Source organism: Flavobacterium zhoui (genome assembly GCF_042787235.1).
Lineage (GTDB): Bacteria > Bacteroidota > Bacteroidia > Flavobacteriales > Flavobacteriaceae > Flavobacterium > Flavobacterium zhoui.
This window is the reverse complement of record NZ_JBHZPY010000001.1, coordinates 403,701-461,371: the sequence shown is the minus strand read 5'-3', so window position 1 is coordinate 461,371 and position 57,671 is coordinate 403,701. Positions and strand designations below refer to the sequence as shown.

Sequence of the window (57,671 nt, the reverse complement as noted above, 5' to 3'; positions counted from 1 at the left end):
AAAATGGTATAATTTTCACCGTTTTCAACAATATTATTCCGTTTTTTTATATGGATTACTAACTTTCAATTGGGCCATAACGACTGATTTTAAACAAATGAGAAGTTATCTAAAAAGAAAATTATCATACGGAGAAGCCAAGAACCCAAAAATACTTTGGACTACTTTAATAATCACAAAAGTAATTTACGTTTCTATTTGGATTGTATTGCCTATTATTTTAGGAATCACTTGGTGGAAAGTACTTATAGGTTTTTTTGTAATGCATTATACGGCAGGATTAATTCTAAGTGTTGTTTTCCAATTGGCACACGTTGTGGATGAAACCACTAATCCGTCTCCAAATGAATTAGGCGAAATGGATAATACTTGGGCCATTCATCAATTGTTTACCACAACCAATTTTGCTCCAAAAAATAAAATTGTAAACTGGTATACCGGAGGATTAAACCACCAAATAGAGCACCATATCTTTCCAAATATCAGTCATGTTCATTACGGCAAAATTGCAAAAATCGTAAAAGAAACTGCTCAGGAATGCAACTTGCCTTATTACGAATATAAAACAATGCGAGGTGCTGTGATCGCTCATTTCAAACATTTGAAAGAATTGGGAATGAAACCAGAACTTACATAATCGCAACACGTATCAACACAATATTAAACTACAACCACCAATAAAAATGAATCCACTTTCAGACAGAATTAATAACCTAGCTACATCACAAACATTAGCAATGGCAGCTTTGGCCAGAGAACTAAAAGCGCAGGGAAAAGATATTATCAGCTTAAGTTTAGGCGAGCCTGATTTCAATACACCAGACTTCATTAAAGAAGCGGCTAAGAAAGCGATTGACGAAAATTACAGCACCTATTCTCCTGTGGAAGGATATGCTGATTTAAAAGAAGCAATCTGTAGAAAATTTAAAAGAGACAATAATTTAGAATATAAACCGTCTCAAATTGTAGTTTCAACAGGAGCAAAACAATCTTTATATAACATTGCACAAGTAATGTTGAATGACGGTGATGAAGTAATTTTACCTGCGCCTTACTGGGTTTCTTATTTCGAAATCGTAAAATTATCAGGTGGAGTTCCTGTAGAAGTTCCAACTTCTGTAGATACTGATTTTAAAATCACACCAGAACAATTAGAAGCGGCAATCACTCCAAAAACAAAAATGATGTGGTTCAGTTCTCCTTGTAATCCAAGCGGATCGGTTTATAACAGAGAAGAATTAACAGCTTTGGCTAAAGTATTGGAGAAATATCCTAACGTTTATGTTGTTGCTGATGAAATCTACGAGCACATCAATTTCTCAGGAACTTTTTGTAGCATCGCTTCAATCCCGGGAATGCTAGAAAGAACGATTACCGTAAATGGTGTCGCAAAAGCGTTCGCCATGACAGGATGGAGAATTGGATATATTGGAGCTCCTGAATTCATTGCTAAAGCGTGTACAAAAATTCAAGGACAAGTAACAAGTGGTGCTAACAGTATTGCGCAGCGTGCGACTATTACTGCTTTAGATGCTGATCCAAGTGTTTTAAAATATATGGTTGACGCTTTCCATAGCCGTAGAGATTTAGTGGTTGGATTATTGAAAGACATTCCAGGCGTAAAAATTAACGTTCCAGAAGGCGCTTTTTATGTATTCCCAGACGTTTCGTCTTTCTTCGGAAAAACATTAAAAGGAACTTTCATTAAAGATGCAAATGATTTTTCTATGTACCTTTTAGGCCAAGCGAATGTAGCAACCGTAACTGGTGACGCATTTGGAAACCCTGATTGCATCCGTTTTTCTTACGCAACCAGCGAAGAATTGCTAATTGAAGCCTTACGCCGAATCAAAGAAGCGGTTTCGCTTACCGAAGTTCCTGCATAATATAAAGTTCGTTTAAAATTTAAAATAGTTTAAGGTTTAAAGTTTCATCGCTTTATACTTTAAACTTTTTTTTGGGGCATGCCCCGCTGAAAAAGCGGGTCGGGCTATCCGTTGCAATCTTTTTTATTACCTTCGCTATCGCTACGGGAATACAAAGGATTTCCACTACTATCCCTCATGCAGTACGGACAGCTCGCGAGCTGTCCCTAGCTATACCTAACACAATAAATATGAAAATACTACTTCTCGGCTCAGGCGAATTAGGAAAAGAATTTACAATCTCCGCCCAACGCATCGGACAAACCGTAATTGCGGTTGACAGCTACGAAAATGCTCCCGCTATGCAAGTCGCCCATGATTTTGAAGTCATCAATATGCTGGATGGAGAAGCCTTAGATCGAATTGTCGCCAAACACAAACCTGACTTCATTGTTCCAGAAATTGAAGCCATCCGTACCGAGCGTTTCTACGATTACGAGAAACAAGGAATCACCGTGGTTCCATCGGCAAAAGCGGCAAACTTTACCATGAACAGAAAAGCAATCCGGGATTTAGCTTCCCAAGAATTAGGGTTAAAAACTGCCAATTATCGCTACGCCACAACTGCCGAGGAATTACAAAAAGGTGTTGACGCTGTTGGGATGCCGTGCGTAGTAAAGCCCCTAATGTCTTCTTCTGGAAAAGGACAATCGACCATAAAAACCGAAGCTGATATCGAAAAAGCATGGAAGTATGCCGTTGAAGGTTCGCGTGGCGATGTGGTGGAAGTTATCGTAGAAGCATTTGTAAAATTTAATTCGGAGATCACTTTATTAACAGTGGTACAAAATAATAATCCAACTTTATTTTGCGCGCCAATAGGTCACCGTCAAGAACGAGGTGATTATCAAGAAAGTTGGCAACCTGCCAGAATTTCCGACAAGGATTTATACGAAGCGCAAGATATGTCCGAAAAAGTAACCGAAGCTTTAGGCGGCGCAGGACTTTTTGGAGTGGAATTTTTCTTGGCTGATGACGGCGTTTATTTCTCGGAATTATCTCCAAGACCTCATGATACTGGCATGGTAACTTTGGCAGGAACACAAAATTTTAATGAATTCGAATTGCATTTAAGAGCTATTTTAAGTCTGCCTATTTTCGAAATTACTCTTGAAAAAGCAGGGGCTAGTGCCGTAATTTTAGCTTCGGAAAATTCAACAAACCCAACGTACTCCGGCATCGAAAAAATTGCAGCTTTACCAAAAACTGATTTCAGGATTTTTGGTAAACCAACCTCAAGACCGTATCGAAGAATGGGCGTAGCACTAATCAATGACACTTTAAAAACGCCGATTGAGGAAATTGTTGAACGTGCCAAAAAAGCAGCTATCTTAGTGAAAGTAAATTCTTAAAAAAAATGAAAAATATAATAGCAATACTATTTGTGTTTTTAGCCGTCTCAGCTAATGCTCAAGATAAAAAAGAAAAGTCAAAAACCCAAATTGTAGATGCCGCTTGCGGACAATGTCAATTTGGAATGGAAGGACACGGTTGCGAGTTAGCTGTTCGTATTGATGGGAAAAGTTATTTTGTAGACGGAACTTCTATCGATTCTCATGGTGATGCACATGCTAGCGATGGTTTTTGCGCTGCCATTAGAAAAGCAGCAGTTGTTGGTGAAATAAAAAACAACCGTTTTGTAGTTTCAGAATTTAAATTACTTCCTGAGGAAAAGAAAAAATAACTAAAGTTGTCTTTAATTCTTCAAAATATTACCAAGCATGTAACTCTTACTCCTGAAGAAGAGCAACTTTTTTTGTCTAAAATTGAAACACATTATTTTAAAGCCAAAAGTCTTTTACTGAATTCAGGACAAGTTTGCAAACATTCTTATTTTGTGAACTCTGGAATCTTGAGAAGTTTCAATATTAATGATAACATTGTAGAGCATGTTTTAAATTTTGCTTGCGAAGGCTGGTGGATTGGTGATATGTACAGCTTAATTTCGCAAAAACCAGGTGCTCTTTTTATCGAAGTTTTAGAAGATGCCGAAGTCGTTCTGCTTTCAAAAGAAAATCAAGAACAACTTTATATAGAAATTCCAAAACTAGAACGCTTTTTTCGAATTCTAACTGAAAATTCATTGGTGGCAAACCAAGAACGATTGATGGATAATTTGAGTTTATCCGCAGAAGAGCGCTTTGAGAAATTTTGCAAAAAATATCCGAGTCTCATTCAAAAAGTACCACAAAAACATATTGCCTCTTATATTGGCGTCACACCTGAATTCTTTAGTAAGATGAAGTCGAGACTGTTGAGAAAGTAGTAATCAGTGTTCAGTAGCAGTTTACAGTCTTACTAACTGAAAACTATTTCTTAATCTACATTAAGAGCCTTTTTCTCGCTATGATTGTAAATTTGTATTATAATAATTACTACATTTATTTCATCATGGAAAATACAATCATACACAAAGCAAATACACGTGGTCATGCTGATCATGGCTGGTTGAATGCTTACCACAGTTTTAGTTTCGCAAGTTGGTACAACCCAGAAAGAGTGCAGTTTGGAACACTTCGTGTTTTAAATGACGACACTGTTGCAGCTGGAATGGGTTTTGGAACGCATCCACACGATAATATGGAAATTATTACCATTCCTCTTGAAGGGGATTTAGCACACAAAGACAGTATGGGAAATACTGAAACCATTAAAAGTGGCGACATTCAAGTTATGAGCGCCGGAACTGGGGTGAAACATAGTGAATTCAATCCAAATGCCGATCAAAGAACTAAATTATTGCAAATTTGGGTCTATCCCAACCAACAAAACGTAGAACCACGTTACCAACAAATTACTTTAAATCCTGAGGATCGAAAAAATAAGTTGCAACAAATTCTTTCTCCCAATGCTGATGATTCAGGCGTTTGGATTCATCAGGATGCTTGGTTTCATTTGGGTAAATTTGACAAAGATGTTTCAGCAACTTACAATTTTAAAAAAGAAGGAAATGGCGTTTATGTCTTTATCCTCTCCGGAACTATAATGATTAACGGACACGAATTAGAAACTCGAGATGGTTTTGGAATTTGGAATACCAATTCTTTGGACATTAAAGCGGCCTCAGATTCCGAGTTTTTATTGATGGAAATTCCGATGCAGCATTAATTTTTTTTTATGAGTGAAATCCTAGAATTAGAATACAACGAAAAAAAAGGATTCTTCTAAATGGCTGTAAATGAGAAAATAAAAGCCAAAATAATATTTGTTTTTACTGGTAAAGATAAAATCATCATTGACCATACAGAAGTAAATCTAGGTAAAAACGGGAAAGGATTTGGAAAGAAAATCGTGGGAAAAGTAGTCTAATTTGCTCGAGAAAAAGGCATTTCAATTCTTCCTTTATGTCCTTTTTCGAAAAGTGTTTTTGATAAAAACCCCGAATTTAGCGACGTTTTATAATTATGAAAAAATTATTAGAAAAAGATATTAGCGGCCATATTGGGACACAAAAATACTTGTGTACCATTTCTTGGCGAAACGGTCAGCTTATTATGGATGAGCCGGAAAGTATAGATGGAAATGATCTGGGCCCAGATCCCTACTCCACTCTTCTTGCCTCTTTAGCAGGCTGTACTTTATCAACTTTACGCATGTATATTGACCGAAAAGGATGGTTAATCCCCGAAATTAATATTACATTGAATGCAACACAAGAAACAGGTAATGAAATGACTACTATAATTTCCAGAAACATTTCTTTTCCGACTGAAATTACTCCAGAACAAAAAGAACGACTGTTCATGATTGCTGAAAAATGTCCTGTTTCCAGAATTTTAAAAGGAACAATAACGATTAACACCACCTTGTAACTACGGATTGGGAAAACATTAAAAAAGAATAAAGTCACCGCGGTACGGCAAGCTGGTAAATGCGTTCACTCGGGCAACTGTGTCCGCAAGCATCCCGCTGTATTTGAACCCAAAGAAAAACCGTGGATTAAAATTGAAAGTTCTTCGACGGAGAAAATTATTGATACGGTAAAGAAATGTCCTTCGGGAGCGTTAACGTATTACAAGAACAAATAACAAATCTTAATTTGAAAGGAAAGCGTTGTGTAAATACAACTCTTTTCTTGTTTCTTGAAATCCTACAGTTTCTTTTTAGCCCTGATGGAAGCGAAAATCCTCGCTGAGATTGCAGCGTACAGCAGGAGCAATATTGATAAGAACAACAATTGTTGCTGCTCCTAAAAAAAATACTATTTTTGTCCAGACAAATTTAAACCAACAACAATGAAAGCATACGTATTTCCAGGTCAAGGCGCACAATTCACCGGAATGGGCAAAGACTTATATGAGAACTCCCCATTAGCAAAGGAATTATTCGAAAAAGCGAACGAAATATTAGGTTTCCGCATCACAGATATCATGTTTGAAGGTACAGCCGAGGAATTGAAAGAGACCAAAGTTACGCAACCAGCGGTTTTCTTACATTCAATTATTTTGGCTAAAACTTTGCAAGATTTCAAACCAGAAATGGTGGCGGGACATTCATTGGGCGAATTTTCAGCATTGGTAGCAAATGGCACTTTATCCTTTGAAGACGGACTGCAATTGGTTTCCCAACGCGCTTTGGCGATGCAAAAAGCCTGCGAAATAAAACCTTCGACTATGGCTGCCGTCTTAGGATTAGCGGACAACATCGTAGAAGAAGTTTGCGCTTCGATTGACGGAATCGTAGTCGCTGCAAATTATAACTGCCCAGGACAATTAGTAATTTCAGGAGAAACAATTGCAGTAGAAAAAGCCTGTGAAGCGATGAAAGCCGCTGGAGCAAAACGTGCTTTATTATTACCTGTTGGAGGTGCTTTTCATTCTCCAATGATGGAACCGGCAAGAGAAGAACTGGCCGCTGCGATTGAAGCAACGACTTTCTCTACTCCTATTTGCCCCGTTTATCAAAACGTAACGGCAAGCGCAGTTTCAGATCCTAATGAGATCAAGAAAAACCTAATCATACAATTGACAGCTCCAGTAAAATGGACACAATCCGTACAACAAATGATTGCTGATGGTGCTACTTTGTTTACCGAAGTGGGTCCTGGAAAAGTATTAGCCGGATTGATTGGAAAAATTGACAGAGAAGCGGTGACGGCGAACGCTTAATAACAAAATTGATAAATAATTAATCTTCATATCCAACCGTTTATGGGGATTTTTTTTATCTTTATAATAGGAGTTTATCTCAAATTATTAATTTATCAAAATAAAAAAAATGAAAAAAGCACTTTTAGGATTAGCACTTATCGCAACTTTAATGACTTCTTGTAAAAAAGAAACAAAAGACGAAGTAAAAGAGGCCACTGAAGCAGTTGGGAATGAAATGGGAGAAGCAATGGATACAGCTGCTGTAAAAGTTGATGCTGCAGTTGATTCTACTAAGGTTAAAGCTGGAGAAACTCTTGAAAAAGGAGCTAAAAAAATAGATGAAGCCGCTGAAAAATTGAAAGAAGCAGGAAAAAAATAATTCCAAAAAAAAAGCTGTCAATGACAGCTTTTTTTTATTTTCTAATTTTTTGTTCCCATTTCCAAGCACTTGTCAAAGCTTGTTCCAAGGTAGATTTTGCTTTCCAGCCTAGAACAGTGTTTGCTTTATCAGTATTGGCGTAAGCCGAGGTAATATCACCTTCTCTACGATCTACTATTTTATATGGTAACTTTTTACCACTTACTTTTTCGAAAGTATGAATGACTTCTAACACAGAACTTCCTGTGCCTGTCCCCAAATTAAAGGTTTCCACTTTAGCTATGTTCTTTTTGTTTAATAGCCGTTGCAAAGCAATTACATGTGCTTTTGCCAAATCAACTACGTGTATATAATCGCGTACAGCTGTGCCATCTGGAGTAGGATAATCATCCCCATATACAGATAATTCAGTACGCAATCCTAAACCGGTTTGTGTAATAAAAGGCACTAAATTTTGTGGTACGCCAATAGGCAATTCTCCAATTTCAGCAGATGGATGTGCTCCAATAGGATTAAAATAGCGCAATAGAATGGCATTAATATTAGATACCTTAGCAACATCAGTGATGATTTCTTCTCCTATTTGCTTTGTGTTACCATAAGGCGACATTGCTGTTTGAATTGATGCATCCTCAGTAATTGGCATTTTTTCGGCTTGACCATAAACGGTACAAGAGGAGCTGAAAATAAAACTAGCTTCATTTTTTTTCTCTAATTCCTGCAAAACATATACCAACGCATTGATGTTGTTTTCATAATACAACAAAGGATTTTCAACACTTTCCCCTACTGCTTTTGAAGCTGCAAAATGGATTACCCCAGAAATATCATTATGTCTTTTGAAAAAATCCTGCACTTTATCTTTATCACGTAAATCTAATTTTTCGAATGCTGGAATTTTTCCGGTAATCACCTCAATTCCGTCTAATACACTCAAAGAAGTATTAGAAAGATTATCTACAACTAGCACCTCAAAACCTTCATTTTGTAATTCAACTACGGTATGGGATCCTATAAAACCTAAACCTCCTGTTACTAGTACTTTCATATTTTATTAATTCAAAAATTCTAAAACACTATCCGTGATAAATTTAATTTGTTCGTTATCCAGTTCTGTATGCATTGGCAACGAAATTACTTCTTTGACCAACCGATTTGTCACAGGAAAATCTTCTTCTTTGTATCTTGTGTTTAAATATGCTTTTTGCGAATGTAAAGGAATTGGGTAATAAATGGCACAAGGAATGCCTTTATCCAGCAAATGTTGCATTAATCCATCTCTATCGGCATCAATGATTCTCAATGTATATTGATGAAAAACATGGCAGTCACAAATGTCACATATACTTGGCGCTACAATATTTTTATGGCCTTCAAAAGCTGCGGAATATTTTCTCGCTGAATCTTGTCTTGCTTTACTATATTGATCCAATAATGGTAATTTTGCGTTTAAAACTGCCGCTTGAATACTATCCAGCCGAGAGTTAACTCCTACCACATCATGATGATAGCGTTCGTACATTCCGTGATTCACAATTCCGCGAAGTTTGTGAGCCAAAGCATCGTCATTTGTAAAAATCGCTCCACCATCACCGTAACAACCTAAATTTTTAGACGGAAAAAAGGAGGTAGATCCTACATGTCCTATTGTTCCAGCTTTCTTTTTTGTTCCATCAGAAAACTTACAATTGGCTCCAATAGCTTGTGCGTTATCTTCTATAACATATAGATTGTGTGCGGTCGCCAAAGCCATTATCGCTTCCATATTAGCCGCGCGTCCAAATAAATGCACAGGAACAATCGCTTTTGTTTTTGGTGTAATAGCGCGTTTTATTCCTTCGATTGAAATATTCATATTATACATATCGACATCAACCAAAACCGGCGTAAGTTGCAACAAAGCAATCACCTCAACAGTTGCGGCAAAGGTAAAATCAGCAGTAATAACCTCATCTCCTGGCTTTAAATCCAATCCCATCATAGCGATTTGCAACGCATCAGTTCCGTTTGCACATGGAATGACATGTTTTACATCTAAATAGTTTTCTAAAGATTTTTGGAACTGATGAACTTGAGGTCCATTAATATAAGTATTGGTATCTAAAACTTCTTGAATAGCCGTATTTACAGTATCTTTTATTTTATCATATTGACTTTTTAAGTCAACCATTTGAATTTTTTTCATTGAGATTTTGTTTAAAATTTATCCTTCAGCTGACCTAAGGACGATGCTAATTTATGGTTTGAAGTTACTAAACGCCATAAAACCTTTTATAAAACGAGAACAAAAATAGTTATTTAATGACTTATTACAATGAAAATTATTTAAAGTGATGTAATTTAGCACACAAATTTTTAACGATGCTTTTCCTTTATAATTTATTTGTGGTTTTCGCTTCACAAGCCTTAAAACTAGTCGCTGTTTTCAGTCCAAAAATTAAACTTTTTGTGGAAGGTCGCAAAGTTGTTTTTCCAACTTTGGAACAAAAAATAAAACCTTCGGACAGAACGATTTGGTTTCATGCTGCTTCTTTAGGCGAATACGAACAAGGACTGCCTGTAATCGAAAAAATTAAAGCGAAATTTCCTTCCCATAAAATTGTAGTTACTTTTTTTTCGCCTTCAGGCTATGAAGTACGCAAAAACAATACGGTTGCAGACGTCACGGTTTATTTACCGCTGGACACCAAAGGGAATGCGAAAGAGTTTTTAACTTTAGTGCATCCTGAACTCGTTTTCTTTATTAAATACGAATATTGGTTAAATTATTTAAGCGAACTAAAGGATCTAAAAACGCCAACTTATCTGATTTCAGGTATTTTTCGGGAAAATCAAATGTTCTTTAAATGGTACGGCGGGTTTTATAGAAAAGCACTGGATACTTTTACTTATTTTTTTGTGCAAAACGAGAATTCAAAAAAACTATTAAGACAATTGGGCAAAGCTAATGTTGCTGTTTCAGGAGATACGCGTTTTGACCGAGTTACAGCAATTTTAGAAAAAGACAATTCTTTGGATTTTATTTCTGAGTTCAAAAACAATACACTTACCATCGTAGTAGGAAGCTCATGGCCAAAAGACGAAAGTTTATTAGTTGATTTTATCAATGCCAATAAATACAATGCCAAATTTATAATTGCACCACACAACATTAAAGCAGAACAAATTGAACATCTAAAAAACAGCATCACAAGAAAAACAGTTTTATTCAGCGAAAGGGTCGATAAAAATCTAGCTGATTATGATGTTTTTATAATTGATACTATTGGTATTTTGACGAAAATTTACAGTTATGCTGACATTGCTTATGTGGGTGGAGGTTTTGGAAATCCTGGTGTACATAATATCCTGGAACCCGCTACTTATGGCGTTCCAATAGTGATTGGTCCAAACTACTCTCATTTTACGGAGGCGATTGCTTTAGTAAACCTTGAAGGCTGTATTTCTATTTCCAATAAAAAGGAACTGGAAACCAATTTAATGAACTTAATCCTTATCAAGGTTGAAAGAGACGAAAAAGGTCATATATGTGAAACATTTGTGCAAATGAATAAAGGTGCTACCAATATTATAATGAAAACTATTTCGAATTTTGAATTGCTCTAATTTTCTAAAAAAAAAATCAGGACGCAAATCAGTCACTGCTATTTAGGCATGATAGCGCATTCCTTGTCATTGGATTATAAAAAAAGCCCCACAAAGTTTCTTTTATTAATTTAACGGTCCATATTTCATAAAATTAGCGCTCTGGCATAATAGTTGTTGTAAATGAGAATGTTGGCGAAAAATATTATTTTTTAAAAAAAAAATAAAAAAATATTTTACATATTAAAAAATTTATATCTTTGCCACGAATTAATAATTAACCTTTTATAATAAAGTAAGATGAAAAAAGTATTTTTAAGTTTAGCTGTTGTTGCTGTTTTAACTGTTGTATCATGTAAAAAAGCTGACGCTTCTGCTGAAGACGCTGCTGCTGTAGTTGATTCTGCTGCTGTTGTTGTTGACTCTGCTGCTGCTGTAGTTGATTCTGCTGCTGTTGTTGTTGACTCTGCTGCTGCAACTGCTACTGACGCTGCTGCAACTGCTACTAAAGCTGCTGCTACTGCAACTGAAGCTGCAAAAAAATAATTAGAATTCAATTCTAAAAATTTTAAAGCCATCCGCGTAAGCGAGATGGCTTTTTTAATTATTTGTACTGACGCTTTTAGAGCGTATATGGATATAAAAAGAGAGCAACGGGTAATTACCCATTGCTCTCTTTTTTATTAACGTACTGCTTCGTAATAATTCTTAATCTTCAAAAACAAAATCATTTGCCGAAAAATCTAAAATTTCAGCTATTGAACCATATTTAACAATTTCATCTATTCCTTTTTGAAGCCTCAAAGAAGTAGTGTATTTTCTGCTGGTAGCAAGATGAGATCCTTTGAGTATTAATTTAAAATAATACTTTCCGTTGGAAGACTTAAACTTTAAAAAATCTGCTGATTCGATATTCTCTTTTAACTTTTCAATATCTTCCTCACACTCAAATTTAAGTTCATAACTTAAACTAGTAAAAATGATCTTTCCCTTTCGGGAAGTAAAAACAAATTTATACTCGTCATTAAATCTTTTACTAATTACAAATGCCCCCATAGTTTAGTTTATCTTGAATAAATTGAAATTACTGCAGACGCTAAAAGAGCTATACTTTTAAGCACTTGCAATTAAAATTGTAAAATCTAAATGGATTTATTATAAAATAAAAAAAGCTCCAAACATAGTTTGAAGCTTTTTTAGTACTCAGAGCGGGACTTGAACCCGCACGAACATTGCTGTTCACTGGATTTTAAGTCCAGCGTGTCTACCAATTTCACCATCCGAGCATTATGTGGTGTGGAGCGAAAAACGGGGCTCGAACCCGCGACCTCGACCTTGGCAAGGTCGCGCTCTACCAACTGAGCTATTTTCGCATTTTCAATTCTTAAAAAGAACCGCGATACTTGTTCCGTATTGCGGATGCAAATTTAGGACATTTATTGAATTACACAAGTCTTTTTTATAAAAAATTCACAGATTAAAGTTAACATTCTGATAACGTAAACTTTAAAACCCAATAAATTATTTTCTGGTTAACATTCTTTTGATTTCATTGAGTTTCATCAAAGCTTCCATTGGAGTTATGGTATTTATATCCAAATTTAAGATCTCTTCTTTGATTTCTTCTAATAAAGGGTCATCAAGATTAAAGAAACTCATTTGCATTTCATCTTTCGCCTCTTTAATTCCGTTTAGAGCATCGCTTGAATGGTTCTTCTCCAGTTTTTTTAATAACTTTTGAGCCTTTAGAATCACTATCTGTGGCATTCCTGCCATTTTTGCCACATGTATTCCAAAACTATGTGCGCTACCTCCCTTTACCAACTTTCGAATAAAAAGCACAGTATCTTTTAATTCTTTCACCGAAACATTATAATTCTGGATCCTAGGTAATGACTCACTCATTTCATTCAACTCATGGTAATGCGTGGCGAACAATGTCTTAGGCTTTGACGGATGTTCGTGCAAAAACTCCGCAATCGCCCAAGCGATAGAAATCCCATCGTACGTGCTCGTTCCTCTCCCAATTTCGTCTAACAATACCAAACTTCTGTCGGAAATATTATTTAAGATGGAAGCCGTTTCGTTCATTTCAACCATAAAAGTAGATTCCCCCATTGAAATATTGTCACTTGCCCCTACTCTGGTGAATATTTTGTCGATAATCCCCATTCTTACGCTATCAGCAGGAACAAAACTTCCCATTTGAGCTAGTAAGACAATCAGAGCTGTTTGACGCAAAATAGCCGACTTACCAGACATATTCGGTCCCGTAATCATAATCAATTGTTGCGTCTCTTTGTCTAAGAAAACATCATTGGCAATATAAGGCATCCCAACTGGCAATTGCTTTTCGATAACAGGATGCCTTCCGTTTTTTATTTCGAGTTCGAATGTTTCGTCTAGTTCCGGACAAACATATTTATTTTCAATCGCTAATTGCGTAAAAGAACACAAACAATCCAGTTGCGCGACCAAATTAGCATTCATTTGAACCGGTTTTATGTAAGTTGCAATCCAACTTACTAATTGCTCAAACAAATCCACCTCAATTTTGTAAATTTTCTCTTCGGCACCCAGAATCTTGGTTTCATATTCTTTTAATTCCTCCGTAATGTAACGTTCTGCATTAACCAACGTTTGTTTACGAATCCATTCAGACGGAACTTTGTCTTTATGTAAATTTCTGACTTCAATATAATATCCAAAAACATTGTTAAAGGAAATCTTCAAAGAAGAAATTCCCGTTAATTGTGATTCTCGCTTTTCAATTCCTTCTAAAAATTCTTTTCCAGAAGTTGAAATCGCTCTCAAATCATCTAACTCGGCACTTATTCCTTTTGCAATGGCATTCCCTTTAGAAACAGCTACAGGAGCATCTTGATTTAAAGTGTTTTTTATTTTTTCACGAAGTAAATCACAGCTGTGCAAACTGTCCCCAATCACTTTTACTGCTTCCTGCGGACTTTGCAATGCCAAAGTCTTTATTGGAATAATAGCATCCAAGGATTCTTTCAAATAAACTACTTCGCGAGGTGAGACTTTCCCAGTAGCAATTTTGGAAATCAAACGCTCCAAATCAGAAATCTGCTTGATTTGATGTTGGATGTTTTTTAAAACGTCCTGATTTTCTTTTAAATAAGAAACCACTTCATGACGACTTCGAATTTTATTACTGTCTTTCAACGGCAGGGCCAGCCATCGTTTTAATAAACGACCACCCATTGGCGAAAGCGTTTTATCAATAACATCGAGAAGTGTAACCGCATTTGGATTATAACTGTGATACAACTCAAGATTGCGTATCGTAAATCGGTCCATCCAAACATAAGCATCTTCGGCAATACGTTGAATGGCAGTGATATGCTGCACTCTGTTGTGTTGTGTTTCGGACAAATAATATAAAATTGCACCCGAAGCAATAATTCCTTCTTTTAATTCTTCGATTCCAAAACCTTTTAGCGATACAGTTTGAAAATGTTTGGTTAGGACTTCAAAAGCATAATCCTCTTTGTAAATCCAATCTTCCAGATAAAAACTGTGATAATCCTCCCCAAAAATCTCCCTAAAATCATTTTTATTGTTTTTAGGAATTAGTACTTCGCTGGGATTAAAATTCTGCAGTAGCTTGTCAATATATTCTGCATTTCCCTGAGCTGTAAGAAACTCCCCGGTAGAAACGTCTAAAAACGAAATTCCAATTGATTTATTTGCAAAATATATGGATGCCAAAAAATTATTTGTTTTAGACTGTAAAACCTCGTCATTCATCGAAACACCTGGTGTCACCAGTTCAGTAACGCCGCGTTTTACAATGGTTTTAGTCATTTTTGGATCTTCAAGTTGATCACAAATAGCCACTCTAAGACCTGCTTTTACTAATTTTGGTAAATACGTATTGATAGAATGGTGCGGAAATCCTGCCAAGGCCGTTTCTGTTTCAGAACCTGCGCCACGTTTTGTCAAGGTTATACCAAGAATCTTAGATGCACGAACCGCATCTTCACCAAAAGTTTCATAAAAATCTCCTACTCGAAACAATAAACACGCATCAGGATATTTCCTTTTGATCTCGTTATATTGCTTCATTAATGGCGTTTCCTTAACCGTTTTATCTTTAGATGCCAAGTTATTTTATATTTAAAAAATGAAAAAAAAATGATCAGCGAATTTATATATTTTAAAACGAATTATAGTGGACTACAAAAAAAATTAATATTTTTAAGGAAAAATTAAGCCATTGGCATGATTTTTTCTTTAAATTTGTTTAACTAATTAAAAAAAACAAGACAATGAAAAAAATAGTTACACTAGCGTTATTATTAGTATTAGGAGTTACTGCTTCTAATGCGCAAGAAACATCTAAAGTTACTAAAAAAATCAAGGCTTCAACTACTAAAATTTCAACTCCAAAAGTTGATGGAGCAGGAATGGTTTTTGTAACTGAGACTATCGATTATGGTACTGTTGCCCATAATGCAGACGGAAAACGTGAATTCGTTTTTACTAATAATGGAAACAAACCATTGATTATAACTAATACTCAAGGTTCATGTGGATGTACAGTTCCTACAACTCCAAAAGAACCAATTGCTCCTGGTGCAAAAGGTATTATTGGTGTAAAATATGCTACTGATAGAGTAGGTCCTTTTACAAAAACGGTGACAGTAACATCAAATGCAGCTGGACAAGCAACAAAAACGCTTACAATAAAAGGAACGGTTTTAGCAGATGATGCACCAAAAAGCTAATTTCTAATATAATTTACATTAAAAAGCTTCCCTAATTTCGGAAGCTTTTTTTATGAAGACAAACCCTGAAAAATATGAGAAAGCTTGAAAACAGCGAATTGGAAAGAAAATCAATCGAAGCTTTTAAAGAATCTAAAAAGACACCCATTATCTTAGTCTTAGATGATATTCGAAGTTTACATAATATCGGTTCTGTGTTCCGGACTGCTGACGCCTTTTTGATTGAAAGAATATACTTATGCGGTATTACGGCAACTCCTCCAAATAAGGAAATCCATAAAACCGCGCTTGGAGCAACAGAAACGGTAACTTGGGAACACAATGACAATGTCCTGACAGTAATTGAAAATTTAAAAAAAGAGAATATAATCACTCTGGCAATCGAACAAGTGGAAAGTGCTATTTTTCTTCAAGATTTCAAAATTGAAAAAGACAAAAAATACGCATTAGTTTTTGGGAATGAGGTTTATGGAGTTTCACAGGAAGCAGTCGCTCTATGTGATGGTTCGATTGAAATACCACAATTAGGAACCAAACATTCTTTGAACATTTCAGTAAGCGCAGGCATTGTCGTTTGGGATTTGTTTCAAAAAATAAATTGGACTGCATAAATTAATGTTTTTTCAAACAAGAAAAACAATACTTTTATAAAATGAGAAAACATGTTTTTTTAAAAATAATTTTAGCTTTAGTATTTTTCTCTTCGGAAGTAAACTACGCATCCAACTTTGATTATACAATAAAAAAAAATGTTTCCAATAAAACACGCCATACCTTTAATCCATCATATAAAAAAAAGACTCAAGAATCAGTTGCTAGTACTGCTCCCATTCTAATTGCTCAAAACAACAATCAACCCTACTGCCCGGGAACTTCTTTAAATATTGTAAGTGATATATTAATAGCAGACCCTGACAATTTCATTACTTCGATTTATATACAGATTTCTTCGGGTTATATTAGCGGCGAAGACGTATTGTCATTGGCAGGAACCCATCCATCAATTACAAGTATTTGGGATGGTTTATCTGGGAAATTTACTTTAACCGGATCAACAGGACAACCAAGCACTGCAGCGTTCATAGCCGCCATAAAAGACATAAAATATTCCAGTAGCAACACATCTCCTTCCGGAATTCGTAGTTTCTCAATTACAATAGGCCAAGCAAATTACTTAGCCCGAAACGGTCATTACTATGAATACATCTCAAATCCTGGAATCAGTTGGACAGCAGCAAAAACAGCTGCCGAGAATAGCTCTTATTTTGGACTAAAAGGATATTTAGCCACAATTACCGCTCCCGATGAAGCACAACTTTGCGGAGCACAAGCAAACGGAAACGGATGGATTGGTGGCAGCGATGCAGAAACAGAGGGCGTCTGGAAATGGGTAACTGGACCCGAAAACGGAAGTGTATTCTGGAATGGAGGAGCAAATGGCACATCACCAACTTATGCCAATTGGAATGCCGGAGAACCTAATAACAGTAACGGAGTTGAACATTATGCACATGTTAAAGCACCCGGCGTTCCAGGAACACCTGGATCCTGGAATGATTTACAGTTAAACGGGGATGCAATAGGAAATTATCAAGCCAAAGGATACATTGTAGAATTTGGCGGAATGCCAAACGAATTACCACTCAAAATTTCAACAAGTACAACAATCAGGATACCTAAAATCACAAATACAACTCCCTCGCAAAGATGCGATTCAGGAAGCGTGACGCTTAAAGCAACAGCTTCTGACGGAACTGTAAATTGGTTTGATGCTGCAGCCGGAGGAAATCTATTAGCAGCAGGAAACTCCTATTCAACGCCAAATTTATTTACAACCACAACCTATTATGTAGATGCAGGTGCTAATTGCACCACCCCTCGAACACCAATTATTGCGACTATAAATGCTACTCCCATAGTAACTTCAACCAATACTCCTGCAACAAGATGCGGTACCGGGGCAGTTACACTTCAAGCAACCGTTAGTGCTGGGACTATCAATTGGTACTCAGTTGCAACCGGCGGGGCAGTTGAAGGAACCGGGACAAGCTTTATTATTTCTGCTATTTCTCAAAACACAACATATTACGCTGAAGCGCAAAATAACGGTTGTATTACTAATGCTCGAACCCCAGTTCAAATTAAAATTTACACCCCGCCCGCTGTTGTAGATCAGCAATTAACTTTGTGCAAATCAGCAATTATAACACTTGACGCCCAAATTCCAAACATGACCTATTTATGGTCAACTGGAGAAACCTCCCAAAAAATCAGTATTAAAGCTGCAGGAAATTATTACGTTGATATAACTAGTCCTACACCGGAAAACTGCACCAGCAGGAAAAAGATAAATGTTACTGAACATAATACTCCTGAAATTGATCGTGTTGATGTTAACGAAACAACACTGGTAATTTACTTAAAAACGGACCAAACTTATTTTGAATTTTCTATTGACGGCATCAACTTTCAAAATTCAAATGTATTTTTTAATGCGCCCGGTGGTCTGCAAACTGCTTATGTAAGAGAAGTTAATTTCTGTAGTTATGATACAAAACCCTTTATTGTACTAATTGCACCTAAGTATTTCACTCCAAACAATGATTCTTATAATGATGTATGGGAAGTAAAAGGATTGGTAAACTATCCAGAAGCCGAAGTCTCTATTTTTGACAGATATGGAAAGTTGATTACGAGACTAAATGCAAAAAAAATAATGTGGGACGGTACATTTAATAATAGTTTATTACCGGCATCCGATTATTGGTACATTTTAAAAATTGACAATACCAAACCTCAATTAAGCGGCCATTTTTCTCTTAAAAGATAAGCTCCTCTTAATTTTATCAGCTGATTTTCTGCTGAATTTCATTTAAAATATATAGATAATCTTCTTGGTTTTTTACAAAATCCCGATCCGAAACATCAATGATTAATACATTTAATTCCGTTTGTGATTTAATGTAATCCAAATAGCCATTATTGATTTTTTCTAAATATTCAGCTGGGATTTTTTGTTCATAGCTTCTACCCCTTTTTTTGATATTCTGCAGCAATCGTTCGGAATTTTGATACAAATAGATATACAAATCCGGTTTTGGCATTTCTCTATAAATGATATCAAAAAGATTACGATACAAACGATATTCATCCTCTGCAAGCGTGATTTTGGCAAAAATCAACGATTTAAAAATATGATAATCAGCCACTATGAAATCTTTAAACAGATCAAATTGCGCTAAATCATCTGATAATTGCTGGTACCTGTCGGCAAGGAATGACATTTCAAGCGGAAACGCATATCGGTTTTGGTCTTTATAAAACTTAGGCAAAAAAGGATTGTCCGCAAAACGTTCCAAAACTGTTTTTGCATTGAAATCTTCTGAAATCTTTGTAGCCAAAGTTGTTTTCCCTGCTCCAATATTACCTTCAAAGGCAACATAATTAAATTGTTCCAGTGAAATACTTTGCAAAGGGCTTTTTAGCTCCTGAATTACTTTGCAAACACTTTGATCTGCCGAGCATTCCAGCAACTCCGAAATTGTTTTTTTTAGAACAGGATGTTTCCAATCCAAATTTAAATCTTGGATAGGCAGCAAAACAAATTTCCTGTTTTGCATTAACGGATGTGGAATCTGGAGTTTTTCAGAATCAATAATCTCCTCATCAAAGGAGATCAAATCTACATCAATAGTACGAGATTGATATCCTACTTTGTTACTTCGAACCCGGCCTAATTTTTTTTCAACTTTTAGAACTTGATTTAAAACTTTCTGCGCAGAGTTCGTCGTATGAATAACTGCAACACAATTATAAAAAGCATCACTATCAAAACCCCATGCCGGAGACTCATACAATCTGGAAACTTTGATTACTGTTCCCACTTCCTGATGTATAAATTGCAAACAATTCTCGATATTTTCCAATCGATTTCCTTGATTACTTCCTAGAGATAAAACGACCTGATGTTGTGATTTCATATTAAGCGCAAATTAAGTAAAAGAATTTTAGAATAGGAGTATCTTTGCAAAGAGTGTTGATAACTAATTTTAGAATTTTAAAACCTAAAGTTGTAACAAATTGACCTTATTTGAGACTTATTAAAAAAAAATATAAATATGAAATTTTTAGGAAATGTACTGGCTACCATCATAGGTATTTTTGTTTTTTTCATGCTGTTCTTTTTCGGGATACTGATTATTGGAGCCATTTTTGGAGGAGAATCTGAGGGCGTTAAGGTCAAAAGCAATTCTGTGATCGAACTGAATTTAGAAGATATAAAAAATGATTATGCAGGAAAATATAAAGATCCATGGATGACTATTTTTTCAGAAAACAAAAAAGTAGGCTTGACGGATATTATAAATGCTGTTGAGAAAGCAAAAACTGACGACGACATCAAAGGGATATCAATTTTAAATAATAATTCTTCTTTAGGTATGGCCCAAAGCAAAGCCTTGAGAGACGCGCTGGAAGATTTTAAAAAATCTGGAAAATTTGTAATGGCTTATGCCAATTCTTATTCACAAAAAGAGTACTATTTAAACTCTGTTGCCAATACCGTTTATTTGAATCCTGTAGGTGATATGGATTTCAAAGGTCTTTCTGCTGAAATTATGTTTTTCAAGGAATTCCAAGAAAAATCAGGTCTAAAAATGGAAGTGATACGCCACGGAAAATACAAAAGCGCCGTAGAACCTTTCCTTGAAAATAAAATGAGTGATGCCAATAGAGAACAAGTTACCGCTTTATTAAATTCAGTTTGGACTTCGATTGTAACTGATATTTCAAAAAGCAGAAATATATCGGTAGCCGAATTAAATGAGATCGCAAACGGACTTTTAGCCAGAACTCCAGAAATGGCTAAAGCAGAAAAATTAGTTGATGTTATTGCTTACGAAGATGTCTATCATAATGCCATTAAAAACATTTTGAAAGTAGATAAAGACGAAGACTACAATAAAGTTACCATTTTGGATTATGCAAAAAATGTGGCAACGACTTCAAAAATCAGTGATGGTAAAGATCAAATTGCAATTATTTATGCTCAGGGAGAAATAATGAGTGGCGAAGGCGATGTAAATACAATCGGAGAAGGTTCTATGCGTCGTTCGTTGCAAGAAGCCCGAAAAAACAAAGATGTAAAAGCAATAGTACTTCGCATCAACAGCCCGGGAGGAAGTGCTTTGACTTCTGATTTGATTTGGAGAGAAATTGAATTGACTAAAAAAGTTAAACCTGTAGTAGTTTCTATGGGGAATTACGCAGCTTCAGGAGGGTATTATATTGCTTGTAATGCCAATACAATTTTTGCAGAAAACAACACAATCACCGGCTCGATAGGTGTCTTTGGAATACTGCCTAATTTTACTCAGCTGGCGACAAAAATAGGCATCAACACCGAACAGGTAAAAACCCATGAAAACGCCGCAAATTATAGTCCTTTTGTCCCTTTAGACGAGAAATTCAAAGCCGTTACTCTTGAAGGTGTAGAACATATTTACAAAACGTTTGTTACACATGTTGCTCAAGGACGAAAAATGACTTTTGCTCAAGTAGATGCCATTGCCCAAGGAAGAGTTTGGTCTGGTTCTGAAGCTTTGAAAAAAGGACTTGTAGATAAAATTGGAGGTTTGGATGATGCCATTGATGAAGCCGCAAGAATCGCAAAAACAAAAAACTACAGTACACAAAACTATCCGGAATATGAGAAAAATTTCAAAGATATTTTAGAAAGTCTACCTTTTGCAAACTCTAAAGCAGACTTTATTAAGGAAGAAATAGGAGAAGAAAACTATAAAATTATGGAACAAATAAAAAGATTACAATCGCAAAAAGGAGTTCAAGCCATGATGCCATTTGAAATCAATGTCCAATAGTTTTTTTTTAAAAATTAAATTAAAAATAATCCGTTTAAGTAATTGCTTAAACGGACTTGTTTTTTTGTAACAAACTATTATTTAGGATAATATTAGAAAGTTCTAAATCTTAAACTATTATTTTTGTAGGAAGTAAGGCAGGATTTTTCCTAAATTTATATAACCAAAAGAAAGAAAAGCATGTTAAAGAAAATATTCGAAATCACTTGGCTGATTCAAAACCATAATTTTAGCTAAAAAAAAACTACTTTAACAATCATTCAATTATCAATAAATTACAAAATAAAAATATTAACAAAAAAAATCCCAATCCGAATAATCGGTTGGGACTTTTTTAATTCATTAAAATGAGAATTATTTTTGTTCAAAAAGACTATTCAGATCTTGTTTGGCTATATTTATCTTTTCCTCAGCACTTTTTTTAATATCAGCTTTTGTCTTTTCTGCTGTATTTTTAGCATTAGATACTCTATTATTAGCATCTTCAACTAATTTGCCTTTTTCGGCATTTACCTTGGCTTTCACCTCATTTGCAGTGTTTTCTATTTTGGCATTAGTTTTACCAGTGATAATGCTGTCATATTTTTTGACAACATTACTTACACTATCCGGCCTTTGTATTCCCAAAGTTCGAGCTGAGGTTACTAAATAACTTTCGTACTGAGATTTTACTGTTCCGCCTTCAGCAACATATATTTTTTTGGATTCTAAATATTTTTCTTGGGCTGCCTGCAATTCCTTTTTAGCTGATTTAATTTTTAGAGGATCATTTGTCGCAACGGCTTCATCATAATTTTTCTGAGCTGTTAATAATGCTAAAGCGGCATCTTCATAAGACTGCGTAAAATCTATTTTCACATTGGATGCATCATTTTTTTTACAACTGTTGGCTGTAAGCATTATTCCTACTAAAGCCAATAACATAATTATTTTTTTCATTATTCTATTTAATTGTTCATAATCTGTTGGGTTAATTTTTGCAACTCTAAATTTTCATCAGACTGAGAGATGTCTCCGTTCAGTCTTTTGATTTCCAAAGTATTTACTTGTTTTGCTAAATTTAAATAAGTAAGATATTTTTCTAATATTTGAATTTTTTTGTCTGAGGATGTATTCGCAGCATTGGCACTCTTTACAAAAGTTTGCAGATTGTCATTACACAAAATATATGCCTGAAATGCATTTGACAAAAAATAATCATTGACAAGAGAATTAATTTCCAGATTAGTATATAATTTCGGGATTTCTACTGGTGAGTACTGAATGATTTCTGTAATGTCAATTCCTTTTTTGGCAGGATTCAGATACATTCCTTTCGTTTTCATTTCATTATTTTCCAAAGAAAGATTAGTCGCGTTCAACAGCTTTACCAAATTTTGTTTTTCATTGATGTCAGATAAAATTGTATTAAGACTTAATGCGATGAAGAAACCGATGAACGTGGAAATTAAAGAAATAAAAAATTCAAATGATCGCGCTTTTTTAGTTCGGAAGCCATCTAATAAAGACGAGTTAATCAGAAAAAGAGTTACAATCACTAAAATGGCGGCTAAAATAATATACATAGGTATGTGTTTTTGTCAAAGATATTAAAAATCAGGGGTTAATTAAAATAAAAATAGATAACAGGTGTTTTCTGAGGATGAAATAATAACAATATGTAACTCGTAGTGCATTAATAAATTAGATACAAAAAGGTTGTTCTTTTATCAAAAAATCAATTTGTTTAATTGATTTTCAAACAGTTAAATAGATGCACAATTTTTAAGATAGTTACGACAAAACATTAGAGTTTTTAAATAAAATTAAAAAAAAAAACAATTCATTTCTTCTACAGAAATAAAACCAAAGACGAATGATAAAGAATTAATTTCCTTGGTTTTACTGGCAGAATATTTAGGAAATGACAACGAATACGAATTATTTAGAAAAATTCCGGGTTCATATTAATATTAGCAAAGCATTCATTTCCTTAACGATGTTTGAGAAAATTTTGAAAACGTAACAATAATACGAGACAAAAGACTTCACCGGACATGTTGTAAAACAACTTGTTTTTATCATTAAACCATTAAGAAATTAAGAAAAACTAAGCATTAAATCTTAATGACACTTAATTCCTTAATGTTCTAAACCATATTTTTTTATACATTAATCGTTACCACATATCCTTCGGAACCACGGATATTGAAAACTGTTCCACCTTCAAAAATAAGATATTGTCCTTTTATCCCTGTGAGTTTTCCTTGAAACTGAGGCGTTTTATCTAAACTTAAACTGTTTACTTTATTTGGATATTCTAAAACGGGATAGTGCATTTCATATAAATCATTCTTTTGCGAATAAAAATACTCTTGCACCTCCGTAGGGATTAAATGTTCTGCTTTCAATCTTTCGGCAATCAAATCAACCTGTTCAAAAGTATTTGTCAGCATTTTTCGCCAATTTGTTTTATCGGCATAATGATTCTTCAAGGCAACTTCAGTAATTCCTGCTAAATATCTATTGGGAACTTCAACAATCGAAATAGCTTGATTTGCACCTTGATCAATCCAACGCGTAGGTATTTGCGTTTTTCGTGTAACTCCTACTTTCACTTCGCTTGACAAAGCTAAATATACAATATGAGGTTGTAATTGTACTTTCTCTTCATAAACCAAATCCCTGTCCTGAATACCCAGATGCGCAGTACTCAACTCGGGTTTCATAATCCAATCTCCTACTGCAGCACTAGAATAAAAGCAATCGTAACAAAATCCCTGACGGAATATCTTTTTCTTTTTTCCGCAGTTCAAACATTGGAATCCAACAAAATTGATTTCGATATTTTTATTCAGTAATTGATTCACGTTCAAAAAACTATTTTCAAAAACCAAGTAATATTGAATTGGGGTCCCGAATTCAGTCTGCATTTTTGTAAGTACACCTTCGTAAGTCATTGTGATTAAAGTTTCAGGTTTAACGCTACTAGTTAAACAAATTTTGTTATTTTTGGTAAAGTTATAACTCACAATTCATAATTCATAATTTAAAAATGCCTCTAACCATAATCAATTCGTTTGCTTCTTGGGTTCTTAAACAAAGAATCCATCAGATTGAACTTTTCCTGAAATATCCCAATGAAGTTCAGGAAGAATTGCTTATGAATTTAATTCAGTCTTCAAAAAATACTGTTTTAGGCAAAAAATATGAATATGCATCGATAAATTCCTATGCCACTTTTTCAGATCGAATTCCTATTTCTACTTATGAAGAATTACAGCCACTGATCGAGAGAACTCGTAAAGGAGAACAAAATGTTTTCTGGGAAACGCCAATAAAATGGTTCGCTAAATCAAGTGGAACAACCAATGCCAAAAGTAAATTTATCCCGGTAAGTAATGAAGCGCTGGAAGATTGCCATTATAAAGGAAGTAAAGATTTATTGTGTTTGTATCTGAACAATAATGAGGATTCAGAACTTTTTCTAGGAAAAAGTCTTCGCCTTGGCGGAAGCTCCCAAATCTATGAAGACAATAACACATTCTTTGGCGATTTATCCGCAATTTTAATCGAAAATATGCCTATTTGGGCTGAATTCAGCAGCACTCCTAGCAACAAGATTTCCCTAATGAGCGAATGGGAAACTAAAATTGCTGCGATTATAAACGAAACAAAAAACGAAAATGTAACCAGTTTCGCCGGAGTTCCTTCCTGGATGTTAGTTCTAATGAATAAAATGCTGGAAGAAACCGGAAAAGGTAATTTATTTGAACTTTGGCCTAATCTGGAAGTGTATTTTCACGGAGGTGTGAATTTTGAACCCTACCGAGAACAATACAAAAAAATACTCCCTAAAAAAGATTTTAAATATTACGAAATATACAATGCCTCCGAAGGTTTTTTTGCCATTCAGGATTTAAACAATTCCAGCGATTTACTTTTAATGTTAGATTACGGAATTTTCTATGAATTTATTCCGATGGATACTTTTGGGACACCCAATCAAGAAGTAATCCGCTTAGCTGATGTGGAGCTTTTCAAAAATTATGCTTTGGTAATCACTACCAATTCCGGTTTATGGCGCTATTTGATTGGTGATACCGTTCGTTTCACCTCATTGAATCCATATAGAATTCGGGTTACAGGCAGAACAAAACATCACATCAATGTTTTTGGAGAAGAATTAATGGTCGAAAATACGGATCAGGCTATAGCCAAGGCCTGTAAAATGACTAAAATGGAAGTTGTCGATTATACTGTTGCGCCCATATTTATGGAAGGTAAAGAAAAAGGGGCGCACGAATGGATGATTGAATTTAAAGACAACCCCGCAGATGTTTCCCAATTTCAGAAAGCATTAGATGAATCTATACAATCCTTAAACTCCGATTACGAAGCGAAACGCTACAACAACATGACGTTAAATCCGTTAGTAATTAATGTAGCGAGAAAAAATTTATTTTATGATTGGCTAAAGGGAAAAAATAAACTGGGCGGACAACATAAAATTCCAAGATTATCAAATCAAAGAGATTATCTGGAACAACTGAAAAGCATGCAGTTTCAAACCATATAAAAACGAAAAAAAGATGAAATACACCATCTACATCGTGATCACAATAGTTTTACTTAGTTCCTGCGGACCTCACAGAATGAGATGTGGAACAAGAGGAATCTGTAAATCTACCGAAAAACCAAGGTTAGAAAAACCTGAAAAAATATCGACCATTAAGGTCTAAATAAAAAAGAGGCTGTCCAAAAATTAATTTTTAGACAGCCTCTTTTTTATTATAAATATAGAATTTACTCTTCCTCATCCATCATATCAATATGTCTATCGTGGTAGCCTAACAGGTATAAAACACCATCTAGGCCAAGACTGGAGATTGAAGTAGAGGCACTTTCTTTTACTTTCGGTTTAGCGTGAAAAGCAATTCCCAAGCCTGCCAAATTCAACATGGGTAAATCATTTGCACCATCACCTACCGCAATGGTTTGGTTGATATGTATGCCTTCTTTATCGGCAATAGCTTGAAGATATTCTGCCTTCTTTTTACCATCGACAATTTCGCCTAAATATTTCCCTGTCAATTTACCGTCTATAATCTCCAATTCATTGGCATGAACGTAATCAATTCCCAATTCCTTTTGTAAATAATTACCAAAATAAGTGAATCCTCCAGACAAGATAGCGGTTTTATATCCGTAATATTTTAAGGCCTTCATCAAGCGATGGGCTCCCTGTGTTATTGGAAGATTTTCAGCAACTGTTTTTAGCACATCTTCACTCAAACCTTCTAACAAAGCCATTCGTTGTTTGAAGCTTTCGCTAAAATCAATCTCACCATTCATAGCCGATTCAGTAATGGCTCTTACCTGCTCACCCACACCCGCTAATTCAGCTAGTTCATCAATAACTTCGGTTTGAATCAAAGTAGAATCCATATCAAAACACACTAAACGTCTGTTTCTTCTGTACATATTGTCTTCCTGAAAAGAAATATCTACATTTAAAGTCCTGGAAATTTCCATAAAACTGGCAGTCATAAATGTTTTATCAACAATATCGCCAGTTACCGATAATTGTATGCAAGAACGTGGATATTTCTCCTTTTCGACCACAGAAGTTCTGCCTGTCAATCGAATGATCGAATCAATATTCAAGTTCTTGTCTGACATTATTTTAGTCACCGCCGACAATTGTACCGCCGTCAATGTTTCTCCTAAAATATTTATTATATAGCGCTGCTTGCGTTGTGCTTTTACCCAGATTTCGTAATCAGCAATAGAAATTGGGGTAAACTTAACCTTGATCCCCAATTCATAGGCTTTAAACAATAAATCTTTTAAAACAGGTCCAGAAGAAGAACCCGATTTTATTTCAAACAAAATCCCCAAAGACAATGTATCATGGATATCTGCCTGACCAATATCAAGAATAATGGCATCATAAGTCGCCAATATAGATGTTAAACCTGCAGTTACCCCTGGTTTGTCCTGACCAGAAACTTTTAATAAAATAATCTCTTTATCTTCTACTTCCATCTTGTAATTATTTGATTTAGAATGGACAAAAATCGGCATTCTAATGCTGATAAAAAAAGAATCATGTTTGTTTTTTAAAAAATAACAAATAGTTTAAATTACCTATAAAAAAACCTACTCAAATCAATGAACAGGTTTATATTTTTGAGAAAAATGCAATCTTCAAGATGCAATCTAATATCGTCACCTTGTTTTTTTGGAATAGCTTAAAATTTACTGTTTGGGCACTTTACTAAAATCCATATATAACATATTCCAACGGTGCCCATCTAAATCTGCAAAACCACAACCATACATCCAACCTTGATTTTCGGCAGGTTTGGCGAAAACCGTACCTCCTGCTGCCTCAACTTTCCTTGCGAACTCATTCACTTCTTCTCTACTTTCGGTATCGATAGAAATTAATATTTCTGAGCTTACAGCAGTATCTGTAATTTTATTTTGAATACAGCTTGCAAATTGAGTTTCTTCAAAAAGCATTACTACAAAATTAGCATCTCCAACTAAAAGGCATGTTGAATATGCCGTATCATGCTGTTCATTAAATGAAAAACCAATTTCAAGAAAGAATTTTTTTGAAGCTTCAATATTTTTGACGGGTAAATTAAGCCAGACTTTTTTTATCATCTTTTCTATATTTTTTTTAGATTTAAAATTTTATATATCTATTTTAAAAACTAACATTTTCCTTTTAAATTCAGACAATAAATTTACAAAATATTTAAAGTCGGTTCTCTTTTAAAAGCAAGAATGTAGTTTTTAAATAATCCATAAAAAAACCTGTTCAAAATAAATGAACAGGTTTATATTTTTTAGAAATATGCAATCTTTACGATGCAATCTCCAATCGCTTCAATAAGTTTTTATTCAACGTTTCTTTAGCATAATCCACGTCAATTTCTAATGTTTTATCATCAGAACTTGGCAATTCATACATCGCATCGGTTAAGACTGCTTCGCACAACGAACGTAATCCACGAGCTCCTAATTTGTATTCTAACGCTTTATCAACAATAAAATCCAATGCTTCATTTGTAATGGTGAATTCAACATCATCCATCAAAAATAACTTCTCGTATTGTTTGATTAACGCATTTTTAGGTTGTGTCAAAATCGCACGCAAGGTTTCTCTGTCTAAAGGATCCATGTGTGTCAATACTGGCAAACGACCAATAATCTCCGGAATCAATCCAAAATCTTTGATATCCTTTGGAATAATATATTGCAACAAATTGTCTTTGTCAATATTATCCACATTTTTTGAAGTAGAATAACCAACGGCCTGACGGTTCAATCGTTTCGAAATAATTCTTTCGATTCCATCAAAAGCACCACCGGCAATAAACAAAATGTTCTGTGTATTTACCTCAACAAATTTTTGGTCCGGGTGTTTACGTCCTCCTTTTGGTGGTACATTCACAACGGTTCCTTCCAATAATTTCAATAATGCTTGTTGCACTCCTTCTCCAGAAACGTCACGCGTAATAGACGGATTGTCACTTTTACGTGCAATTTTATCTATTTCGTCAATGAATACAATTCCGCGTTCTGCTTTGGCAACATCATAATCAGCAGCTTGCAAAAGACGCGTCAAAATACTTTCGACATCTTCCCCAACATAACCTGCTTCAGTTAATACCGTTGCATCAACAATGGCTAAAGGCACATCCAACATTTTTGCAATGGTTTTAGCCACCAATGTTTTTCCTGTTCCTGTTTGTCCCACCATGATGATGTTACTTTTTTCAATCTCAACCTCATCGTCTAATTGCTGTTGCATCAAACGTTTGTAGTGATTGTAAACTGCAACCGACATTACTTTTTTAGTTTGGTCCTGTCCAATTACATATTGATCCAAGAACGCTCTGATTTCTTTTGGTTTCTTCAAAATCAAATCTCCAACCAGTTTTGAACTTCCGCTGGATTTTAATTCTTCTAAAACAATTCCATGTGCTTGTTCGATACATTTATCACAAATATGTGCATTGATTCCAGCAATCAATAAATTGGTTTCTGGCTTCTTTCTTCCACAAAACGAACATTCTAATACTACTTTTGCCATTCTTTTAGTCTAATGTCATAAAGTCAAAAGTCGTAAAGTCTCAGCAATGCTTTTGACTTTCTGGCTTTTGACTTTCGACTAATAATTTATCCTCTTATTAAAACCTCATCAATCATTCCGTATGCTTTTGCTTCTTCAGCAATCATCCAATAATCACGCTCACTATCGGTGTGTACTTTCTCGAAAGTTTGTCCGGAGTGGTGAGAGATAATTTTGTACAACTCATCTTTTAGTTTCAACATTTCGCGTAAGTTGATTTCCATATCTGTGGCAACTCCCTGAGCTCCGCCTGATGGTTGGTGAATCATTACTCTTGAATGTGGCAAAGCCGAACGTTTTCCTGCCGCACCTGCACATAAAAGCACCGCTCCCATAGAAGCTGCCATTCCTGTACAAATAGTCGCTACATCTGGTTTGATGTATTGCATTGTGTCATAAATCCCTAATCCTGCGTAAACGCTTCCTCCTGGAGAATTCAAATAAATCTGAATGTCTTTTGAAGCATCAGCACTTTCAAGGAACAATAACTGTGCCTGAACGATGTTTGCAATTTGGTCGTCAATTCCTGTTCCAAGGAATATAATTCTGTCCATCATCAATCTTGAGAAAACGTCTAATTGTGAAATATTCAACTGACGTTCTTCAATGATATATGGAGTCATGTTTTTAGGAGTCATTGCGCCTACGATTTTATCGTAATACATCGAGTTTACGCCGTGGTCCTTTGTAGCAAATTTTTTAAATTCTTTACCGTAGTTCATATTTTTTTGTTCTAAGTTTTACGTAATATCTTGTAATTCCATTTAACGCAAAGGTCATACCTATTTCCAAATGATGTCAATATGTCTTATTTTTAGCCCAGATGGGAGTAAAAAGCTTTTTGAATTCCGTTTTTTAGTTTTTTTATTCTTGCAAAGCGACTGAAAGAAGCTCTTGCAGGAATAAAAAAAACTGAAACGGAAGAAAAAACTTGTAACGTACAGCTGGATTGGCTCCCGCAACTAATTGAAACAAAAGAGCGCCAAAAAATATTTTTTTCTGACGCTCAAATATAACTATTTTTTATTGTTTAGTATCTCTAATAAAATCATAAAATTTTAATAATCACTTGCGCTCTTAGGGCTTTTGACTTTCGACTTTACGACATTACAGACTCCTATTTATTCTCCGTAAGAAGCGGCAATAAATTCGTCGTAAGTAACTTCTTTAGTAGTTGGATTTGCTTTTTCTTTGAACAATTCTAACATTTTCTCTCCTACCACTTGGTCAGAAAGTCTTTTTACTTCGTCTTGGTTAGACAAAACTCTCGCAACAATTCCCTGAACTTCTTCGTCAGTAGGATTTGTTTGTCCGAATTGAGCCATTTGCTGACGGATTGATTTTGTAGTGAACGTTTTCAAGTCTTCAAAAGTAACTTTGATATCACTTGTAGCCATTGCTCTACCTTCGATCAACTGAAAACGCAATCCTCTTTCAGAACGTGCATATTCTACTTCAGCTTCTTCAGGAGATAATTTTTTCTCTCCTACCGTTTGCAACCATTTTTTCAAGAATTCAGATGGCAAGTCGAATTTTGTATTTGCAATCAAGAAATCCTGAACATCAGCCAATAATTTTTGGTCAGCTTGTTGCGCAAATTGAGATTCAGCATCTTCCTTGATTTTTGCTTTCAATTCTTCTAGAGAAGCTACAGTTCCAGCTCCAAAAAGTTTATCGAACAATTCTTGGTTCAATTCAGCCATTTCAGTAGTATTGATTGCTTCGATAGTGAAATCTACGTCAACCGCCAATTCGTGAACCTCATCATGACTTACTTTCAACACGTCCATCAATTGATGTACGTCTTCGAATAAATCTTTTGTATTTACAGTCACAACATCACCTACTTTTTTACCGATGAATTTATCAGCAGTAGCTTTGTCTTTGAACATATCCAAAGCAATAGTTGTTGTGTTATTGATTCCTTTTTCTTCGTTTGTGAAAGCTCCAGTCAAATCTGAACCCGCTACAACCACATCCTGAGGAATAGCTTTACCAAATTGTTTTTGGATGCGTTCTACTTGACCTTCGATTAATTTATCATCAGCAGAAACTACATATTTTACGATGTCGTTTTTAGCTTCTAAGTCTAATTCGAAGTTTGGCACTAAACCAATTTCATATTCAAAAACCAATTCTTCAGTATCCCAAGAGAAATCTTCGTTTACTTTAGCAAGTGGTGTTCCAAGAAGGTTTAATCTTTCAGATTGTACGAAACGCTCTAAAGCCAAGTCAACCACTTTTTGAACTTCTTCTTGTTTGATTGCTTTTCCGTATTGTTTTTCAACAAGATCTTTAGGCACAGCCCCTTTTCTAAATCCTTTAACCGTTGCCAAAGGCATTTTTTCGTTTATTCTTTTTGCAACTTGACCTTTGTAATCCATCTGAACTACAGTCATTACAATTGTCTCAGTTACTGCGTCTATTGCTACTCTTTTAATATCCATCTTCTTCTTTAATTTATATTATAAATTCGGACTGCAAAATTATAAAATTTTTGCAACCCAAACAAGTTTTTTATTCACGTTCCCAATCCCGATCCCGAAACGTCGGGACGGAACGAAACGGGATTGAATTTTAGGCAGTTATTTGAAAAAACCACAGGTCTGAAACGGAAAATAATTTAGGCGTGTCCCTCCAGATTGCTTCGTCGTTCCTCCTCGCAACTGCGGGTCAGGCTGTACGTTCCCGCTTTTATTGTTTGCCCTTCGGGCTAAAACAATAAAGAGCTCTACTGCCATCCTTCACGCGGGTCGTGGTATGCGACATATAAAATTGCTTAGAAATTTTGACGAATTAGTGATAATTATGTTGGAATTTTTTCGTTTTAACAACAAAAATATTGTATGTTTACAGTAAATAAGTTGCGTTATGGGAAAAGTCACACGTAGAACAAAGCCGTTCGACACTAAAAGAAGTGTCCAGAAAGCATCTGGTTATGCTGTAAATATTAGAAAATTTTTATTGAGTTCTGATGGCAAGGAATATAAATGGAGCAATAAGCTTGAGCGTGTTAATGTAATCAGAGCTGGCATTCCATATGATTCAATTGAATTAATTAGTAAAAGACTTAATAATCCAATAAAGTCAGTTCTGGCAATAGTTGGGATTCCACAAACTACATATAATAAGAAAAAAAGCGAACATTTACTTTTGGACAGTAGAAATAGTGAATTAGTGATTCTAATTAACGAGTTAATTGACTATGGCTTGGAAGTTTTCAATAACGAGGAAGAAAAATTTCAACGCTGGTTAAAAAAACCTAACTTGTCCATTGGGGGAAGTTCACCCGAAAATATGCTTGACACAATAACAGGCATTAACGAGGTTAAATTTAGTTTGAATCGCTTAGAATTCGGAAATTTAGCGTAATGATAGTATTTAGAATTGAACGTGAAAAATATTTAAGTACTACGTTAAATGGAATAGGTGCGTCGATTTCTGAAGGTTATCGGTGGAATAGTCTTAATACTCGAATTGTTTATACTGCTGAAACTAGAGCTCTAGCAACATTGGAAGTTTCTGTTCATTTAGATTTAAGCGAGGATTTACCCGATGATCGTTTTTATGTCGAAATTGAAGTACCCGATGGAATTACTATACAGGAAGTAAAGCTGGAAGATTTACCAAATGATTGGAATTCAAAACCACCATCTTTAACTACCCAAACCATCGGTGATGATTTCGTAAATTACAATGAAGCTGCCATTTTAAAAGTCCCTAGTAGTATCGTACCAAAAGAATTTAATTATTTAATAAACCCTGTTCATCCAGATTCATCAAAAATTAAGGTCGTAAGCACTTCAAAAATGATGTTTGATCAGCGATTAAAAAGTGTTAAAGAATAAATTATCGCTAACAGCAGGCCCAGCTCCGCAAAGTGTTCATTCAAAGAATAAATTTATCGCTTAAGCTGCGCAAACGCCTCTGACTTTGCGCCAGCTCCGCAAAGTGTTCATTTAAAGAATAAATTTATCGCTTAAGCTGCGCAAACGTCTCTGACTTTGCGCCCACAATAATGAGCAAATAATATAGTGAGAGTAAAGTGTTACCGGCAGATAGGATTTGGTACAAAGTCGGGAGACTTTGCACAGCATAAGAGCTATGAAATCGGTTTTGCAACTTGATAGTACAAATTTCGACAATGGCACTAATCCAAAAAATAAATGCTATTTTAGCTCCAAAATCCTAACAAAACCTAGGAACGTTGTACAACATACCAATAATTCAAATTAAATAGATTGACAAAGTATTTAAAATATCTCATTTCACTCTTTCTGGCTTTTGGCCTGATAGTGAATGATGGTGCTTTAGATTCTCCATCAAATTGAGCAGATTATTACCAATTCTCAAACGTAATTCTAAGAAGAGAATTAAACTATAAGGGTTCGAAATTATATGTTTTCAATCAGACAAATCCGTCTGAAAAAACTTCATTCTTATTTCAGTTAGCCTACCTCCAATTTCAAGATATTTTTAATCTTCAAATTCCGGTTCTTCTAAAATCACAAACGCTTCTTTATCAAAAAGTAAGTTCATTTGCATCTCAATACATTTTTATAAATGAGATGATTACTTCCAGAAACTCCTATAAAAGTTTATACATAGCCTAGAAAATTTCTTTCTACGCATTTATGCAATTCCATGCATAAAGATGATAACAAATGTCTAATCATTTATCATTTACAAAATGTATAAACACAAAAATAAAACACGTTTAGAGCAATCTAAACGCCCTATTCTTTGGGCAAAAAGAAAAATTATGCTAATTATTACTGCCTTTATGATCGGAATGTCAAACGGAATGAACGTGGGAGATCATACGATTAACGGAAATCAAAATCACACCGAACAACATAAAAAAGATTGATTTGATTCTTGCAAATATATTGCGCAACAGTAAATCAAAAAAGCTAGGAGTAAAACCTAGCTTTTTTGATTTTATAAAACACCCAGCTCGGCAAAGTGTTGAGAATTAGCAAACCTTAAGAACTATGAAAACGCTTTTGTCAGCTAAATTTTTATTTATTTAAACTCCTTTTACAGTGGTTCCTATTGCCAAAACAACAAAACCAATAAGCAATAGCGTGTAATTATACTCCGATAAAACCTGGATATGTGCAAAATGTCCTATGATTCCAAGTATACCACAAATCAATCCTATAATCCAGGTAATTTTCTTTGGTGCTGAAGGGTTATTCATATAAATAATTTTAAGTTATTCCGAACTTAATATATTTCGGTAAAACAAAAATAACCTATACATTTGAAGAAATGGAATATATTTTTTGATAATAATTACATAATTCACACATTTTTAGCAAAAATTCTACACAAAAATCTTCTCTTTGGGATTTTAAAAAATTATCTTATAAACTATTCCAGACTTTAAACTATTTTATCATTGATTCTACTTTGCAAATCTAAAGGATAATGTAGATTTGCAATCCGTGCCCAAAATTTAAAAAAAATGACAAATTTTCCCGTTACAACATCAACGCTTTCAGCCACAGCCTTAGGGCAATTTGTTATAGAAAAATACGACCTCAACGAAAACTGCACTTGCCAATTGTTTAGAACAGGGATTAATCACACCTATTTTATTGCTGACAACGAAACAAAATATGTATTACGAGTTTACTTTTACAACTGGCGCTCAAAATCCCAAATTTTTGAAGAAATCAATCTGTTGCATCTTCTAAAAGAGAACCATGTCAGCGTCTCTTTTCCTATAGCAGACAAAAAAGATGAATTCATACAAGAAATAAACGCCCCAGAAGGAATACGTCACGCCGTACTCTTCTCCTTTGCCGAAGGAGAAAAAATAAGATTCATGGACGCACAGACTTGTTTCTCTATTGGTTCGCTTATGGCAAAAATTCATACTACAACAGCTAACAAAAAAATTAATCGCATCAATTATGATTTAGAAACCTTGATTCAATTGCCTTATGAATATGCAAAGTATTATTTTTCCGAGACAATAGCGGAAATGAAATTCATAAAAAAGCAAAGCGAAAAAATCAGTAAAACCTTTGAGAAAATTGACTTCACAAAGGTCACAAAAGGAATTGTTCATATGGACATTTGGTATGACAACATGAACATTAAAGACAAAAACGAAGCAACCATTTTCGATTTTGATTTTTGCGGAAACGGCTTGTTGGTTTTTGATGTTGCCTATTTTTGCAAACAACTATTCCATATCGAAGTTAATAAGGAGGAATACGAACTAAAAGTTCAAAGCTTTTTAAAAGGTTATCAAAATATAAGACCACTATCCGAAGAAGAAATAAAAATGATTCCTGACGCAGGAGCTGCCATTTGGATTTTTTATCTTGGCGTACAATCGCAACGGTTTGATTGGTCAAATATATTTTTGACTGAAAATTACCTAAAAATGTATATCGGAAGAATGAAATCTTGGATTGAATATAATGATTCGAAAGAAATCTCTCGATAGGCGGATTTGCAATCCGTGTCTCTATATTTTAGTTCAATTCAAAATCATTTTCTTCTCCGGTACTTGTGAGCTGCCACTAATAATGCCAGTCCTAAAACGACTATTGAAAACCACCAAAAAACATGTATTCCCATAAATGAGTACGATCCCATATGCATTTCTCCATTACCGTTATTAAACATAGCTTTATATTTTAAGGGTTAAATAAAATTTTAAAACAACACAAGATACAAAATCTATAATCTCCCCGCTGCGTAAAGTATTTCTCATTCTTGATAAACACTTCTCCAAATACTTTTAATAATTCAAACTCAATCCAAAACCCAATCCCATATCGCTGTCATAATGCGTAGTAATTCCAAAATTTCTCTTGACGATATAACGCAAACCCGCCATGTATTCTTTGTCGGTATTCCACATTAAACTCATGCGCAATCTTTTTGAAACCGGAATATCCATGCGTTCGAATTGAAATCTGACTTTTCCGTCACTAAAAACTTCTGTTTGAAATTTAACTAGCATAGGCAGCGTGTATTCAATTCCTAAACTTGCAACCGCTCGTTTGTCTTTGGTGCTTTCTTGACCAAAAAGATTTTTCTCCATCTCTCCTTCTTTCATTTTTCGATACCTCCAGTCAAAACCTACGAACGGCATCAGCCATTGCATTTTTCCGATGTATCTTCCAATATGCGTTTCCGTTTCATAACCATGATGGTCATTATACCCCAATCTCCATTCGGTGCCAATGCTCCAACGTGTGTTTTGAATCATCAGCATTCCGTCATTTCCATTGGTGGCAAAATCATTTTCGGCCATTATATGAAAGGCTCTGTCATCAGCGAATAATTTGCGCTGCGCTAATTTTGGATCTGGAATTAAAGGATTTGGTTCTTGATTTTCATAACTTAAAACCCTTCCCATTCCCGCCATCATATGATACAGAATGTGGCAATGAAAAAACCAATCGCCTTTCACATTCGCATTAAACTCAATTGTGTCAGTTTCCATTGGCATAATGTCGATAATATTTTTCAGTGGTGCGTATTCTTCTTGACCGTTCAGCACTCTAAAATCATGTCCGTGCAAGTGCATGGGATGGCGCATCATCGAGCCGTTGAAGAGCACAATTCGGACATTCTCCCCTTTTTTAATTAAAATTTTATCGGCTTCAGAAACTACTTTATTGTCCAGACTCCACACGTACCTATTCATATTTCCAGACAATTCAAATCGCAATTCTTTTACGGGTGCCTCTTTTGGAAGCGTTGTTTTAGTTGGTGATTTCAGCATTGCATAATTCAAGGTCGTGATATCTGAAAGTTCGTTGCTGTTATAATCGGCTTCGGTCATTTTCATGTTGTCCTTTTTTGCAGAGGAATCATCCATTTTCATTTTTCCCATATCATGCGAAGAATGATCCATTTGAACTTCTTTTTGAGTTCCTTCCTTATCGTTTAAAGGTCCCGTAATTTCAGGATACATAACCACATTCATATCCATTTGATTCAATGACATTTTCATGCCCATATCGTCTAAATCTCCATTCATTTTCATCATTCCATTCATCATTTTCATTCCTTCAAAATACTTTAATTTAGGCATCGGTGTAATCAATTGCTTGATCCCGTTCCCTAAATACAAGGAAGCAGATTTTGTTCGGTCCTCTGATGTCACTAAAAATTCAAACGCCGTTTTTTCAGCAGGAATAGTTACAACAACATCATACGTTTCAGAAACTGCAACAATCAATCTATCGACTTCAACAGGCTCAACATCATTACCATCACTGGCCACCACCGTAATTTTTCCTCCTGCATAGTTCAGCCAAAAATAAGTTGAAGCACCACCATTGGCAATCCTCAATCGCACTTTATCGCCCGCTTTGAACTGCGAAAGCTGGCTTTCATTTTTACCGTTGATCAGGAATTTATTGTAATACACGTCACTTACGTCCATGGCATTCATTCGTTTCCATTCGTTGGTGACTTTTGTTTTGAAATGTCCTGCTTTTATGGCTTCAGCATAGCTCTGGGTAGTCCCTTTTTGAATTGCAAACCAATCCGTGGCATTGTGTAACATCCGATGTACATTTTCTGGTTTCATATCTGTCCATTCACTCAAAATGATTGGAACTGTCGGTAAATCATCAATTCCTTCCCTAAAGTTTGGGTCTTCGTTTCTTTTGTTCATGATAAACAAACCATACATCCCAATTTGTTCCTGCAAACCGGTATGACTGTGATACCAGTGCGTCCCGTGCTGAATAATTGGAAACGTATATTTATGCGTGGTATTCGGTTTGATTGGCATTTGGGTCAAATTAGGCACGCCGTCTTCCTTATTTGGTAAAAATAATCCGTGCCAATGCAACGAAGTATCTTCATTTAATTCGTTATGCACATAAATTTCGGCAATATCGCCTTCGGTAAACGTGAGTGTCGGCATTGGGATTTGTCCGTTTACGGCAATCGCTCTTTTAGATTTATCGCCAAAAGTTACAATCGTATCCCGAACGTATAAATCGTAACGAACGGTTCTTGGCGGCGCATTTTTAGCAGTTCTTTTAATAGGTTCTGCTTTGATTTTAGTGATATCCGCGGGAACATTTGTATGATTTTGATGCAAATCATTATTTACTGCTTTAGTTTGAATAGGACTTGCTTTTACAGGAGATACTTTTGAAGCCGGCTGTTTTTTAACGGTTTTTTTTAACGGTTTTGCCTTTTCCTTAATCAAATCCATACCGCATTTGGGGCATTTCCCCGGTTTAGTGGCATGAATTTCAGGATGCATTATACAAGTGTAGGTTGTAGGCTGTGTCTGCAAAATCTCTAGTTTTCTAGAAACATTTCCCTCAACGCTATTTTCTGCCTGCATAAAGGAATAAAAAGTCAGAAAAGCTACTAGTGTTATTTTTTTCATTTTTATGGTGCTAAATTTTGAATTAATTATTTTCTTTTTCTAAATCGGTTCAACAGTACCAACATAAAAAGAAGCAGTACAATTACTAAAATTAACCAAAATGGATGCATTCCCATGAAAGAATATTCCCCCATATGCATTTCTCCGTTACCGTTATTCAACATGATTCTTTAGGATTATGGTTAAATTAAATATTAATGATGTGCTTTATGATCTTCTTTCTTTTCTGGTTTTTTATCCATCCCTTTCATTTTACTATTGTCCATTTTTTCTTTTTTCATTTTGTCCATCATTTTCATCATTTGTTCACTTCCCATCATCTCCTTACACATTCCAGCCATCATAGCATCATCCCCTTTTGATGATTCCATCATTTTTGACATCATACTTTTCATCATTTCGGGGTCATCCTTCATTCCTTTCATCATCTCTGACATCATACCTTTCATCATTTCCGGGTTTTCTTTCATCATTGCCATCATTTTAGCATGATTCTCTTTCATCATTTCTGGATTATTCTTCATCATTTCTGACATCATACTTTTCACCATTTCTGGATTTTCCTTCATCATTGTCATCATTTTTGCATGACCATTCTTCATCATTTCCTTTTCCTTCTCCTGCATCATCATCATACCACTTTTGCTATTCATAAGTATCCCCATCATCTCTTTAGACATACTTTCATTATTAGCAATCTCATTCATAATTTCCATTCTCTTATCTGATTTTGAGAGAACCTGATTAGTTGACTGGCAAGAATATAGAAGACCAATTAACCCAATCGATAATGCAATTTTTCGTGCTGTTTTCATGATATTGAATTTATTTGTTAAACCTATTAACCCTATAAATATCCGCGTTTTAAAGCGAAAAAACCTTGTTGAATTTTGAAAAAAATTATATAATTACGCTCTTTTGTTATTCAATAATAAAAGGCTAGCCAACTAACCGAATTTCATTCTTTCTTTATTTAATAGAAAATCACTTGCACTTTTTCTATTACGTTAGGGTTACACTTTCATTTTGTTTTTTTACGAACAATTTCAACAGAACATTTTGCATGAAGTGCAACGGACTGTGAAACCGATCCTAATAAAAGACGCTCAACAAGACCATAACCATGTGACCCAAGAACAATTAAATCAGCGCCAAACTTTTCAGCCTCATCAACGATAACAGTTTTAGGAGCTCCCTCTAGTGCCTCCGTTAAAACTGCAAGTTCAGGATTTTTATTTCTAATTATTTCCGCTGCTGCTGCGACAGAATTCTCGGCAAACTTCAAAGAATTCATACGAGCATCGTCATAATATTCCGTCAAAACACCCATTGGAGCCACATTCATAAGCCTATCTGCTTCATAAACGGAGATGATTTTCACTTTTGTGTTTATGGGTAAAGGTCTACCGGCAAACTCTTTTACCATTGCCACACTAAAAGGAGATCCATCAGTTGCTAAAATTATTTTCATTTGACTACAGTATTTATTAGTTATTGATAATCAGATATTTGAAAAATACAATCATTTAAAATCGTACTATAAATTTAAGACAATTTCTACACATTTAGTGGTTATTCCTATATTAAAATCAACCAAGGCCTAACTCGCAACAATCTATAATACAACTTGTTCCTTTAAAAATAAATGCCTCCAACTTCTTTTTTTTAAAGCTTTAAGTTTCGCAATCGCAATGCATTTGCAATGACAGAAACTGAACTAAAACTCATTGCCAAAGCGGCGATCATTGGCGAGAGCAAAACTCCAAAAAACGGATATAAAACACCCGCAGCAATTGGAATTCCCAGCACGTTATAAAAGAAAGCAAAAAATAAATTTTGTTTAATATTTTTCATCACGGCATGACTTAGTTTTTTAGCTTTTACTATACCTTGTAAATCGCCTTTTACCAACGTAATTTTAGCACTTTCGATGGCAACATCCGTTCCGGTTCCCATAGCAATTCCTATATCGGCTTGCGCCAAAGCCGGAGCATCGTTGATTCCGTCACCTGCCATTGCTACAATTTTTCCTTCGGCTTGTAATCTTTTAATTTCTTTGAGTTTATCTTCCGGTAAACAACCCGCTTTATACGAACTCAAGTGCAATTCCTGAGCGACCGCTTTTGCCGTATTTTCATTGTCTCCCGTCAACATGATTACCTCAACTCCTTGACGTATTAACTCTTTGATGGCTTCTACACTTGTTGCTTTTATAGCATCTGTAATCGACACAAACCCCACTGCAATTCCATCGACTGATATATAGGAAACTGTTTTACCTAATTTTTGCTCTGCGATAATCTGATTTTCCAGTTCTGCCGAAACCGTAGCACTCACCTGTTCCATCAATTTTTTATTTCCAAGAGCTACTTTTTTGTTGGTAACTATACCTATAACCCCTTTCCCAGAAACTGCTTCAAAATCCTTTACTTCGATTAAAGCAACTCCTTTTGCTTTCGCAAAATTGACTACCGCTTGCGCCAACGGATGTTCGCTGTACTGATTTAAAGAAGCGATGCTTTGCAATAAAGAATCATCATCATTATTAGTAGCGAAGACTTTTTCAACAGAAGGTTTTCCTTCAGTAATTGTTCCTGTTTTATCTGTAATCAGAACATTTACTTTGTTCATATTTTCCAGTGCTTCCGCGTTTTTTATCAAAACTCCAGATTGTGCTCCTTTCCCAACACCAACCATTACTGACATGGGTGTGGCTAATCCCAAAGCGCAAGGACACGCAATTATCAATACCGCAATGGCATTAATAAATCCATAAACCATCGCTGGTTCCGGTCCAAATTTTGCCCAAACAAAAAAAGTTACTACAGAAACTACAACTACAATTGGGACAAAATATTTAGCAATACTATCCGCTAGCTTTTGAATGGGAGCTCTGGAACGACTGGCGTCATTTACCATCTTAACGATTTGCGAAAGCAAAGTTTCTGAACCTACTTTTTCGGCAATCATAACAAAGGACTTATTCCCGTTTATGGTTCCCGCTACAACATAATCATCGATTTTTTTATCAACGGGAATAGGTTCTCCTGAAATCATCGATTCATCAATGGTACTTTCTCCATCGGTAATTTTTCCATCAACCGGAATTTTATCTCCTGGTTTTACACGCAATAAATCCCCTTTTTTGATATCGTGAATGGAAATTACTTTATCCGCTCCATCGATAACCAAAGTGGCTTCGGTTGGTGCTAACTTCAACAATTCTTTTATCGCTCCACTGGTTTGACTATGCGCTCTGGCTTCTAAAAGTTGCCCTAATAAAACCAACGTTAATATTACTGTTGTTGCTTCAAAATAGAGTGAAACCGTTCCGTTATGTGTTTTGAATTCATCGGGAAAAACATCGGGAAAAAACATCCCAACTAAACTAAATAAAAACGCCACTCCCGTACCAATTCCGATAAGCGTAAACATATTGAGATTCCAAGTAATAATAGACTTATAAGCACGAATAAAAAACATCCAACACGCGTAAAAAATCACGGGAAGCGATAAAATGAGTTGTAACCAATTCCATTTTGAAGCATCCATTATTTTCATTAATGGATTATTGTTTATCATTTCTAAAGTAGCTATGGCAAAAACTGGAATTGTAAAAACCACCGCGATTTTCATTTTGCGCACCAAGTCTTGATACACCCTGTTTTCTTCACTTTCAGTAGGTTCCATAGGCACTAAATCCATTCCACAAATGGGACAAGAACCAGGACCATCTTTGATAACTTCGGGATGCATGGGACAGGTATATAACGTTTTATTATTTGGCAACGCCGCTTCTTTAACCAAATCCATTCCGCAAACTGGACAATCTCCCGGTCTATCATAGACTTTTTCGCCCTCACAATGCATCGGACAATAGTATTTGCCTGGCACATTGCTGGGTAACGTTTCTAAAGATTCTCCTTGTGGCTTATTAGAACTGCAACATGATTTTACGGTAGGATTATCTTCCGTTTTGGTTTGAGTTTCCATTAAAGTTGCCTCAGTGATATTATACTTTCCGGCAGCAGTCAATACAACTTGTAATTGTTTAACAGGAATATGTTTTTCCATTGTGATGGTTGCTACTGGGGGATCTAAAGTAACTGTCGCGTGAACCCCATCAACAGCATTCAATGTTTTTTCCACCTTAGAACGACAACCGTCGCAAGACATCCCGGTAATAGTATAGGTATGTATCATTCTTTTTACTTTTTTATTAGCAATACAAATATCCAAATGAAACAGGTTTGTATTGTTGTACAATTAGGGAAAAGGTTTGTAAAATTTATAATTCTTAATTTTATTTTTTGGTTTTGAATTGTTTTAAAATAACTTCGTATGATACAGTTTGTTTTTTAATTGATTCCTCAAATTTGTAATCTTATTAATTTTCAACTCTACTTTATACAATTTTTGCCTCAAGATTTTTCTTTGCTCCATGAAGCATATTATTCAGACACCAATTGCAATACCATTTAGCAAAAAGAAAAGAAAGAATTTTATAAAACCAATGTTTAGGCGGTAAATAACTAATTGCAAGCTTTACGGTCGGTCCTTTTTTATGCGACGAAATCTTAAACCACATACGATACCATGACATAATGATAATTTTTGCATCGCTAACTGTTTCCCATTTCTTCAATACCGGAGGTTGCCATTCAGTAACAATTTCGCTGAAATCAATTATCATTCCGATCATTTTTCCGTACCAACGGTATTTTGAACCCATTCCTATTGAGTTTGTTGAAAGTTGTTCCAGCTTCAGTTTACTTCCAAGCATCATGAGAGAACTTTGACTCATGTGCATTCCTGTTTTTGAAAGATCATCCAATTGGGCAAAAACCATTTCGGGCGTAGAATGAATAACCATAGTCTTTTGAAAAGTTTTCATATTATAAACCACATTAAAGATTTTTCAAAATAAAATCAACGCGTTCAGCTGCCTCAAGTGGGGGAACAAATACAATTGGAAAAGGAAGGGATTGGTATACATCAATTATTAGCTCATGGATTCTTTTTTGTGCTGCTTCGTCTTCTATTCTGGCATAGTCCTTTACTAATGGAAGAAGATCCAGAATAAACACTTTTTTATAAGAGACATTGCGCATTGCCTCCAAAAGCTTTTTGTTTTCCGGGAGCTTAAGAAAATGATGGTATGCAAGTGAATCTGGAATTGCTCTGTCAAGAAATACCAAATCATCTGCAGCAATTTCATTTTCCTGCGCAATCTGCATTTGCAAAACTCTTAATTGAAATTCTTCTTGATTTTTCCTTAGTTTCTCTGCCGTTTTCCCGTTAATACGCTGACTATCTAGATAATGCCTCGCATGTTCAATGGTAGTCTTAAATCCTCGAGCTTTTAGCAGGTTTACTGTTGTGGTTTTACCTGAACTTGGACCACCCGTGATGACATACCAATTTGTCTTCCTAAAATGATCATTCCAATTTAAAAATTTTTCCATGTATATTTAGATAAAAAATTCCGCTATAGGATCAAAAATGGAAGCTTCCTCTAGAAATCAAGCAAATTTTGAAGTCGCTTTTTCACAACTCCTGTTTGTTACCCAATGATATATTATAAATACCCGCTATGCAGGCACCAATCATCCAACTGAGAATAAATGTTTGAACAAATCGCCTTAATTCTTCGCCAGGAGAAATGTTCATTCTGATTATCGCCGAGACATCTATTCCATGAAGCAAGGTGTTAAAAAAATTCACTGAACTATCATGACCGAGTACGAGCATAACCAGAGCACAAACAAAATATAATAAAGCTCCCGTTATGCCAAACGCCAATCCGAATTTTCTAATGTTGATGTGATTCATTGTGTCCCATTTCGGTATAATACTCATGGATTACTAGTTATTGTTTTTAGTAAACCTTTTTTGGAGCATTTAGATAAATAGTCTATTTTTTAATGTAAAGTTCATTGCGAACTTTACACGATAACTATGCAATGATACTTCAAGATGCATTGAACAAGTATCATTTTATTAATTTCTTCTTTTTATTTTCTTACTTTTTTTAAGTAACTAAAAAATAGACATTACCTATATAAAGATACGTAATTTTTGTTAACTCATACATATATCCACAAAACAGGCTATGGTAAATACAGTAAATCTTAGGATATTATGGTGCTTTAAGAAGCAGGAAAGTTCTCTGACTAGTTTCCAAGCAATTTCTATATTTCCTGAAAATTAACGTTAATTGTTTTTAGGTTAAATACCCTTTTCTCAAACTCTTTACCATATACAACTATATGTAGTGTATATTTTTCACATTCGTCTTTACAAGCATTGCATATTTCAATACCTTCTTTCAGTAGATCCTTGGATTCCAAATAACCTTACGTCAATACCCGTATCACTTTCATAATGTGTGGACAGTTATGGGACATTAAATTATTTTTCAAATCTAGCATGATTTGAGTTAAGTAAGTGAAAAACGAGGAAGTCAGTTATTGTTTTTTTTCTGAAGTTTCAGTTACAGGAACGGTTAATTTCATTCCACATTTTCGACATTTATCATTTAGTTTTCCCTGAACTTCTGGATGCATCGGGCAAGCATATATTGCAGAATTCTCGTTCATCATTTTCGTATTATTATTCATCATAGTGGTGTCATTATGCATCATTGTGGAATCATTATCCATCATATGTGTATTATCCGTTGCGGCTTCCTTATTTTTTTGGTTACATGAAACCAAGAGTACTGCCATTGTTAGGGTTAAAAAGAGTTTGTTTTTCATTTTATTGTGTTTTAGATTAGTATTCTATTTTTAAAATAATTTTCATCTCGTAAAGTTCCCTAAAATAGATCTATAAAGTGTTTCATTATTTTAGTTTAATATTGTAAAATTTCTTATTGAAAATTGTCAATTCCATGTCTTTTTTTGTCATTCAATTGTTTAAAACCATAACAAATAATTCCTTTCATTCCACAATCAGTTACTTTCCAACCCTTTTTCATCACTAACACGCTAGCATACAAATATATATAATTCAAAAATCGATTTAAACAACGTAGCCTTATTATTGAGATTTGTTATTTCATGTTTTTAAAAAAGCCAAAAAAACATTACATGTCCATTCCCTCCATTGGGTCAGCTCCTTTTCGGAATTTATATTCACTGTTTATGGAATACGCTCCGGTAATGACTACTTTTTTTGTTGACTCTATTTCCGATTTAATTTCAACCATCCCATTGGTTTCCATTCCGGTTTCCACCATGAGGCTTTCAAACAAACCTTGACTTTTTTCAACCCAAATATAGGAAGCTTTTTCTTCTCGAATTACGGCATCCGTCGGAATAAATAACCCTTTTTTATTGGGCTGGGTTACCTTCGCAATTGTCTGCATCCCCGGTTTTAAGAATAGGTTTTGATTTGGGACTTCCATACGAATTAAAAGCAGTCTGGTATCCGGATTAATTTCCGGATTAATGAATGAAATTCTTGCGTTTATTGTTTTTTCTGGAAAATCTACAAAGGTAACTTTGGCATTTTGCCCAATACTTATACTTTTCGAATAGCTTACGTTTACTTGAGTTTCAAGCCAAAGACTATTCAAATCGGCCAATTTAATTATGCCGGAACCTTCCATGATGTAACTGCCTTCCGTGGCTATTATTTCCGAAATAGTTCCACTGTAAGTGCTATAAAAAATCGTGTAAGGCGACACTTGATTGGTTGTTTTTATGCTTTCAATTTGTTTATTGGTTAAACCAAAGAACAATAGTTTTTGCTTGGCCGCATTGAGCATGCTTAGTGCATTTTTTCCAAAATCGCCCGGCATGGAAAGTTGCTTGTATGCTGTAAAATAATCCTGCTTGGCAATGGCAATATCTTCGCTGTATAATTGATATACAGGTTCATTTTTATTAATATAATCGCCAATAGTTTTGAAATATAACTTTTCGATTCGTCCCATCGCTCTTGCTGAAATGGTTTTGATTTTTTCCTGATTAATCGTTAAAACCCCGGTATAGGATTGCTCAATGCTGCTTTGAGTTTCTTCAATAGTTTGTGTTGTGATGTTGCCAAGCTTAATTTGCTGGGCACTCAAAGCTATTTCGTTAACTGCCGAATCGTCATTTTTCATCGGAGTCAATTCCATGTGACAAATAGGACATTTTCCGGGCTTGTCTTCCTTTACTTGCGGGTCCATAGAACAGGTATAATAAAGGCTTTTCTTTGCCTTATGGACGCTATGGTCTTCTTTGTTTTTAGTATTACATGCTATAAATACAGTAAATAGTATAAACAGAATGCTGATTTTTTTTATCCAGTTCATGATTACTCGGTTTTAATAAAGCTTTCGCTATCAATTAAATATTGTGCGTTTTTAGCAAGGGTATCTTTGACAGAAATGCCGTTTATGATTTGGACAAAATCATTCACTTCAATTCCGGTTTTTATTTCTCTTACTCTAAAGCCATTGTCCAGTTTTAAGAAAACTATTTTTTTGTTTCCAATACTTACCAATGCTTGTTTTTGTATCCAAGTCCCTTGCGTCGGATTTGTTTTTAAAATACCTTGTAATCGCAAACCTATGGGTAATTTCAGGGTATTGTTATTCAAATAAACTCTAATTCTATTGGATTTGTCCGTTGCGCTGAATTGTGTTTCGATAAAATTCACTTTGGCCGCAATGGATTCGTTTTCATTCAACTCCGAGAAAATGTTAATCGATTGATTGATTTTAATCAGGCTGTTATATCCTTGCAAAACATTAAAAACGCCCCATACCTTATCGGTATTAACTAATTTGAAAACGATTTCACTTTTTTTAATGTAATCTCCTTCTTTAACGGTTAAAGCTTCTGTAGTTGCACCAGAATTTTGCATGGTCACATTAGTGCTTTTGGTCATGCTTTCCGTTCCCTGAATAATTCCGGATGCTGGACTGTATATTGAAATTACCGGGTTTGCTCTTTTGACGGAAGCCAATGCACTTATTTGATTATTTGTCATTCCGTAAAGCAGTAATTTTTGTTTTGAGGCTTTAATGATCGACGTATTTTCGGAATCATTGGAACTTAAATAAATAAAATTTTGCTGTTCCGTCAGTAATTCCGGGCTGTATAAATCAAAAAGCTTTTGTCCTTTACTGACTTTTTGGTATTTATAATTCACGTACATTTTTTCTATTCTGCCACTTATCCTTGCCGCGATATTTACCGAAGAATTTGGGTCGTAAGCAACCAGACCGGGCAAGTTTACTTCACTGCTAATAGTGGTGTCTTTTGCTGTCGTGGTTTGAAAGTTACCCACTATAAAATTATCGGTAGACCTCAAAAGAGCGTCAATTGAATTACTTTCAATTGCCTGATTTTGAATTGTTTTTTTCACCAAAGTCATTCCGCAAATGGGACAATTTCCAGGTTTATCCCTAATAATTTGAGGATGCATCGAACAGGTGTACACTTCGTTTTGAGCTAAACTTTTGGAATTATTGCCTGACTTTGTCGCAAAATAATAGATTGCGAATCCAACAATCAAAATTACCAGAACTACTAAACTATATTTCAAATATCTGTTCATAATTATTTGGTTTCCAGTTGTTTTTCAATTTCAACTTGTGCGCTCAAAATACTTTGCAATTTGTCCAAGGCATCTATTTGAGCCATATTTAATGCTTCCCAAGCATCGAGAGTGACGAATAAATCGCCTGTGTTGTTTTGCCAAGCCAAAATTGCTGTGTCATAGTTTCGTTTCAAGGCAGGAATGATACTTTTTTGGGCGATTCCGTACTGTTTTTTTAGGTTAGTCAGTTCTGTATTCATTCCCGAAATCATTCCTGTGGCTTCATTCAAAATCATTTGCTTTTGCCAATTAAGACTTTCATTTTTTATTTTAAAACTGGTGATATTGGCTCTATTCATCTTGGTCGACCAAGGCATAGGTATATTTATCATTCCCATTAACGTAAATTGTTGTGGTTGATCGCCAAAGGCAAACATATGCTCATACTTAACTCCAAAATCGGGTAATAATTTTGTCTTTTCTGCTTCAATTTTGAGTTGATTTATTTCCATCGTTTTTTCGATGGCTTTCACATCACTTCGATTTTTAGAAAGGGAAATGGTATCCAAAACTATTGCATCAAAATCATTTAACTCATAGGTTTCCTTTATTTCAAATGCGGTGTTTTTATCCCTTGCCATCAGGGTATTAAGCATAATCCTTTTTTGGGAAATGTCATTTCGCAACATTACGGTCATACTTTCTAATACGCTGTATTGTGATTTTGCCTTGTAATAAGTAGGCAATTTATCCATATTATACTGGTATCGTATTTCCATACTTTTAATCATATAGTTTAAAAGCAGCAAATTATCATCGGCAATTTTTATTTTTTTATTTACTATCATCCATTGATAATAATTCGTTTTTGCCAGCGCCTTTAACTGATTGATCGTGTAATTTTTGTTTTCGGCTTCGACCGAAGACATTGCACTCATTAGATTAAAATCGGCTTTTAACTTGGAAGCATTAGGAATCATTTGTGTAACACCCACCATATAATTACCCATACCAGGTCCCATTTCATCGGCTTTCCACAATTTGGGATTGTAAGGAGTCATAAAAAACCCAGTACTCACTTGGGGTGGCATCCAACTTTTGGCACCTTTTGCAGCGGCATCCATGCTTTGGATATCGGCATCATACATTTTTAATTGTGGATTGTTTGTTTTGATATTCGTCAAAACATTATCCAACGAAAGTGTTTGCGCCATTAAATTAGCGGTACTTAAAAGCAAACAGCTTATAACGAGAAAATAATTATTCTTTAACATCTATAAGTTCTATTTTACCTTTTGTTTTTAATTCACGGAGTTTTACCATTTCAAAAACAACAGGTGTTACCAATAATACATAAATTGTTGAAGTGATTGTACCCCCAATAAGTGGAACAGTAATAGGAAGCATTACATCTGCACCCGTTCCAGTTGCCCAAAGAATGGGGATTAATCCAAATAATGAAACCGAAACCGTCATCAGTTTTGGTCGTAGCCTTTTGGCCGAACCGTCAATAATATATTGTCGTAAAATATCTTCGGTAATGGTCTCTTTACTGTTGCCATATTTTTCAACCATTTTATTCATAGCCTCATTCAGATAAATGGTCATTAGCATCGCTGTTTCTATGGCCATTCCAAATAGTGCAATAAAACCAACGGCCACCGCCACCGATAAATTAATACCATAAAAATAGACCATGAAAATCCCTCCAATTAAGGCAAACGGCACTGTTATCATAGTGACTAAAGCTTCTTTCATCGAATTATAGGTAAAGAATAAAATCAGGAAAATGATAATAACGACTATGGGTAATATCATACTTAATGTTTTATTGGCCCTGATTTGATTTTCCCATTGCCCGCTCCATTCCACATAATATCCTTTGGGCATTTTTGTTATCATTGCGTTCAGTTTTTTCTGCGCTTCTTTTACAGTACTTCCTAAATCACGCTCCCGAACGTTAAACAAGACACTCCCACGAAGCATAGCATTTTCGCTGTTTATCATGGGTGGTCCATCGCTTATTTTTACGTCAGCAACGGCTTCCAAAGGAATTGGTCCGTACTGCATGGTTTGCACTTGCAGTTTTTTCAAGGCTTCAATGCTGTTTCGGTATTCCTGTGCATATCGCGCATTTACCGAAAAACGTTGCCTTCCTTCGATAGTCGTGGTCAGTTTCATTCCGCCAATAGCAGCTTCGACAACATTATTAACATCGTCAATAGTAAGTCCGTACCGACCAATTGCCTCTCGTTTTGCTTCAATATCAATATATTTCCCTCCGGTTATCGGTTCGGAATACAAATCTTTTACCCCAGCAGTTCCTTCGAGTGCTTTTTTGATTTTTTGGGATAAAGCATTTATGGTATCTAAATCGGCTCCGTAAACTTTTATTCCCACATCAGTTCGGATACCGGTAGAAAGCATATTGATCCGATTAATAATAGGTTGGGTAAAACCATTCGTTACTCCGGGAATTTGCAGTTTGTTGTTTATTTCTGTTACAATGTCATTCTTGTTTTTGCCATCTCTCCATTCGTTTTGGGGTTTTAGCAAAACAATCGTTTCAATCATGCTTATGGGGCTATTGTCGGTTGCTGTATTCGCCCTTCCGGCTTTTCCTAAAACATGGGCGACTTCGGGTACTGATTTTATCAGTTTGTCCTGTACCTGCAAAATTCGTTTGACTTCGGAATTGGAAACATCGGGCAAGGTAACTGGCATAAATAGAATGGATCCTTCATCTAATGGAGGCATGAATTCCGAACCCAGACGCGTAAACATCAATACCCCAATTAGCAGCGCAATTATATTTACCACTAATACTGTTTTTCTCCATTTCAAAGAAAAAATCAGAATCGGAGTATATATGCTTTCCAGTTTTTTGTTGATTGGATTTTTTGTTTCGGGGCGCAATTTGCCTTTGAGTAGAAAACTAATCAAAACAGGCGTAAGTGAAATGGCCAAAAAGGCATCTACAATAAGTATAAACGATTTTGTCCAAGCCAATGGACTAAATAATTTGCCTTCCATACCTGTAAGAAGAAACACGGGCAAAAACGAAGTAATTACAATTATGGTTGAATAAAAAACACCCGGCCCAACCAATTTGGAGGAAGCCTCAATAATCTTCAGTTTTTCTTCGGAAGATAAAGGGTCGTGTTCTTTTTTGAATATATTTTTTATGAAATTTTTCATTTTTCAATCGATTGTTGATTATTCTCCATTTCTTCCTGTTTCTCCGAAATATTCCGATAGGAATTTTCGACCATTACAATTCCATCATCGACTACAACACCTATTGCAAGCGCTATTCCGGTTAACGACATAATATTGGATGAAATCCCAAAAGCTTGGAGCAAAATAAAACCAACAGCAACGGATATTGGAAGCTGTATTAGTATGATTAAAGCGCTTCTCCAATGAAAAAGAAACAGAAGGATAACTATAGAAACGACAATCATTTCTTCGATCAAGGTTCCTTTGACAGATGCGACAGCTTGTTCTATGAGTTCACTTCTATCATAAGAGGTTTTAAAAGAAACACCTTCTGGAAGTCCTTTTTCTACTTCTTTCATTTTTAGTTTAACCGCTTTTATCACTTTATCGGCATTTTCGCCATACCGCATGACTACAATTCCGCCTACAACTTCGCCTTCGCCATTTTGGTCAAAAATTCCCAAGCGCAAATCACCTCCCATTTGTATGGAACCCAGATCCTTTACTCTTACAGGAACCGAGTTATAATTTTTAACCGTGATCTCTTCGACATCTTTTATGTTTTTGATGTAGCCCAATCCTCTCACGATGTAAGCCATATTGCTCATTTCAAATTTTCGTCCACCAACATCGTTGTTGTTTGCCTTTACAGCATTCATCACCTCCATCATACTTACATTATAGTACTGCATTTTTAGTGGATCTAATACCAATTGGTATTGTTTTTCAAAACCTCCAAATGAAGCCACTTCAGCCACGCCAGGAACGGTTTGTAATGCAAATTTCACATACCAATCCTGCAGAGCACGTTGCTCTCCCAAGTCCATACCGTTGGTTTCTAAATGATACCAAAAAACATGTCCCACACCTGTGCCATCGGGACCTAAGGTTGGGACAACATTTTGAGGCAATAATCGCTGGGCATAATTTAATCTTTCCAATACACGAGTTCTTGCCCAATAAACATCTACATCATCTTCAAAAATGATATAGACAAAGCTCATCCCAAACATCGAGGCACCGCGAATATTTTTAATTTTTGGTATTCCTTGTAAATTAGAAACCAAAGGATAAGTTACTTGCGCTTCTATAACCTGTGGACTTCTTCCCATCCATTCCGTGAAAACAATAACTTGATTTTCTGACAAATCAGGAATGGCATCTATGGGATTTTGTTGTACGCTGTAAATACCCCAGCCAAATAAACAAGCCGAAACAAGCAGGACAACAAATCTATTTCTTAGTGAGAATGATATTAATTTTTCTACCATAATATTTAGTTTCCTAATGAAAGACTATCTTTTGTTTTATTTATCCAATTGATTATTTCCTCTTTTTGAGTAGTTGAAAGGATTGCATTTCTATGGATTAAAGTATAGGAAGACAAAGGCATTTCACCCGATTTTATTTGCTTAACAATTCGTTCTAATTTGTTTCCCTGCTTGCGTGGAGAATAATTGCCAAACGTACTGAAATTCAAGTTTTCTTTTCCTTCTTTAATATGACTATCCAAAAACATTCTCGCTGGTTGAATGTAAGAATACCACGGATATTCTGTATTGTTACTGTGGCAATCATAACAGGAAGTTCGTAAAATGGTTTCTACATTGGAAGGAACAGTATATGTTTTTACAAAATGGCTTGGCAAAACCTGCCCGTAATCTAAATTGCGAGCAGGTTGATAAAATTGTATCAGCAACAAAATAATAAAACCTACAACGAATATTCTTCTGATGCTAATTTTCATTTAGAATGTTTTTTTTACTGATCCACAAGTAAGCATTTGAGCACCATAATATGGATTTTTGATTTCTTTAGTTTCACTTATCCAGTAGCCACTTTTCCCCTCATCATACATTGGACAATAATCCTGATACAATTTTTGAGTAGTTCCAAAGCTTTTTATCAAATCGTTGATATCTTTGCTCAACATGGCAAAATGTTCTCTTTGATGTTCAATTTTTCCTGCATTGCTACCAATATGTTCCGCATGCTCTTTGGCATCATCGGCAATATCAACATATTCCATTTTCAATTTCGCATTTAGTGATTTTGAATCTAAAGCGTTTAGAGTCGCATATAAAGCTTTCCCGGCGTTTGCCGCTCCTTTTGAATCATCCTTTACAAGTGCATTCTTAAGTTTTAGATAATTATTTACTACTTCATTGATAGAAAAAGAAGATTGAGGAGTCGCTACAACCGTTGTTTCTGTCTTAGTTTTAACAACCGTAGTTGGGATGTTTTTTGCATTTTCGCTAACCGGCTCGGTTAATTCCATTCCGCATTTAGAACATTTATCTCCCTTTTTTCCTGTAATTTCAGGATGCATTGAACATGCATATAATTGCGAAACACTTTCTGTTTTCTCAGAATTTGTTGCGCCAGCATCTTCCTTTTTTTGGTTACACGAAACCATTACTAGTGTCATTACTATGGTCGAAAGAACTACATTTTTCATTTTTCTTGTTTTTTTATTTATTAATAATTGCATTACTATTAGCAACAATGTTTGAAAATTTATTTTAATATAAAAGTAATTTTTAAAAGTTTAAAAATAATTCACATACTACGTATTGAATTAACCTTAAAGGGAATTTGAATTTAGACCTATGAATTATTTTTTCTTATCCTCCATTTTGGTCATTTCCATTCCACATTTAGTACACTTTCCTGCTTTATCAGACTGCTCACCATCCATTGCACAGACATATTTAGTGATAACTTTGCTACTTGATTGACTTCCTTTTACTGCGACGTTGCGTTTTACTTCGGTTGTTTTTACCATTTTCATACCACATTTTCCACATTTTCCAGGTTCAGAACTCACCTCATTAGGATGCATTGAGCACGTGTAATTTACTTCTTGAACTTCTTTTTTTGTTATATCCATACCGCATTTAGGACACTTTCCTGCTTTATCAGAAGTTGTACCATCCATTTTACAAACGTATTTTGAAACTACTTCTGTTTTTCTGCCTTTACCTGAGGTGTCGTGGTTCAGTGTTTTTACTAATTTCATTCCACATTTACTACACTCTCCTTCTTTACTGCTCATTTCATCCGGATGCATTGGACAAGTAAACATTTCTTTAACCAATTCCTTTTGGGAAGATTTTACAGCTTCTTGAGCTGATGCCATTGTATTCACTGCTAAGAATACGCTCAGTACGATAATTAATGTTTTCATTTTTTATTGTTTTAAAATATTAAACAAATGATTGATTTATATTACACAAATTTACAACGCATACATTTTGACTTCTTGTAGAATTTTGCAAATGATTTGTAAATTTTACAAACCATCTATTTGTAATCTACTATTTTCTTTTAATTGTTTAAAATGAGTTGGCGTTACGCCCGTAATTTTTTTAAACTGATTACTCAAATGTGCGACATCAGTATAATTCAATTGCATTGCAATTTCACTTAGTGTTAACTCATTATACATTATTAACTCCTTTACTTTTTCAATCTTTTGAGCAATAAAATAATGTTCTATAGTCTTACCCTCAACTTCGGAAAACAGATTACTCAATACGTTATAATCTTGACCTAATTGTTCCGATAAATAGAACGATAAATTGGTTTTTAGTTCAATGTCTTTATGATGTACCAAATCAACTATTAGATTCTTTATCCGCTCAATGGTAATCCTAATTTTGTCTTCTAATAATTCGAAACCAAGTGCGTGTAACCTTTTTGAAAGTATCTCTTTTTCATCATCTTTAAAATCGTCCAAAAGTTCGACTTCTCCCAGTTGAACTGAAATAGCGTGAAGTCCAATTTTTTCAAGTTCAGACTTCACGACAATATTACAGCGATTGCATACCATATTTTTGATATAAATCTTCATTTTTATTTAATAGTTTCAACTGTCTTACCACAAGACAACATTTGTGAACCATAATATGGATTTTTAATTCCATTGTCTTTGCTCAACCAATTAGCTCCTTTCCCTCCATTTGCCATTGGACAAAATTGATAAAAAACCGGCGTTTCATACTTAGCCACTTTGATCAAATCATACATGTTTTTTGATAATGACATAAAAACCATTCTTTGTTTATTGATATCCTGTGTTTCAGAAATACTTTTGGCATCAGCGGTTAAATCTTTCATCACTTTCATCCAAACCATATGAACATCCATAGCAAGTTTGTCCATTTTTACCCCATTTAAGGAAGTCAATAAATCTTTTGCCACTGAAGACGCTACTTTTCCATCCGTTTTCACCAAGGCATCTTTTAATAAAAAATAATTCTCAAAAACTGGTTTTAATTGATTTTGCGCTACTTGATCCTTTTTAGGCGTTTCTGCATTATTTTCATGATTTTTCATTCCTGCCATTTTTTTCGCCTGTTCGCTATCGCTCTGATTTGTTTTAGCATCGCCTGTCACCGATACCTTAGCTTCACGCTCGTACTGGCAACAACCGGCAAGGCTGTTATAAGCAGCATCAGGAGCAAGGAATTTCTCGCTATCATAACCCGCCAAGGCAATACGTTTTAATATTTCGTCCTGGTTCGTTTTTGCTGAATCATAAGTCAAAGTAGCCATTTTGGTGTCTTTATCCCAATCGACCTGAGCTACTTTTCTTAAATTTCCTGCTTTCTCTATGGTTGCTTCACACATGCCACAATTCCCGTAGATTTTTACCGTTTCGGTTTTAGTATTCTTTATTTGTGCATTTACAATTGTGATTGAAAGCAATAGTAAAATTGCCATCAATATTTTTTTTATTGATTTCATTGTTTTAAATAATTTTGAAGTGAATGTGCCCCAATCAATATTGAAAAACTAGCATATTGCTACAATTCAAATTGAATCTGACTATAAATTTAATGATTTTAAAGCAGTAATGCTTTGAATTAGACCCAATAATGGCTGTCTAAATAGAAATTTAGCTTATTTTAGGTGGAAGCCAAATGCAACGGAAATCTGAAGAAATGAAGATTTCTGAATAATAATAATTTTGTTTCTCGTGTGAAAAACTAAAGAGTTGACTGTTAAGTTCAACATAAGAAAGAGAAGACAAAGCCAAATTAACGACAGAACTGGTGCAAGAAACATGTTTGCATCCTCCGTTACAACCCTCATGACTTTTTGAACTTTTTTCCTTATTGCAGCAAGCCGATTTCTCGCTTTGCGAAGCAGCTTCTTTTTTACAACACGCTTTCTCTGATTTAGTTCCACATGCAAAAGCTACGCTTGGCATCATAAAGAAACCAAGCATAACAAGTAGCATTATGCAAAACTTTTTTGTCATGATCTAACTTTTGTAAAAAACAAAGGTATTAAATAAACGGCTGATGTTAATTTTTTAACTCCTAATTACTTGTTAAAAAACTAATTACTTTCCTTCCCCCAATATCCCATTCATTATCGATTGTAACAACGACAATACAATACTAAAGATTAATGCTGTCCAAAAGGAATCAACATGAAAACCACCAACAATATTGGTGCACAATATTATAATCAATGCATTAATGACCAGCAAAAACAATCCCAATGTCAGAATCGTCACTGGTAAAGTTAGTATTACCAATATTGGTTTGATAAATATGTTAAGTAAACCAAGAACTATAGCTACAATTAAAGCTGTAGTAAAACTAGCCACATGAACGCCCGGCATAAAGTGAGCAATAAGTAATACCAAACCTGCTGTAATAAGGATTCTGAGTAATAAATTCATACTTTTTGTTTTAAAATTTAAATAAATGTAAGAAAAATTTAAATCTGATTAATTTATTTTAAGAAAGAACTCGTTATTTGATGAAAAAGGACTGGATTTTC

Annotated in this window: 59 protein-coding genes, 2 tRNA genes and 1 pseudogene (2 of these 62 cut by a window edge); 23 read left to right on the top strand and 39 right to left on the bottom strand. The window is 34.9% G+C overall.

The genetic code is table 11. The annotated features are described in order from the left end of the window. The 12 genes and pseudogenes from ACFX5F_RS02070 to ACFX5F_RS02015 all read left to right on the top strand — a co-directional run. Positions 1-637: the 3' portion of a fatty acid desaturase family protein gene (locus ACFX5F_RS02070; RefSeq protein WP_379849436.1), read on the top strand. 458 nt of this gene lie to the left of the window's left edge; only the last 637 of its 1,095 coding nucleotides appear in the window; its start codon lies beyond the left edge, outside the window; it ends in the stop codon at positions 635-637. A 46-nt stretch (positions 638-683) separates the two neighbouring features. Then, the gene (locus tag ACFX5F_RS02065) at positions 684-1,886 is read left to right on the top strand and encodes a pyridoxal phosphate-dependent aminotransferase (RefSeq protein ID WP_379849434.1); all 1,203 of its coding nucleotides are present in this window, start codon (positions 684-686) and stop codon (positions 1,884-1,886) included. A gap of 230 nt (positions 1,887-2,116) precedes the next feature. Further along, positions 2,117-3,277 (top strand): formate-dependent phosphoribosylglycinamide formyltransferase, encoded by a 1,161-nt coding sequence (gene purT, locus ACFX5F_RS02060; RefSeq protein ID WP_379849432.1) that lies wholly within the window; start codon positions 2,117-2,119, stop codon positions 3,275-3,277. Between the two features lie 5 nt (positions 3,278-3,282). Further along, positions 3,283-3,609, top strand: coding sequence for a DUF6370 family protein (locus tag ACFX5F_RS02055; RefSeq protein WP_379849430.1), 327 nt, complete (start codon positions 3,283-3,285; stop codon positions 3,607-3,609). A 6-nt stretch (positions 3,610-3,615) separates the two neighbouring features. Next, positions 3,616-4,191: a Crp/Fnr family transcriptional regulator gene (locus ACFX5F_RS02050; protein ID WP_379849428.1), complete on the top strand. Its 576-nt coding sequence runs from the start codon at positions 3,616-3,618 to the stop codon at positions 4,189-4,191. 125 nt (positions 4,192-4,316) lie between these two features. Next, positions 4,317-5,033: a pirin family protein gene (locus tag ACFX5F_RS02045; protein WP_379849426.1), complete on the top strand. Its 717-nt coding sequence runs from the start codon at positions 4,317-4,319 to the stop codon at positions 5,031-5,033. Between the two features lie 60 nt (positions 5,034-5,093). Continuing rightward, positions 5,094-5,234: a hypothetical protein gene (locus ACFX5F_RS02040; protein WP_379849424.1), complete on the top strand. Its 141-nt coding sequence runs from the start codon at positions 5,094-5,096 to the stop codon at positions 5,232-5,234. Positions 5,235-5,249: 15 nt separating this feature from the next. Further along, positions 5,250-5,327: pseudogene (locus ACFX5F_RS02035) on the top strand (GNAT family N-acetyltransferase); the annotation flags it as partial. A gap of 2 nt (positions 5,328-5,329) precedes the next feature. After that, positions 5,330-5,737 (top strand): OsmC family protein, encoded by a 408-nt coding sequence (locus tag ACFX5F_RS02030; RefSeq protein WP_379849422.1) that lies wholly within the window; start codon positions 5,330-5,332, stop codon positions 5,735-5,737. A 6-nt stretch (positions 5,738-5,743) separates the two neighbouring features. Beyond that, a complete protein-coding gene (locus ACFX5F_RS02025; RefSeq protein WP_379849781.1) occupies positions 5,744-5,953 on the top strand; it encodes a (4Fe-4S)-binding protein in 210 nt (69 codons plus the stop codon). Positions 5,954-6,160: 207 nt separating this feature from the next. Continuing rightward, complete coding sequence (fabD, locus tag ACFX5F_RS02020; protein WP_379849420.1) at positions 6,161-7,033, top strand: ACP S-malonyltransferase; 873 nt, start codon at positions 6,161-6,163, stop codon at positions 7,031-7,033. Positions 7,034-7,142: 109 nt separating this feature from the next. Beyond that, complete coding sequence (locus ACFX5F_RS02015; RefSeq protein ID WP_379849418.1) at positions 7,143-7,394, top strand: hypothetical protein; 252 nt, start codon at positions 7,143-7,145, stop codon at positions 7,392-7,394. Positions 7,395-7,428: 34 nt separating this feature from the next. On the opposite strand, the gene galE is transcribed toward ACFX5F_RS02015, so the two are convergent. Beyond that, the gene (galE, locus tag ACFX5F_RS02010; RefSeq protein ID WP_379849416.1) at positions 7,429-8,442 is read right to left on the bottom strand and encodes a UDP-glucose 4-epimerase GalE; all 1,014 of its coding nucleotides are present in this window, start codon (positions 8,440-8,442) and stop codon (positions 7,429-7,431) included. A gap of 6 nt (positions 8,443-8,448) precedes the next feature. Then, positions 8,449-9,579 carry a DegT/DnrJ/EryC1/StrS family aminotransferase gene (locus ACFX5F_RS02005; protein ID WP_379849414.1) on the bottom strand — a complete coding sequence of 377 codons (1,131 nt, stop codon included), beginning with the start codon at positions 9,577-9,579 and terminating at the stop codon, positions 8,449-8,451. Positions 9,580-9,755: 176 nt separating this feature from the next. On the opposite strand from ACFX5F_RS02005, the gene ACFX5F_RS02000 reads away from it, so the two are divergent. Both ACFX5F_RS02000 and ACFX5F_RS01995 read left to right on the top strand, forming a co-directional pair. Continuing rightward, positions 9,756-11,000: a 3-deoxy-D-manno-octulosonic acid transferase gene (locus ACFX5F_RS02000; protein ID WP_379849412.1), complete on the top strand. Its 1,245-nt coding sequence runs from the start codon at positions 9,756-9,758 to the stop codon at positions 10,998-11,000. 279 nt (positions 11,001-11,279) lie between these two features. Continuing rightward, positions 11,280-11,525 (top strand): hypothetical protein, encoded by a 246-nt coding sequence (locus ACFX5F_RS01995; RefSeq protein WP_379849410.1) that lies wholly within the window; start codon positions 11,280-11,282, stop codon positions 11,523-11,525. A 162-nt stretch (positions 11,526-11,687) separates the two neighbouring features. On the opposite strand, the gene ACFX5F_RS01990 is transcribed toward ACFX5F_RS01995, so the two are convergent. The 4 genes from ACFX5F_RS01990 to mutS form a co-directional block, all read right to left on the bottom strand. Further along, positions 11,688-12,035, bottom strand: coding sequence for a YegP family protein (locus tag ACFX5F_RS01990; RefSeq protein ID WP_379849408.1), 348 nt, complete (start codon positions 12,033-12,035; stop codon positions 11,688-11,690). A 144-nt stretch (positions 12,036-12,179) separates the two neighbouring features. Beyond that, a tRNA-Leu gene (locus ACFX5F_RS01985) sits at positions 12,180-12,265 on the bottom strand. 11 nt (positions 12,266-12,276) lie between these two features. Continuing rightward, a tRNA-Gly gene (locus ACFX5F_RS01980) sits at positions 12,277-12,352 on the bottom strand. Positions 12,353-12,500: 148 nt separating this feature from the next. Beyond that, positions 12,501-15,107, bottom strand: coding sequence for a DNA mismatch repair protein MutS (mutS, locus tag ACFX5F_RS01975; RefSeq protein WP_379849406.1), 2,607 nt, complete (start codon positions 15,105-15,107; stop codon positions 12,501-12,503). Between the two features lie 164 nt (positions 15,108-15,271). Here mutS and ACFX5F_RS01970 point away from each other — a divergent pair, with 164 nt between their 5' ends. The 3 genes from ACFX5F_RS01970 (at position 15,272) to ACFX5F_RS01960 (ending at position 18,560) form a co-directional block, all read left to right on the top strand. After that, on the top strand, positions 15,272-15,730 hold the full coding sequence (locus ACFX5F_RS01970) for a DUF1573 domain-containing protein (RefSeq protein WP_379849404.1): 459 nt from the start codon (positions 15,272-15,274) through the stop codon (positions 15,728-15,730). Between the two features lie 74 nt (positions 15,731-15,804). After that, positions 15,805-16,341, top strand: coding sequence for an RNA methyltransferase (locus ACFX5F_RS01965; protein WP_379849402.1), 537 nt, complete (start codon positions 15,805-15,807; stop codon positions 16,339-16,341). Positions 16,342-16,382: 41 nt separating this feature from the next. Continuing rightward, positions 16,383-18,560, top strand: a complete 2,178-nt coding sequence (locus ACFX5F_RS01960; protein WP_379849400.1) for an Ig-like domain-containing protein — start codon at positions 16,383-16,385, stop codon at positions 18,558-18,560. A gap of 16 nt (positions 18,561-18,576) precedes the next feature. On the opposite strand, the gene folK is transcribed toward ACFX5F_RS01960, so the two are convergent. Then, entirely contained in the window at positions 18,577-19,710 is a 1,134-nt protein-coding gene (folK, locus tag ACFX5F_RS01955) for a 2-amino-4-hydroxy-6-hydroxymethyldihydropteridine diphosphokinase (RefSeq protein WP_379849398.1), read from the bottom strand. A 138-nt stretch (positions 19,711-19,848) separates the two neighbouring features. Between folK and sppA the strand changes: the two genes are divergently transcribed. Then, positions 19,849-21,609, top strand: a complete 1,761-nt coding sequence (gene sppA / locus ACFX5F_RS01950) for a signal peptide peptidase SppA (RefSeq protein WP_379849396.1) — start codon at positions 19,849-19,851, stop codon at positions 21,607-21,609. Positions 21,610-21,963: 354 nt separating this feature from the next. On the opposite strand, the gene ACFX5F_RS01945 is transcribed toward sppA, so the two are convergent. From ACFX5F_RS01945 to ACFX5F_RS01935, 3 genes are all read right to left on the bottom strand, one after another. After that, entirely contained in the window at positions 21,964-22,548 is a 585-nt protein-coding gene (locus ACFX5F_RS01945; RefSeq protein ID WP_379849394.1) for a hypothetical protein, read from the bottom strand. Positions 22,549-22,556: 8 nt separating this feature from the next. Further along, complete coding sequence (locus ACFX5F_RS01940; protein WP_379849392.1) at positions 22,557-23,174, bottom strand: hypothetical protein; 618 nt, start codon at positions 23,172-23,174, stop codon at positions 22,557-22,559. 579 nt (positions 23,175-23,753) lie between these two features. Beyond that, positions 23,754-24,548 (bottom strand): DUF2797 domain-containing protein, encoded by a 795-nt coding sequence (locus tag ACFX5F_RS01935; RefSeq protein ID WP_379849390.1) that lies wholly within the window; start codon positions 24,546-24,548, stop codon positions 23,754-23,756. A 95-nt stretch (positions 24,549-24,643) separates the two neighbouring features. Between ACFX5F_RS01935 and ACFX5F_RS01930 the strand changes: the two genes are divergently transcribed. After that, on the top strand, positions 24,644-26,167 hold the full coding sequence (locus ACFX5F_RS01930) for a GH3 auxin-responsive promoter family protein (protein ID WP_379849388.1): 1,524 nt from the start codon (positions 24,644-24,646) through the stop codon (positions 26,165-26,167). Positions 26,168-26,394: 227 nt separating this feature from the next. Here the strand turns inward: ACFX5F_RS01930 and serB are convergent, their stop codons facing one another. The 5 genes from serB to ACFX5F_RS01905 form a co-directional block, all read right to left on the bottom strand. Beyond that, complete coding sequence (gene serB, locus ACFX5F_RS01925) at positions 26,395-27,636, bottom strand: phosphoserine phosphatase SerB (RefSeq protein WP_379849386.1); 1,242 nt, start codon at positions 27,634-27,636, stop codon at positions 26,395-26,397. A gap of 213 nt (positions 27,637-27,849) precedes the next feature. Next, the gene (locus ACFX5F_RS01920) at positions 27,850-28,263 is read right to left on the bottom strand and encodes a VOC family protein (protein WP_379849384.1); all 414 of its coding nucleotides are present in this window, start codon (positions 28,261-28,263) and stop codon (positions 27,850-27,852) included. 202 nt (positions 28,264-28,465) lie between these two features. Next, a complete protein-coding gene (gene clpX, locus ACFX5F_RS01915) occupies positions 28,466-29,698 on the bottom strand; it encodes an ATP-dependent Clp protease ATP-binding subunit ClpX (protein ID WP_314897625.1) in 1,233 nt (410 codons plus the stop codon). A gap of 86 nt (positions 29,699-29,784) precedes the next feature. Beyond that, complete coding sequence (clpP, locus tag ACFX5F_RS01910; RefSeq protein WP_379849382.1) at positions 29,785-30,459, bottom strand: ATP-dependent Clp endopeptidase proteolytic subunit ClpP; 675 nt, start codon at positions 30,457-30,459, stop codon at positions 29,785-29,787. Positions 30,460-30,858: 399 nt separating this feature from the next. After that, positions 30,859-32,184, bottom strand: a complete 1,326-nt coding sequence (locus tag ACFX5F_RS01905) for a trigger factor (RefSeq protein ID WP_379849380.1) — start codon at positions 32,182-32,184, stop codon at positions 30,859-30,861. A gap of 424 nt (positions 32,185-32,608) precedes the next feature. On the opposite strand from ACFX5F_RS01905, the gene ACFX5F_RS01900 reads away from it, so the two are divergent. From ACFX5F_RS01900 to ACFX5F_RS01890, 3 genes are all read left to right on the top strand, one after another. Continuing rightward, a complete protein-coding gene (locus ACFX5F_RS01900; RefSeq protein ID WP_379849378.1) occupies positions 32,609-33,109 on the top strand; it encodes an Xre family toxin-antitoxin system antitoxin in 501 nt (166 codons plus the stop codon). Then, positions 33,109-33,585 (top strand): RES family NAD+ phosphorylase, encoded by a 477-nt coding sequence (locus tag ACFX5F_RS01895; RefSeq protein ID WP_126451733.1) that lies wholly within the window; start codon positions 33,109-33,111, stop codon positions 33,583-33,585. Before ACFX5F_RS01900 ends, ACFX5F_RS01895 begins: the two co-directional genes overlap by 1 nt. 842 nt (positions 33,586-34,427) lie before the next feature. Beyond that, positions 34,428-34,607, top strand: coding sequence for a hypothetical protein (locus ACFX5F_RS01890; RefSeq protein ID WP_379849376.1), 180 nt, complete (start codon positions 34,428-34,430; stop codon positions 34,605-34,607). A 159-nt stretch (positions 34,608-34,766) separates the two neighbouring features. Here the strand turns inward: ACFX5F_RS01890 and ACFX5F_RS01885 are convergent, their stop codons facing one another. Further along, the gene (locus ACFX5F_RS01885; protein WP_379849374.1) at positions 34,767-34,940 is read right to left on the bottom strand and encodes a hypothetical protein; all 174 of its coding nucleotides are present in this window, start codon (positions 34,938-34,940) and stop codon (positions 34,767-34,769) included. 267 nt (positions 34,941-35,207) lie between these two features. On the opposite strand from ACFX5F_RS01885, the gene ACFX5F_RS01880 reads away from it, so the two are divergent. Continuing rightward, the gene (locus ACFX5F_RS01880; RefSeq protein ID WP_379849372.1) at positions 35,208-36,200 is read left to right on the top strand and encodes a phosphotransferase; all 993 of its coding nucleotides are present in this window, start codon (positions 35,208-35,210) and stop codon (positions 36,198-36,200) included. Between the two features lie 44 nt (positions 36,201-36,244). Here ACFX5F_RS01880 and ACFX5F_RS01875 read toward each other — a convergent pair whose 3' ends face one another. The 23 genes from ACFX5F_RS01875 to ACFX5F_RS01765 all read right to left on the bottom strand — a co-directional run. Continuing rightward, positions 36,245-36,382, bottom strand: coding sequence for a hypothetical protein (locus ACFX5F_RS01875; protein ID WP_379849370.1), 138 nt, complete (start codon positions 36,380-36,382; stop codon positions 36,245-36,247). A 115-nt stretch (positions 36,383-36,497) separates the two neighbouring features. Further along, entirely contained in the window at positions 36,498-39,122 is a 2,625-nt protein-coding gene (locus ACFX5F_RS01870; protein WP_379849368.1) for a multicopper oxidase domain-containing protein, read from the bottom strand. Positions 39,123-39,316: 194 nt separating this feature from the next. Continuing rightward, a complete protein-coding gene (locus ACFX5F_RS01865) occupies positions 39,317-39,937 on the bottom strand; it encodes a membrane or secreted protein (protein ID WP_379849366.1) in 621 nt (206 codons plus the stop codon). Between the two features lie 206 nt (positions 39,938-40,143). Continuing rightward, positions 40,144-40,593 carry a universal stress protein gene (locus tag ACFX5F_RS01860; protein ID WP_379849364.1) on the bottom strand — a complete coding sequence of 150 codons (450 nt, stop codon included), beginning with the start codon at positions 40,591-40,593 and terminating at the stop codon, positions 40,144-40,146. A 194-nt stretch (positions 40,594-40,787) separates the two neighbouring features. Continuing rightward, positions 40,788-43,325, bottom strand: coding sequence for a heavy metal translocating P-type ATPase (locus ACFX5F_RS01855; protein ID WP_379849362.1), 2,538 nt, complete (start codon positions 43,323-43,325; stop codon positions 40,788-40,790). A gap of 202 nt (positions 43,326-43,527) precedes the next feature. Continuing rightward, a complete protein-coding gene (locus tag ACFX5F_RS01850) occupies positions 43,528-44,016 on the bottom strand; it encodes a hypothetical protein (protein WP_379849360.1) in 489 nt (162 codons plus the stop codon). Positions 44,017-44,029: 13 nt separating this feature from the next. Continuing rightward, entirely contained in the window at positions 44,030-44,587 is a 558-nt protein-coding gene (locus ACFX5F_RS01845; protein WP_379849358.1) for an AAA family ATPase, read from the bottom strand. An 82-nt stretch (positions 44,588-44,669) separates the two neighbouring features. Next, positions 44,670-44,981, bottom strand: coding sequence for a DUF5676 family membrane protein (locus ACFX5F_RS01840; RefSeq protein ID WP_379849356.1), 312 nt, complete (start codon positions 44,979-44,981; stop codon positions 44,670-44,672). A 608-nt stretch (positions 44,982-45,589) separates the two neighbouring features. Then, a complete protein-coding gene (locus tag ACFX5F_RS01835; protein WP_379849354.1) occupies positions 45,590-45,880 on the bottom strand; it encodes a heavy metal-binding domain-containing protein in 291 nt (96 codons plus the stop codon). 113 nt (positions 45,881-45,993) lie between these two features. Continuing rightward, a complete protein-coding gene (locus ACFX5F_RS01830; protein WP_379849352.1) occupies positions 45,994-46,137 on the bottom strand; it encodes a hypothetical protein in 144 nt (47 codons plus the stop codon). Between the two features lie 72 nt (positions 46,138-46,209). Further along, positions 46,210-47,424: an efflux RND transporter periplasmic adaptor subunit gene (locus tag ACFX5F_RS01825; protein ID WP_379849350.1), complete on the bottom strand. Its 1,215-nt coding sequence runs from the start codon at positions 47,422-47,424 to the stop codon at positions 46,210-46,212. A gap of 2 nt (positions 47,425-47,426) precedes the next feature. Continuing rightward, positions 47,427-48,674 carry a heavy metal-binding domain-containing protein gene (locus ACFX5F_RS01820; RefSeq protein ID WP_379849348.1) on the bottom strand — a complete coding sequence of 416 codons (1,248 nt, stop codon included), beginning with the start codon at positions 48,672-48,674 and terminating at the stop codon, positions 47,427-47,429. Between the two features lie 2 nt (positions 48,675-48,676). After that, positions 48,677-49,930 carry a TolC family protein gene (locus ACFX5F_RS01815; protein WP_379849346.1) on the bottom strand — a complete coding sequence of 418 codons (1,254 nt, stop codon included), beginning with the start codon at positions 49,928-49,930 and terminating at the stop codon, positions 48,677-48,679. Beyond that, the gene (locus tag ACFX5F_RS01810; protein WP_379849344.1) at positions 49,917-51,854 is read right to left on the bottom strand and encodes an efflux RND transporter permease subunit; all 1,938 of its coding nucleotides are present in this window, start codon (positions 51,852-51,854) and stop codon (positions 49,917-49,919) included. Before ACFX5F_RS01810 ends, ACFX5F_RS01815 begins: the two co-directional genes overlap by 14 nt. After that, a complete protein-coding gene (locus ACFX5F_RS01805; protein WP_379849342.1) occupies positions 51,851-53,146 on the bottom strand; it encodes an efflux RND transporter permease subunit in 1,296 nt (431 codons plus the stop codon). Before ACFX5F_RS01805 ends, ACFX5F_RS01810 begins: the two co-directional genes overlap by 4 nt. Before the next feature lie 5 nt (positions 53,147-53,151). Beyond that, positions 53,152-53,622, bottom strand: coding sequence for a heme-binding domain-containing protein (locus ACFX5F_RS01800; protein WP_379849340.1), 471 nt, complete (start codon positions 53,620-53,622; stop codon positions 53,152-53,154). Further along, a complete protein-coding gene (locus ACFX5F_RS01795) occupies positions 53,623-54,333 on the bottom strand; it encodes a DUF3347 domain-containing protein (protein WP_379849338.1) in 711 nt (236 codons plus the stop codon). 156 nt (positions 54,334-54,489) lie between these two features. Then, a complete protein-coding gene (locus ACFX5F_RS01790; protein ID WP_379849336.1) occupies positions 54,490-55,062 on the bottom strand; it encodes a heavy metal-binding domain-containing protein in 573 nt (190 codons plus the stop codon). Between the two features lie 105 nt (positions 55,063-55,167). Next, positions 55,168-55,728, bottom strand: a complete 561-nt coding sequence (locus ACFX5F_RS01785) for a helix-turn-helix domain-containing protein (protein ID WP_379849334.1) — start codon at positions 55,726-55,728, stop codon at positions 55,168-55,170. Positions 55,729-55,730: 2 nt separating this feature from the next. Continuing rightward, positions 55,731-56,624: a DUF3347 domain-containing protein gene (locus ACFX5F_RS01780; protein WP_379849332.1), complete on the bottom strand. Its 894-nt coding sequence runs from the start codon at positions 56,622-56,624 to the stop codon at positions 55,731-55,733. A gap of 151 nt (positions 56,625-56,775) precedes the next feature. Next, positions 56,776-57,120, bottom strand: coding sequence for a hypothetical protein (locus ACFX5F_RS01775; protein ID WP_379849330.1), 345 nt, complete (start codon positions 57,118-57,120; stop codon positions 56,776-56,778). Positions 57,121-57,225: 105 nt separating this feature from the next. Beyond that, complete coding sequence (locus tag ACFX5F_RS01770) at positions 57,226-57,570, bottom strand: phage holin family protein (protein WP_379849328.1); 345 nt, start codon at positions 57,568-57,570, stop codon at positions 57,226-57,228. A 53-nt stretch (positions 57,571-57,623) separates the two neighbouring features. Next, positions 57,624-57,671 carry the final stretch of an alpha/beta fold hydrolase gene (locus ACFX5F_RS01765; protein WP_379849326.1) on the bottom strand. Its footprint extends 714 nt past the window's final position, so only the last 48 of its 762 coding nucleotides appear in the window; its start codon lies off the right edge, out of view — the gene reads right to left on this strand; the stop codon is at positions 57,624-57,626.

Excerpts from the sequence above, each read along its gene's own strand:
- ACFX5F_RS02045 (WP_379849426.1), top strand. The coding sequence starts at position 4,317 with ATGGAAAATACAATCATACACAAAGCAAATACACGTGGTCATGCTGAT.
- ACFX5F_RS01865 (WP_379849366.1), bottom strand. The coding sequence starts at position 39,937 with ATGAAAACAGCACGAAAAATTGCATTATCGATTGGGTTAATTGGTCTT.
- ACFX5F_RS02005 (WP_379849414.1), bottom strand. The coding sequence starts at position 9,579 with ATGAAAAAAATTCAAATGGTTGACTTAAAAAGTCAATATGATAAAATA.
- ACFX5F_RS01905 (WP_379849380.1), bottom strand. The coding sequence starts at position 32,184 with ATGGATATTAAAAGAGTAGCAATAGACGCAGTAACTGAGACAATTGTA.
- ACFX5F_RS01825 (WP_379849350.1), bottom strand. The coding sequence starts at position 47,424 with ATGAACTGGATAAAAAAAATCAGCATTCTGTTTATACTATTTACTGTA.
- ACFX5F_RS01995 (WP_379849410.1), top strand. The coding sequence starts at position 11,280 with ATGAAAAAAGTATTTTTAAGTTTAGCTGTTGTTGCTGTTTTAACTGTT.
- ACFX5F_RS01990 (WP_379849408.1), bottom strand. The coding sequence starts at position 12,035 with ATGGGGGCATTTGTAATTAGTAAAAGATTTAATGACGAGTATAAATTT.
- sppA (WP_379849396.1), top strand. The coding sequence starts at position 19,849 with ATGAAATTTTTAGGAAATGTACTGGCTACCATCATAGGTATTTTTGTT.
- fabD (WP_379849420.1), top strand. The coding sequence starts at position 6,161 with ATGAAAGCATACGTATTTCCAGGTCAAGGCGCACAATTCACCGGAATG.
- ACFX5F_RS01855 (WP_379849362.1), bottom strand. The coding sequence starts at position 43,325 with ATGATACATACCTATACTATTACCGGGATGTCTTGCGACGGTTGTCGT.
- ACFX5F_RS01860 (WP_379849364.1), bottom strand. The coding sequence starts at position 40,593 with ATGAAAATAATTTTAGCAACTGATGGATCTCCTTTTAGTGTGGCAATG.
- ACFX5F_RS01770 (WP_379849328.1), bottom strand. The coding sequence starts at position 57,570 with ATGAATTTATTACTCAGAATCCTTATTACAGCAGGTTTGGTATTACTT.
- ACFX5F_RS01960 (WP_379849400.1), top strand. The coding sequence starts at position 16,383 with ATGAGAAAACATGTTTTTTTAAAAATAATTTTAGCTTTAGTATTTTTC.
- ACFX5F_RS01900 (WP_379849378.1), top strand. The coding sequence starts at position 32,609 with ATGGGAAAAGTCACACGTAGAACAAAGCCGTTCGACACTAAAAGAAGT.
- galE (WP_379849416.1), bottom strand. The coding sequence starts at position 8,442 with ATGAAAGTACTAGTAACAGGAGGTTTAGGTTTTATAGGATCCCATACC.
- ACFX5F_RS01875 (WP_379849370.1), bottom strand. The coding sequence starts at position 36,382 with ATGTTTAATAACGGTAATGGAGAAATGCATATGGGATCGTACTCATTT.
- ACFX5F_RS01945 (WP_379849394.1), bottom strand. The coding sequence starts at position 22,548 with ATGAAAAAAATAATTATGTTATTGGCTTTAGTAGGAATAATGCTTACA.
- ACFX5F_RS01810 (WP_379849344.1), bottom strand. The coding sequence starts at position 51,854 with ATGAAAAATTTCATAAAAAATATATTCAAAAAAGAACACGACCCTTTA.
- ACFX5F_RS01920 (WP_379849384.1), bottom strand. The coding sequence starts at position 28,263 with ATGATAAAAAAAGTCTGGCTTAATTTACCCGTCAAAAATATTGAAGCT.
- ACFX5F_RS02055 (WP_379849430.1), top strand. The coding sequence starts at position 3,283 with ATGAAAAATATAATAGCAATACTATTTGTGTTTTTAGCCGTCTCAGCT.
- serB (WP_379849386.1), bottom strand. The coding sequence starts at position 27,636 with ATGGAAGTAGAAGATAAAGAGATTATTTTATTAAAAGTTTCTGGTCAG.
- ACFX5F_RS01940 (WP_379849392.1), bottom strand. The coding sequence starts at position 23,174 with ATGTATATTATTTTAGCCGCCATTTTAGTGATTGTAACTCTTTTTCTG.
- ACFX5F_RS02000 (WP_379849412.1), top strand. The coding sequence starts at position 9,756 with ATGCTTTTCCTTTATAATTTATTTGTGGTTTTCGCTTCACAAGCCTTA.
- ACFX5F_RS01895 (WP_126451733.1), top strand. The coding sequence starts at position 33,109 with ATGATAGTATTTAGAATTGAACGTGAAAAATATTTAAGTACTACGTTA.
- ACFX5F_RS01785 (WP_379849334.1), bottom strand. The coding sequence starts at position 55,728 with ATGAAGATTTATATCAAAAATATGGTATGCAATCGCTGTAATATTGTC.
- ACFX5F_RS01790 (WP_379849336.1), bottom strand. The coding sequence starts at position 55,062 with ATGAAAACATTAATTATCGTACTGAGCGTATTCTTAGCAGTGAATACA.
- ACFX5F_RS01800 (WP_379849340.1), bottom strand. The coding sequence starts at position 53,622 with ATGAAAATTAGCATCAGAAGAATATTCGTTGTAGGTTTTATTATTTTG.
- purT (WP_379849432.1), top strand. The coding sequence starts at position 2,117 with ATGAAAATACTACTTCTCGGCTCAGGCGAATTAGGAAAAGAATTTACA.
- ACFX5F_RS01795 (WP_379849338.1), bottom strand. The coding sequence starts at position 54,333 with ATGAAAAATGTAGTTCTTTCGACCATAGTAATGACACTAGTAATGGTT.
- ACFX5F_RS01840 (WP_379849356.1), bottom strand. The coding sequence starts at position 44,981 with ATGAGTATTATACCGAAATGGGACACAATGAATCACATCAACATTAGA.
- ACFX5F_RS02065 (WP_379849434.1), top strand. The coding sequence starts at position 684 with ATGAATCCACTTTCAGACAGAATTAATAACCTAGCTACATCACAAACA.
- ACFX5F_RS01780 (WP_379849332.1), bottom strand. The coding sequence starts at position 56,624 with ATGAAATCAATAAAAAAAATATTGATGGCAATTTTACTATTGCTTTCA.
- ACFX5F_RS02015 (WP_379849418.1), top strand. The coding sequence starts at position 7,143 with ATGAAAAAAGCACTTTTAGGATTAGCACTTATCGCAACTTTAATGACT.
- ACFX5F_RS01815 (WP_379849346.1), bottom strand. The coding sequence starts at position 49,930 with ATGTTAAAGAATAATTATTTTCTCGTTATAAGCTGTTTGCTTTTAAGT.
- ACFX5F_RS02030 (WP_379849422.1), top strand. The coding sequence starts at position 5,330 with ATGAAAAAATTATTAGAAAAAGATATTAGCGGCCATATTGGGACACAA.
- ACFX5F_RS01775 (WP_379849330.1), bottom strand. The coding sequence starts at position 57,120 with ATGCTACTTGTTATGCTTGGTTTCTTTATGATGCCAAGCGTAGCTTTT.
- ACFX5F_RS02040 (WP_379849424.1), top strand. The coding sequence starts at position 5,094 with ATGGCTGTAAATGAGAAAATAAAAGCCAAAATAATATTTGTTTTTACT.
- ACFX5F_RS01930 (WP_379849388.1), top strand. The coding sequence starts at position 24,644 with ATGCCTCTAACCATAATCAATTCGTTTGCTTCTTGGGTTCTTAAACAA.
- clpP (WP_379849382.1), bottom strand. The coding sequence starts at position 30,459 with ATGAACTACGGTAAAGAATTTAAAAAATTTGCTACAAAGGACCACGGC.
- ACFX5F_RS01835 (WP_379849354.1), bottom strand. The coding sequence starts at position 45,880 with ATGAAAAACAAACTCTTTTTAACCCTAACAATGGCAGTACTCTTGGTT.
- ACFX5F_RS01885 (WP_379849374.1), bottom strand. The coding sequence starts at position 34,940 with ATGAATAACCCTTCAGCACCAAAGAAAATTACCTGGATTATAGGATTG.
- ACFX5F_RS01965 (WP_379849402.1), top strand. The coding sequence starts at position 15,805 with ATGAGAAAGCTTGAAAACAGCGAATTGGAAAGAAAATCAATCGAAGCT.
- ACFX5F_RS01880 (WP_379849372.1), top strand. The coding sequence starts at position 35,208 with ATGACAAATTTTCCCGTTACAACATCAACGCTTTCAGCCACAGCCTTA.
- folK (WP_379849398.1), bottom strand. The coding sequence starts at position 19,710 with ATGAAATCACAACATCAGGTCGTTTTATCTCTAGGAAGTAATCAAGGA.
- ACFX5F_RS01935 (WP_379849390.1), bottom strand. The coding sequence starts at position 24,548 with ATGACTTACGAAGGTGTACTTACAAAAATGCAGACTGAATTCGGGACC.
- ACFX5F_RS01820 (WP_379849348.1), bottom strand. The coding sequence starts at position 48,674 with ATGAACAGATATTTGAAATATAGTTTAGTAGTTCTGGTAATTTTGATT.
- clpX (WP_314897625.1), bottom strand. The coding sequence starts at position 29,698 with ATGGCAAAAGTAGTATTAGAATGTTCGTTTTGTGGAAGAAAGAAGCCA.
- ACFX5F_RS01845 (WP_379849358.1), bottom strand. The coding sequence starts at position 44,587 with ATGGAAAAATTTTTAAATTGGAATGATCATTTTAGGAAGACAAATTGG.
- ACFX5F_RS01890 (WP_379849376.1), top strand. The coding sequence starts at position 34,428 with ATGTATAAACACAAAAATAAAACACGTTTAGAGCAATCTAAACGCCCT.
- ACFX5F_RS01970 (WP_379849404.1), top strand. The coding sequence starts at position 15,272 with ATGAAAAAAATAGTTACACTAGCGTTATTATTAGTATTAGGAGTTACT.
- ACFX5F_RS01850 (WP_379849360.1), bottom strand. The coding sequence starts at position 44,016 with ATGAAAACTTTTCAAAAGACTATGGTTATTCATTCTACGCCCGAAATG.
- ACFX5F_RS01805 (WP_379849342.1), bottom strand. The coding sequence starts at position 53,146 with ATGGTAGAAAAATTAATATCATTCTCACTAAGAAATAGATTTGTTGTC.
- ACFX5F_RS01870 (WP_379849368.1), bottom strand. The coding sequence starts at position 39,122 with ATGAAAAAAATAACACTAGTAGCTTTTCTGACTTTTTATTCCTTTATG.